Origin of the sequence: Enterobacter cloacae complex sp. P18RS, from assembly GCF_014982105.1 — a bacterium.
Classification (GTDB): Bacteria; Pseudomonadota; Gammaproteobacteria; order Enterobacterales; family Enterobacteriaceae; genus Enterobacter; species Enterobacter hormaechei_C.
This window is the reverse complement of the sequence record NZ_JADCKV010000025.1, coordinates 115,344-155,727: the sequence shown is the minus strand read 5'-3', so window position 1 is coordinate 155,727 and position 40,384 is coordinate 115,344. Positions and strand designations below refer to the sequence as shown.

The 40,384-nt window shown below is 55.4% G+C and carries 37 protein-coding genes and 1 riboswitch (1 of these 38 running past the window's edge); of the genes, 26 read left to right on the top strand and 11 right to left on the bottom strand.

The features are described 5' to 3' along the window. Positions 1-257 precede the first annotated feature (257 nt). The 4 genes from thiQ to sgrR form a co-directional block, all read right to left on the bottom strand. Positions 258-959, bottom strand: coding sequence for a thiamine ABC transporter ATP-binding protein ThiQ (gene thiQ / locus INF61_RS19025; protein WP_017383795.1), 702 nt, complete (start codon positions 957-959; stop codon positions 258-260). After that, positions 943-2,553, bottom strand: coding sequence for a thiamine/thiamine pyrophosphate ABC transporter permease ThiP (thiP, locus tag INF61_RS19020; RefSeq protein ID WP_033488172.1), 1,611 nt, complete (start codon positions 2,551-2,553; stop codon positions 943-945). Before thiP ends, thiQ begins: the two co-directional genes overlap by 17 nt. Beyond that, positions 2,529-3,512: a thiamine ABC transporter substrate binding subunit gene (gene thiB, locus INF61_RS19015; RefSeq protein WP_032647227.1), complete on the bottom strand. Its 984-nt coding sequence runs from the start codon at positions 3,510-3,512 to the stop codon at positions 2,529-2,531. The genes thiP and thiB overlap by 25 nt, the downstream gene beginning before the upstream one ends. Positions 3,513-3,543: 31 nt before the next feature. After that, positions 3,544-3,644, bottom strand: a riboswitch (TPP riboswitch). 36 nt (positions 3,645-3,680) lie between these two features. After that, positions 3,681-5,336, bottom strand: coding sequence for an HTH-type transcriptional regulator SgrR (gene sgrR / locus INF61_RS19010; protein ID WP_015572660.1), 1,656 nt, complete (start codon positions 5,334-5,336; stop codon positions 3,681-3,683). Between the two features lie 88 nt (positions 5,337-5,424). Between sgrR and sgrT the strand changes: the two genes are divergently transcribed. From sgrT to INF61_RS18995, 3 genes are all read left to right on the top strand, one after another. Continuing rightward, complete coding sequence (gene sgrT, locus INF61_RS19005; protein WP_003856388.1) at positions 5,425-5,577, top strand: glucose uptake inhibitor SgrT; 153 nt, start codon at positions 5,425-5,427, stop codon at positions 5,575-5,577. Between the two features lie 121 nt (positions 5,578-5,698). Next, positions 5,699-6,877 (top strand): sugar efflux transporter, encoded by a 1,179-nt coding sequence (locus INF61_RS19000; RefSeq protein ID WP_015572661.1) that lies wholly within the window; start codon positions 5,699-5,701, stop codon positions 6,875-6,877. 216 nt (positions 6,878-7,093) lie between these two features. Further along, entirely contained in the window at positions 7,094-7,246 is a 153-nt protein-coding gene (locus tag INF61_RS18995) for a Hok/Gef family protein (RefSeq protein ID WP_010427008.1), read from the top strand. Positions 7,247-7,335: 89 nt separating this feature from the next. Here the strand turns inward: INF61_RS18995 and leuD are convergent, their stop codons facing one another. From leuD to leuL, 5 genes are all read right to left on the bottom strand, one after another. Beyond that, on the bottom strand, positions 7,336-7,941 hold the full coding sequence (leuD, locus tag INF61_RS18990; RefSeq protein ID WP_045141617.1) for a 3-isopropylmalate dehydratase small subunit: 606 nt from the start codon (positions 7,939-7,941) through the stop codon (positions 7,336-7,338). Positions 7,942-7,951: 10 nt separating this feature from the next. Beyond that, on the bottom strand, positions 7,952-9,352 hold the full coding sequence (gene leuC / locus INF61_RS18985) for a 3-isopropylmalate dehydratase large subunit (RefSeq protein WP_017383791.1): 1,401 nt from the start codon (positions 9,350-9,352) through the stop codon (positions 7,952-7,954). A gap of 2 nt (positions 9,353-9,354) precedes the next feature. Then, positions 9,355-10,446, bottom strand: a complete 1,092-nt coding sequence (gene leuB / locus INF61_RS18980; RefSeq protein ID WP_032652563.1) for a 3-isopropylmalate dehydrogenase — start codon at positions 10,444-10,446, stop codon at positions 9,355-9,357. Beyond that, the gene (leuA, locus tag INF61_RS18975; RefSeq protein WP_017383789.1) at positions 10,446-12,017 is read right to left on the bottom strand and encodes a 2-isopropylmalate synthase; all 1,572 of its coding nucleotides are present in this window, start codon (positions 12,015-12,017) and stop codon (positions 10,446-10,448) included. Before leuA ends, leuB begins: the two co-directional genes overlap by 1 nt. Before the next feature lie 91 nt (positions 12,018-12,108). Further along, the gene (gene leuL, locus INF61_RS23140; RefSeq protein ID WP_057979999.1) at positions 12,109-12,195 is read right to left on the bottom strand and encodes a leu operon leader peptide; all 87 of its coding nucleotides are present in this window, start codon (positions 12,193-12,195) and stop codon (positions 12,109-12,111) included. Positions 12,196-12,823: 628 nt separating this feature from the next. Between leuL and leuO the strand changes: the two genes are divergently transcribed. The 23 genes from leuO to mutT all read left to right on the top strand — a co-directional run bounded on the left by leuO (position 12,824) and on the right by mutT (position 39,990). Continuing rightward, entirely contained in the window at positions 12,824-13,768 is a 945-nt protein-coding gene (gene leuO / locus INF61_RS18965) for a transcriptional regulator LeuO (RefSeq protein ID WP_017383788.1), read from the top strand. A gap of 376 nt (positions 13,769-14,144) precedes the next feature. Further along, positions 14,145-15,869 (top strand): acetolactate synthase 3 large subunit, encoded by a 1,725-nt coding sequence (ilvI, locus tag INF61_RS18960; RefSeq protein WP_015572665.1) that lies wholly within the window; start codon positions 14,145-14,147, stop codon positions 15,867-15,869. A gap of 1 nt (position 15,870) precedes the next feature. Next, positions 15,871-16,362, top strand: coding sequence for an acetolactate synthase small subunit (ilvN, locus tag INF61_RS18955; RefSeq protein ID WP_003856371.1), 492 nt, complete (start codon positions 15,871-15,873; stop codon positions 16,360-16,362). Between the two features lie 179 nt (positions 16,363-16,541). Beyond that, positions 16,542-17,546 (top strand): catabolite repressor/activator, encoded by a 1,005-nt coding sequence (gene cra / locus INF61_RS18950; RefSeq protein WP_003856369.1) that lies wholly within the window; start codon positions 16,542-16,544, stop codon positions 17,544-17,546. A gap of 591 nt (positions 17,547-18,137) precedes the next feature. Next, a complete protein-coding gene (gene mraZ, locus INF61_RS18945; protein WP_006810119.1) occupies positions 18,138-18,596 on the top strand; it encodes a division/cell wall cluster transcriptional repressor MraZ in 459 nt (152 codons plus the stop codon). Positions 18,597-18,598: 2 nt separating this feature from the next. Continuing rightward, positions 18,599-19,540 carry a 16S rRNA (cytosine(1402)-N(4))-methyltransferase RsmH gene (gene rsmH / locus INF61_RS18940; protein WP_003856366.1) on the top strand — a complete coding sequence of 314 codons (942 nt, stop codon included), beginning with the start codon at positions 18,599-18,601 and terminating at the stop codon, positions 19,538-19,540. After that, on the top strand, positions 19,537-19,902 hold the full coding sequence (gene ftsL / locus INF61_RS18935) for a cell division protein FtsL (protein ID WP_003856363.1): 366 nt from the start codon (positions 19,537-19,539) through the stop codon (positions 19,900-19,902). The genes rsmH and ftsL overlap by 4 nt, the downstream gene beginning before the upstream one ends. A 15-nt stretch (positions 19,903-19,917) precedes the next feature. Beyond that, positions 19,918-21,684, top strand: a complete 1,767-nt coding sequence (gene ftsI, locus INF61_RS18930; RefSeq protein WP_003856361.1) for a peptidoglycan glycosyltransferase FtsI — start codon at positions 19,918-19,920, stop codon at positions 21,682-21,684. Next, the gene (gene murE / locus INF61_RS18925; RefSeq protein ID WP_047745524.1) at positions 21,671-23,158 is read left to right on the top strand and encodes a UDP-N-acetylmuramoyl-L-alanyl-D-glutamate--2,6-diaminopimelate ligase; all 1,488 of its coding nucleotides are present in this window, start codon (positions 21,671-21,673) and stop codon (positions 23,156-23,158) included. Before ftsI ends, murE begins: the two co-directional genes overlap by 14 nt. Beyond that, on the top strand, positions 23,155-24,513 hold the full coding sequence (gene murF / locus INF61_RS18920; protein WP_063405169.1) for a UDP-N-acetylmuramoyl-tripeptide--D-alanyl-D-alanine ligase: 1,359 nt from the start codon (positions 23,155-23,157) through the stop codon (positions 24,511-24,513). Before murE ends, murF begins: the two co-directional genes overlap by 4 nt. Beyond that, positions 24,507-25,589 (top strand): phospho-N-acetylmuramoyl-pentapeptide-transferase, encoded by a 1,083-nt coding sequence (gene mraY / locus INF61_RS18915; RefSeq protein WP_003856353.1) that lies wholly within the window; start codon positions 24,507-24,509, stop codon positions 25,587-25,589. The genes murF and mraY overlap by 7 nt, the downstream gene beginning before the upstream one ends. 2 nt (positions 25,590-25,591) lie before the next feature. After that, positions 25,592-26,908: a UDP-N-acetylmuramoyl-L-alanine--D-glutamate ligase gene (gene murD / locus INF61_RS18910; protein WP_032647246.1), complete on the top strand. Its 1,317-nt coding sequence runs from the start codon at positions 25,592-25,594 to the stop codon at positions 26,906-26,908. Beyond that, positions 26,908-28,152, top strand: coding sequence for a cell division protein FtsW (gene ftsW, locus INF61_RS18905; protein WP_003856348.1), 1,245 nt, complete (start codon positions 26,908-26,910; stop codon positions 28,150-28,152). The genes murD and ftsW overlap by 1 nt, the downstream gene beginning before the upstream one ends. Next, positions 28,149-29,213, top strand: coding sequence for an undecaprenyldiphospho-muramoylpentapeptide beta-N-acetylglucosaminyltransferase (gene murG, locus INF61_RS18900; protein WP_017383783.1), 1,065 nt, complete (start codon positions 28,149-28,151; stop codon positions 29,211-29,213). The genes ftsW and murG overlap by 4 nt, the downstream gene beginning before the upstream one ends. A gap of 59 nt (positions 29,214-29,272) precedes the next feature. Beyond that, on the top strand, positions 29,273-30,748 hold the full coding sequence (gene murC / locus INF61_RS18895) for a UDP-N-acetylmuramate--L-alanine ligase (RefSeq protein WP_003856345.1): 1,476 nt from the start codon (positions 29,273-29,275) through the stop codon (positions 30,746-30,748). Then, positions 30,741-31,661, top strand: coding sequence for a D-alanine--D-alanine ligase (locus INF61_RS18890; protein WP_193548000.1), 921 nt, complete (start codon positions 30,741-30,743; stop codon positions 31,659-31,661). The genes murC and INF61_RS18890 overlap by 8 nt, the downstream gene beginning before the upstream one ends. Before the next feature lies 1 nt (position 31,662). Continuing rightward, entirely contained in the window at positions 31,663-32,505 is an 843-nt protein-coding gene (gene ftsQ, locus INF61_RS18885; RefSeq protein ID WP_003856342.1) for a cell division protein FtsQ, read from the top strand. After that, complete coding sequence (ftsA, locus tag INF61_RS18880; RefSeq protein WP_003856340.1) at positions 32,502-33,758, top strand: cell division protein FtsA; 1,257 nt, start codon at positions 32,502-32,504, stop codon at positions 33,756-33,758. The genes ftsQ and ftsA overlap by 4 nt, the downstream gene beginning before the upstream one ends. 63 nt (positions 33,759-33,821) lie before the next feature. Continuing rightward, complete coding sequence (gene ftsZ / locus INF61_RS18875; RefSeq protein WP_003856338.1) at positions 33,822-34,973, top strand: cell division protein FtsZ; 1,152 nt, start codon at positions 33,822-33,824, stop codon at positions 34,971-34,973. 101 nt (positions 34,974-35,074) lie between these two features. Continuing rightward, positions 35,075-35,992: a UDP-3-O-acyl-N-acetylglucosamine deacetylase gene (lpxC, locus tag INF61_RS18870; RefSeq protein ID WP_003856337.1), complete on the top strand. Its 918-nt coding sequence runs from the start codon at positions 35,075-35,077 to the stop codon at positions 35,990-35,992. 280 nt (positions 35,993-36,272) lie between these two features. Continuing rightward, entirely contained in the window at positions 36,273-36,776 is a 504-nt protein-coding gene (gene secM, locus INF61_RS18865) for a secA translation cis-regulator SecM (protein ID WP_032103219.1), read from the top strand. 58 nt (positions 36,777-36,834) lie between these two features. Further along, on the top strand, positions 36,835-39,540 hold the full coding sequence (gene secA / locus INF61_RS18860; RefSeq protein ID WP_015572673.1) for a preprotein translocase subunit SecA: 2,706 nt from the start codon (positions 36,835-36,837) through the stop codon (positions 39,538-39,540). 57 nt (positions 39,541-39,597) lie between these two features. Then, complete coding sequence (gene mutT, locus INF61_RS18855) at positions 39,598-39,990, top strand: 8-oxo-dGTP diphosphatase MutT (RefSeq protein ID WP_193548001.1); 393 nt, start codon at positions 39,598-39,600, stop codon at positions 39,988-39,990. A gap of 34 nt (positions 39,991-40,024) precedes the next feature. Here mutT and yacG read toward each other — a convergent pair whose 3' ends face one another. After that, the gene (yacG, locus tag INF61_RS18850; RefSeq protein ID WP_015572675.1) at positions 40,025-40,219 is read right to left on the bottom strand and encodes a DNA gyrase inhibitor YacG; all 195 of its coding nucleotides are present in this window, start codon (positions 40,217-40,219) and stop codon (positions 40,025-40,027) included. Positions 40,220-40,228: 9 nt separating this feature from the next. Continuing rightward, positions 40,229-40,384 carry the end of a cell division protein ZapD gene (gene zapD, locus INF61_RS18845; RefSeq protein WP_017383779.1) on the bottom strand. Its footprint extends 588 nt past the window's final position, so 156 of the gene's 744 nt are visible here — the last part of the coding sequence; the start codon falls outside the window, past its right edge — the gene reads right to left on this strand; the stop codon is at positions 40,229-40,231.

Here is a 40,384-nt window from a genome sequence, read left to right as displayed (position 1 = left end):
GAAAATCGCCGCTTCGCGGTACCTTCGGCTTATTCCTTCCGGCTTATCGGGGACGGGCGGAGGTAACATCCCTGTAAAGCCCGCCCTCTCGGCGCATCCCTGCGCCTCGCCCCGGCCTACAGGAAACGCCTCAGCGATTTACAGCCGTACCAGGGCATCGCTGAAAGCCCTCAGTTATTCTGAAGGCAACGTTATCGCTTTTGCTTTCAAATTACTGGGGATCCCTCTCCCTGTGGGAGAGGACCAGGGTGAGGGCATCAGACCTCACGAATACCTAAAAGTGAAGATGCTCCCGCCTTACCACTCAGAAGTTCTTCTGTTTCCCCATCCCACAAAATACGTCCCTCCGCGATCACCACCGATCGCGGCGCGATGCGTGCGGCATCTTCGATGCTATGCGAAACCATCAGCATCGTCAGTTGCTCGCGCTCGCAAACCTCCTCAACCAGCGAGAGCATCTCCTGACGCAGGGCCGGGTCGAGCGCCGAAAAGGGTTCGTCGAGCAGCAGCAGCGGCTGCTTGCGCACCAGACAGCGTGCCAGCGCCACGCGCTGGCGCTGGCCGCCGGAAAGCTCACCCGGTAGTCTGTTGATAAACGCAGCCAGGCCCATTTGTTCGGCGATCGCCTCCAGCGTCTGACGCTGCGCAACACTGAGCTTTAACCCCGGATCCATACCCAGCGCGATGTTCTGCCACACCGTAAGATGATTGAACAGATTGTTTTCCTGGAACAGCATCGACACCGGGCGCTTAGCCGGCGGAGCGTAGGTATATTCGCCATTATCAATGACGATCGACCCGCTGGCAGGCTGCAAAAAACCGGCAATCAGATTGAGCAGAGTACTTTTTCCGGCCCCGCTAGGGCCAAGCACTGCGATTCGCTCTCCCTGACGAACGGAGAGGGTAAAACGCATTGGCAGGTGCTCATAAAGCCAGGTTACATCAGTCAGTTTTAACATCACGCCCCGGAAGTTTTTCGATAACGGTAAATAACGCAAAGCACAGCAGCAACAGGAGCAGCGCCGTGACGGCGCCGTCCTGGCTACGATAGGAGCCAATTTGCTGATAAAGCCAGAACGGCAGCGTGCGGAAATCCTCGTTGCCAAAGAGGGCCACAACGCCAAAATCGCCAATCGACAGCACGCAGGCAAACGCCAGCGCCTGAGCCAGCGGACGCTTTAGCGCGCGCAGTTCGACCACCTTCAGACGCTGCCAGCCCTGCATGCCCAGCGACTGACACAGCAAACTGTAGCGGCTGTTGACGTCGCGCATCGGGTTTTCCAGCACCTTGAGCGCGTAAGGGATAGCCATCAGCGCGTTGGTAAAAATGACGATGCCGTCGGCGCTTTCCGGCAGGCCGATGGTGCTGTTGAACAGTAAAAAGAATCCGGTCGCCAGCACAATACCCGGCATCGCCAGGATCAGCATACCCGTCAGTTCCAGCGCGTGTCCGGCTTTACGGGCATGACGCGCGTACAGCTCGCGGCTGCTCCAGAGCAGCATCATGGTCAGGATCACGCACAGCAGCCCGGCTGCCAGCGCGATGCGCAATGAGATCCACGTCGCCTGCCACAGGACAGGCTGTTGCAGTACCGACAACACATTGCGATTCAGGCCATCAACGATAACGGCCAGCAGCGGGGGCAGCAGAAGCAGGAGGGCCAGCGCGATCAGCATAAAATCCGCGACGCGGCTGTGCAGGCTGTCCTGCGGATCGCGCCAGCCTGTCAAGTGATTGCTGCCTGTGGGGATCGCTTTACTCAGCCGCTGGCTGAGTAACACCAGCGCCAGGCAGCAGACCATCTGCACCATCGCCAGCAGCGCGGCGCGGCCCGGATCGTAGTCGTAACTTAAGGCCTGATAGATCGCCAGCTCAATGGTGGTGGCCTGCGGCCCGCCGCCGAGAGAAAGCACGGTCGCGAAGCTGGCGAAGCAGAGCATAAAGATTAGCGCGGCCACCGGGGCAATCTGGCGTCGCAGCCACGGCCATTCGACAAAGCGGAAGAACGACCAGCCGCGCATGCCAAGCTGGGCGGCAATCTGACGCTGCTCTCCGGGAATGTTTTCCAGCGCCTGTAAAAAGAGGCGCGTCGCCATCGGCATATTGAAAAAAATATGCGCCAGCAGAATGCCTTTCAGGCCGTAAGGGGAGAAGGTCCATTCCAGACCAAGCAGGTTGAAGAGGGATGCCAGCCAGCCCTGCCGACCGTAGACGCTCAGAATACCGAACACCGCCACCAGCACGGGCAGGATCAGCGTCATCGCGCACAGCCGCAGCAGGGCAAGCCTGCCGGGGAAACGTCTGCGATAGAGGGCGCGTGCAAGGAAAATGGCCGGGATCGTCGACAGCAGCGCGGAGAGAAACGCCTGCCAGAAGGAGAAACGGATGACGTGCCAGAGATAGCTGTCGTGCCAGAGGGCGAGCAGATCGCTCTCTGGCGCGTTAAACCACAGCGCAAGGAATGCACCCAGACTGACGACCACCATCAGTATGGCGGCGAGCAGCCCGGGAACTAACCAGCCGGGGATCAGCGGCTGACGGCGCGTTGCCATTCACTAATCCATGCGGCGCGCTGGGCGGCAACCTGCTGCGGCGTAAATTCCAGTGAGGTTTGCGGCTTGTTTAGCTGCTCAAAGCCTGCCGGCAGCGCAACGTCAGTGACCGGGTACATCCAGTTTCCTGTCGGAATAGCATTCTGGAATGCCGGGGAGACCATAAATTTCAGGAATTTTTCGGCAAGCTCCGGCTGTTTGCTCGCGGCGGTGCGGGCGGCCACTTCCACCTGCAAATAATGCCCTTCAGCAAAGTTCGCGGCGGCGTAGTTATCCTTCTTCTCGGCGATAATGTGGTAGGCCGGAGAGGTAGTGTAGCTCAGCACCAGATCGCTTTCGCCTTTCAGGAACAGGCCGTAGGCTTCGCTCCAGCCTTTGGTGACGGTAACGGTTTTCGCGGCCAGCTTCTGCCACGCTTCCGGCGTTTTATCCCCGTAGACTTTCTGCATCCACAATAGCAGCCCCAGACCCGGCGTGCTGGTACGTGGATCTTCATAAATTACGCGCCATTTCTGGTCACTTTCGACCAGCTCTTTCAGGCTTTTGGGCGGATTCTTCAGCTTGTTTTTATCGTAGACAAACGCAAAGTAGCCGTAATCAAAGGGAACGAAGGTGTCGTTTTTCCAGCCGCCCGGTACGTTGACGGCATCTGACGCCACACCGCTTTTGGCGAACAGTCTGGTTTGGGTGGCGGCTTCCAGCAGGTTGTTATCCAGCCCGAGCACCACGTCGGCTTTGCTGTTTTTGCCTTCCATGCGCAGACGGTTGAGCAGCGAGACGCCATCTTCCAGCGCCACGAATTTCAGCTCGCAGTTGCAGTCGGCTTCAAAGGCTTTTTTTACCACCGGGCCGGGGCCCCAGTCGGCGGAGAAGGAGTCGTAGGTGTAGACCGTCAGAACGGGCTTAGCAAAAACAGGCAGCGCAAACAGCGCCAGCAGAGGAAGAACGTTTTTTAACACTTTGCACCTCAGGGTTGAGTGGCAAAGGATTTTGAGAGACAGCCTCAAATCCCTTCGCCGGCGTTATCCGGATCAGGTTCGACGGGTATTATCTCAGCGCACATCAGTGATGCAGCACCCCGTTGAGAACGGCGCTATTGTAATGATTTGGTGAATATTACGAAAGCGTTATGGCTCCGGCGGCGCAAACCAGGCGGATTTAAAATCAAACCAGCCGAGGGTATTCATCCGCAGGCCGCGCATGCTGCGCTGCCCCTGGATCAGCAGCCAGTGGTGAATCAGCGGTACGATCGTCTGCCCGGTCAGTAATTCCTGACACCAGGCGGCCAGATCCATTTCTCCCGCCCGCCACCGCGCGGCGTCCTGCTGCCAGTCCCGGTTGATACAGTGCTGAATCAGGGGCACTTCGTACAGGTGAGAAAAGAGCGAGAAATCAAGCGGCAGCGTAAAGTTTGCGCTGTTGAGCCAGATATCGCTGATGACGTCTCCGCGATGCCATTCATCATAATCGACTTCCTGAATCGCCAGCGTCACGCCTTCGGCTGCCAGCAGCGTGCTCATGATCCTCGCCAGAAAACGGTGCTCAATGTGATCGCGATAGTAGCTGAGGGTGATGATCTCCAGTCCGGCAGGCTTTTCACTGCGGACGGGCTGCGCATGGTGCCAGCGTGGGAGCAGGCCATAGGCCGGGAACCACCAGGTCTGGTATTGCTCCTCTGCGTGATAAATCAGGTTAGCGGGCGCCAGAATATGGCTTATCCACCTGCGGACGTCGTGGTTTGCCCCGCGATGGCTGCGGCTATCAAAGAGCAGGTAGTAGCAGCCCTCCTCCAGGCGGCTTTCGAACGCCTTTTCACCGGCTGTTGGCCCTTCCAGGGTCAGGCCTGCGCTCAGCTCTTCGTTGAGATCCGGTAACACCCAGACGTTCACTTCGTCGATCAACGCCCTATAGCCAAAGTAATCATCAAAGGCGCGGATCTTCAGCTGATTACTGTTATTTCGTGTAACGGAGTAGGGGCCCGTACCAATCGGCTGGCTGGAAAAATTGTTCAGGGAGCGCCACTCGGCAGGCAGGATCATTGATGGCACGTAGCCCAGAAGCCACGGAAGCCATTTGTCCGGCTGCGAAAGCTCAATATCCAGCGTCCAGGCCGTTGGAGAGTGGATACGTGCGATATGCGAATAGAGCGGCAGCGTGCGGGCGCGCTCTAAAGAGGCGATAACGTCGCGCATCTCCAGCTCGCGTCCATGGTGGAAATGAATGCCGGGGCGTAGAAAGAAGCGCCAGTGCAGCGGAGACACCTGTTGCCAGTGATGGGCAATATCCGCTTCCAGTTCCCCGTTTTCCTCATTTATCCGCGTCAGACCGCTGAATATCTGCCGGGCCATGTGGGTTTCAGAGCGACGTAACGCCGTACCGGGCAACAGATTTTTCATTGGGCGGTAGTAAAGCACCCGCAGAATGTGGCGTCCCTGACGAAAGCTGCGTCCCAGATGCGAGACCAGCATCTGGCGCACGGCGGCTTTGTCGCCCACCAGCTGGACCAGCTGATCGATGCGGTCCTGCTCCAGCAGATCCTCCGCCCGCTGTTGCTGTAACGCCAGGCCGGTATAAAGGAAAGTCAGGCGCGAACGCTTGCCGCGTCCGGCTTCGGCCTCCCAGTTTAGCCAGCCCTGCTGCTGCATGGTATTAAGGAGCGTGCGCATATGACGCCGGGAGCAGTTGAGGAGCTCGGCCAGCTCGTTCAGCGTGGTCTCCTGCGATTGCCCCTCGCAGCACTGCCAGAGGCGGATAAATTGTTGTTGCAGACGACCGGAAGGCATAAAAGGGGAACTCCTGACAAAAAATCAGCAATTTATTAATCCCTATATTAAGCCAATAATCCTTTTCGATGAAGCGAGGAGGTAAATTATGAAGAGGTCTACCGCACGTCAGTTTTATCAGCACTATTTTTCAGCGACAAAGGGAGTGTCCTGGCTGGCCCGCCAGTGCGCAGAGCAGCGGCTGAGAATACTGGAAGATCTGATGCAGTGGGACGTTACGAAACCGACCTCTTCTCGCTAACTCGCCTCGATCATGTGTGACTGAGTATTGGTGCTAATCACCTGCCAGCAAAATGTTTTTTGCTGGCTTTTTTCGTTTACTATTTCACCCAATTTCGATTCGCTTTCATAAGGACTTGCGCATGCTCTGGTTGATGACGATGGGGCGACGCCTGAATGGCGTGTACGCCGCTTTTATGCTGGTGGCCTTCATGATGGGCGTGGCCGGCGCGCTACAGGCGCCGACGTTGAGCCTGTTTCTCAGCCGCGAGGTGGGGGCGCAGCCGTTTTGGGTGGGTCTGTTCTACACCGTCAACGCCATTGCCGGGATCCTCGTCAGCCTGTGGCTGGCGAAACGATCCGACAGCCAGGGCGATCGCCGTAAGCTGATCCTCTTTTGTTGCGCCATGGCCGTGGGCAACGCGCTGCTGTTTGCCTTCAACCGCCATTACCTGACGCTCATTACCTGCGGCGTGCTGCTGGCCTCTCTGGCGAACACCGCGATGCCGCAACTGTTCGCCCTGGCCCGGGAGTACGCCGACAGCTCGGCGAGAGAAGTGGTGATGTTCAGCTCGGTGATGCGTGCGCAGCTCTCTCTCGCGTGGGTCATCGGTCCGCCGCTGGCGTTTATGCTGGCGCTGAACTACGGCTTCACCACCATGTTTTCCATCGCGGCGGGGATTTTTGTCATCAGCCTGGCGCTGATAGCCTTTGCGCTGCCATCGGTGGCGCGCGTAGAGCAGGTGACGGACAAGCCCATCACGCAGGTGAGCGGCTGGCAGGATAAAAACGTCCGCATGTTGTTTATCGCCTCCACGCTGATGTGGACCTGCAACACCATGTACATCATCGATATGCCGCTGTGGATCAGCAGCGATCTGGGACTGCCCGATAAGCTCGCGGGTATTCTGATGGGCACCGCTGCCGGGCTGGAGATCCCGGCGATGATTCTGGCGGGTTACTACGTCAAACGTTTCGGAAAGCGTCGGATGATGGTCGTCGCCGTGGCGGCCGGGGTACTGTTCTACGCGGGGCTGATCCTTTTCCATTCGCGTGAAGCCTTGCTGGCGTTACAGCTGTTTAACGCGGTGTTTATCGGAATCGTTGCCGGGATAGGCATGCTCTGGTTCCAGGATTTAATGCCGGGGCGCGCAGGCTCCGCGACCACGCTGTTTACCAACAGTATCTCTACCGGCGTGATTCTGGCAGGGGTGATTCAGGGGGCACTGTCGCAAAGCTATGGGCATGCATCCGTGTACTGGGTGATCGCAGCGATTTCGCTCGTCACGCTGATGCTGACGTGCCGGGTAAAAGACGTTTGATTCTGGAAGGCGGCTTCACGAAATGAAACGATTTTCTGACAGGCGCAGAGAAGGCGCATAGAGTGCGTGACGGGTGCTTGAGGCTGTTTGCCTCAGGCTTTCGCAAGAGGCAAACAGTGGAGAGTCCCACATCAAAAAACTGATGGGGAGACCAACTTCACAACCAACATTGCGAGGTTAGTCTCTTCATTGCCGAAAAGCAATAAGGAGGCTGGAATGCCAAAACGTACTCTGCTGTTAGGTTTGTTTCTGATCTGTACGACGCTGTTGATCTTCACCTGGATGGTGCGCGACTCGCTGTGTGAGCTGCACTTCAGACAGGAGAAAACAGAGCTGGCGGCAGTGTTGGCTTACGAAGCAAAACGTTAGCGGTATTGGCGGGGGGTTCCCCGCCTCTCCAGAGTGGTTGAGCCTCAACGCACCCTTATCAATGGCCCGCGCCCTGCGGGCCATTGCCTTTAGCCCATAAACGCAGGCTGTTTTTTCTCGTAGGCGGAGATGGCCTCTTCGTGCTGGAGCGTCAGGCCAATGCTGTCCAGACCGTTCAGCATGCAATGGCGGCGGAACGCATCAATGCTGAAGCTGTAGGTCTTATCCCCGGCTTTGACCACTTCCGCTTCCAGATCCACCTCAAACGAAATCCCGGGATTCGCCTGCACCAGCGCAAACAGTTCATCGACCTGTTCGTCACTCAGCGTCACCGGCAGCAGCTGGTTGTTGAAGCTGTTGCCGTAGAAGATATCCGCGAAGCTCGGGGCGATAACCACCTTAAAGCCGTAGTCGGTTAATGCCCAGGGCGCATGTTCACGCGACGATCCGCAGCCAAAGTTTTCCCGCGCCAGCAAAATGGAGGCGCCTTTGTATTCTGGAAAGTTCAGGACGAATTCCGGGTTCGGCACTTCGCCTTTATCGTCGAGGAAACGCCAGTCGTTGAACAGATGCGCACCAAAACCCGTGCGCGTCACTTTCTGCAAAAACTGCTTAGGAATGATCGCGTCAGTATCGACGTTAGCGGCGTCCAGAGGGACAACCCGGCCCGTATGTTGGGTAAATTTCTCTGCCATGATTGTCTCCTTATTTCAGGCTGCGAATATCGGCGAAATGACCGGTGACTGCCGCAGCGGCGGCCATTGCCGGGCTGACCAGGTGGGTGCGCCCACCGCGGCCCTGACGGCCTTCAAAGTTACGGTTGCTGGTGGAGGCACAGCGCTCGCCCGGATTCAGGCGGTCGTTGTTCATGGCCAGACACATGGAGCAACCCGGCAGGCGCCACTCGAAGCCTGCTTCAATAAAGATCTTATCCAGACCCTCCGCTTCCGCCTGGGCTTTCACCGGCCCGGAGCCCGGCACAACCAGCGCCTGCACGCCCGGCGCCACTTTGCGGCCTTTAGCAATTTCTGCCGCTGCGCGTAAATCTTCAATACGGGAGTTGGTACAGGAGCCGATGAATACTTTATCAATGCTCACGTCGGTCAGCGGTACGCCGGGTTTCAGCCCCATGTAAGCCAGCGCTTTTTCCGCACTGGCACGTTCGACCGGATCGGCAAAGGAGGCCGGGTCAGGAATGCTGTCGTTGACGGAAATCACCTGGCCCGGGTTGGTGCCCCAGGTGACCTGCGGGGCGATCTCTTCCGCCTGTAACGTCACAACGGTATCAAAAATTGCCCCCTCGTCCGTTTTCAGGGTTTTCCAGTACGCTACCGCGTCGTCAAAATCCTGTCCTTTCGGAGCATGCAGACGCCCCTTCACATAATTGAAGGTGGTTTCGTCTGGGGCAACCAGGCCTGCTTTGGCGCCCATCTCAATGGCCATGTTGCACAGGGTCATACGACCTTCCATGCTCAGCGCCTGGATAGCGTCGCCGCAGAATTCCACGACGTGACCGGTGCCGCCTGCGCTGCCGGTTTTGCCGATAATCGCCAGCACGATATCTTTCGCGGTGATACCCGGCGCAGCTTTACCCTTCACTTCAATCTTCATGGTTTTGGCGCGGCCCTGCTTCAGGGTCTGCGTCGCCAGAACGTGTTCAACTTCAGAGGTCCCAATCCCGAACGCCAGGGCGCCAAATGCGCCGTGCGTCGCGGTGTGGGAGTCACCGCAGACGATGGTCATGCCCGGCAGAGTAATCCCCTGCTCAGGCCCCATTACGTGGACGATGCCCTGATAGGGGTGGTTCAGATCGTACAGCTCCACGCCAAACTCGTTACAGTTCTTAATCAGCTCCTGCATCTGGATACGCGCCATCTCGCCAGATGCATTGATGTCTTTGGTCTGGGTGGAAACGTTGTGATCCATCGTGGCAAAGGTTTTACCCGGCTGACGCACCGGGCGCTTATGCGCGCGCAGGCCGTCAAATGCCTGAGGAGAGGTCACTTCGTGTACCAGATGACGGTCGATGTACAACAGTGGGGTTTCGTTTGGTGCTTCGTAAACAACGTGCGCATCAAACAACTTCTCATATAACGTCTTAGCCATGATTACACCCCTTCAGCGACATAGCGGGCAATGATGTCGCCCATTTCATCGGTACTGACTGCCGCCGTGCCGCGTGCTAAATCACCGGTACGGACGCCTTCTTCTAATGCCCGGTTAATGGCGTTTTCAATTGCGGTTGCTGCATCGCCTGCATCCAGGCTGTAGCGCAGCAGCAGAGCCAGGGAGAGGATCTGCGCAATCGGGTTGGCGATGTTTTTACCTGCGATATCCGGCGCGGAGCCGCCCGCCGGTTCGTACAGGCCAAAGCCTTCTTCGTTCAGGCTGGCCGAGGGCAGCATGCCCATGGAGCCGGTGATCATCGCGCATTCATCCGAGAGAATATCGCCGAACAGGTTGGAGCACAGCAGCACGTCAAACTGGGACGGATCTTTAATCAGCTGCATCGTTGCGTTGTCGATATACATATGCGACAGCGCAACGTCCGGGTACTGCTTAGCAACTTCACTGACGATTTCGCGCCACAAAATAGACGACTGGAGCACGTTCGCTTTATCAATAGAGGTCACTTTACGGCGGCGTTTGCGCGCTGACTCAAACGCGATATGAGCGATACGTTCAATTTCAAAACGGTGATACACCTCGGTATCAAACGCTTTCTCATGCTGACCGCTGCCTTCGCGGCCTTTGGGCTGCCCGAAGTAGATCCCGCCGGTCAGCTCACGCACGCAGAGAATGTCGAAACCGTTGGCGGCGATATCGGCGCGCAGCGGGCAAAACTCTTCCAGCCCCGGGTACAGCTTCGCCGGACGCAGGTTGCTGAACAGTTTGAAGTGTTTACGCAGCGGCAGCAGCGCGCCGCGCTCTGGCTGCTCTGCTGGAGGCAAATGTTCCCACTTAGGGCCACCCACGGATCCAAACAGAACGGCATCGGCATTCTCGCAGCCTTCTACAGTCCCTTTCGGCAGGGGAGTACCGTGGTTATCAATGGCAATACCGCCCACGTCGTAGTGGCTGGTGGTAATTTTCATCGCAAAACGCGAACGTACGGCTTCCAGTACTTTCAGCGCCTGTGTCATCACTTCCGGGCCAATACCGTCACCCGGCAACACAGCAATATGGTAATTCTTCGACATCACACGGTTTCCTTGTTGTTCTCTTTATTCTGAGCTTTGCGTTGCAACTCTTTTTCGACTTCGGCGGCGCGCCAGATGTTGTTCAGGACATGCACCATCGCTTTCGCGGAGGATTCAACGATATCTGTCGCCAGACCCACACCGTGGAAGCGGCGACCGTTATAGTTGACGACGATATCAACCTGGCCCAGGGCGTCTTTACCGTGCCCTTTTGCCGTCAGGTCGTATTTCACCAGCTCTACGTCGTACTCAGTGACGCGGTTAATCGCCTGGTAAATGGCATCCACAGGGCCGTTACCGTTGGCGGCTTCCGCTTTAATTTCATCGCCGCAGGCCAGCTTGACGGAGGCGGTAGCGATATCACTTGAGCCTGACTGAACGGTGAAGTAGTCCAGACGGAAGTGTTCTGGCTCTTCCTGCTGTTTGTTGATGAATGCCAGCGCTTCCAGGTCGTAATCGAAGACCTGGCCTTTCTTGTCAGCCAGTTTCAGGAATGCGTCGTACAGCTGATCCATGTTGTAATCGCTGTCCTGATACCCCATCTCTTCCATACGGTGTTTCACCGCCGCGCGGCCAGAGCGCGAGGTCAGGTTCAGCTGAACCTGGTTCAGACCGATGGATTCCGGAGTCATGATTTCGTAGTTTTCACGGTTCTTCAGCACGCCATCCTGGTGAATACCGGAGGAGTGAGCGAACGCGCCAGTACCAACAATCGCCTTGTTCGCCGGGATCGGCATATTGCAAATCTGGCTCACGGTCTGGCTGGTGCGCCAGATTTCGTTGTGATTAATGCGAGTGTGTACGTTCATAATGTCTTTGCGCACCTTGATCGCCATGATCACTTCTTCCAGCGAGCAGTTGCCGGCGCGTTCACCAATGCCGTTCATTGCCCCTTCTACCTGACGCGCGCCGGCGTGGACGGCGGCGATGGCATTGCCTACAGCCAGGCCCAAATCATCGTGGGTGTGAACAGAGATGATGGCTTTATCAATATTAGGTACGCGGTCGTACAGGCCGGTGATGATGTTAGAGAACTCAAACGGCATGGTGTAGCCGACGGTATCCGGGATGTTGATGGTTCTGGCTCCGGCATTAATCGCGGCTTCCACTACACGGGCCAAATCGTCAATCGGCGTGCGGCCTGCATCTTCACAGGAGAATTCGACGTCATCAGTGTAGTTACGCGCGCGTTTAACCATATACACCGCACGTTCGATCACTTCATCCAGCGTACTGCGCAGCTTGGTCGCAATGTGCATGGGAGAGGTGGCAATGAATGTATGGATACGGAAAGCTTCTGCAACTTTCAGGGATTCCGCGGCCACATCAATATCTTTCTCAACGCAGCGAGCCAGACCGCACACGCGGCTGTTTTTGATGGTGCGGGCGATGGTCTGTACTGACTCGAAATCACCCGGCGAGGAGACGGGAAAGCCGACTTCCATTACGTCTACACCCATGCGTTCGAGGGCCAGCGCAATTTGCAGTTTTTCTTTAACACTCAGGCTCGCCTGTAATGCCTGTTCACCGTCACGTAAAGTAGTATCGAAAATAACGACTTGCTGGCTCATGGGTTAGGTCCTTGTCAGTCTTAGGGCGCCTTGCTACGAGCATAAAAAAACCCGCGCAGTGGCGCGGGTTTTTAGTTTTACTGAAGACGATTCAACGCTGAATTTCGCCCGCCAGTCTACCGCGCACAGTGGATGCGTTTAGTAGTAGTAGACCGGTGAAACGAAGGGTGCGAATCATGAATCGTGCTCCAGATGAATGCGATATGCTTTTAGTGGTACTGGATACGCCGACTCATGTCAACCCCTCTCAGGCAAAACGGCCACTCAGCGCAGGATAAACACATTAGCTAATTGTGCTGGTTTTTACGCTGTTAACCGATTTAATTGTCTATTATTGGACTTGAGATTCATCTCTGGAATAATTTGAATATAATTGGTAGCAATTGAACACAGTATTTTTACCGATGTGCTGTGAAATGGAATGTGTTTTATTTCATTGAGTTATAAGTTCTATGAATGAATCGCGGGCGGGAAAGTTATCAATATTGATATCATTTTGTTAATGAAATCGTGGTGTATGCTCTTCATAGTTTAATAATACTTAAGTTATTATTAACTAAGGCGGTGATTGTGTATTTGCCTGCTTTATGGTTTCATGCCTGCATTAAAGTTTTAGATATCATTTGAACGATTTTTAGCTCTTCATTCAGGGAATGCTTAATGCCATCTCTTGAATGAGGGTTCTTTATATATTCTGAATTTTAAATAATTTCCTTTCGCTTGTTGTATATGCATGGTAAATCATATTTTTCGAAGTTATTACTGTACTTTGGCAAAGGGAATTTAGCGTGACAGTGGAGTCAGAAATGCCAGAAAATAATATTAACCAACCACAGCCTTATGATGGGGTTAAGCCTCAGTTACGCACAGTGGATCTCAACCTGTTAACTGTATTTGATGCAGTTATGCAGGAGCAGAATATTACGCGAGCAGCGCAATCTCTGGGAATGTCTCAACCTGCCGTGAGTAATGCCGTAGCCAGACTTAAGGTGATGTTTAACGACGAGTTATTCGTCCGGTATGGAAGAGGTATCCAGCCCACGGCGCGTGCATTCCAGCTATTCGGTTCGATTCGTCAGGCGCTACAGCTGGTTCAAAATGAGCTTCCCGGCTCAGGGTTTGAACCTTTAAGCAGTGAGCGGGTTTTCCATCTCTGTGTTTGCAGTCCGTTAGACAATTATTTGACGTCTGTTATATATAATAAAGTTGAACAGATTGCTCCTAATATTCATCTTGTTTTTAAATCATCTTTAAATCAAAACACTGAGCACCAGCTTCGTTATCAGGAAACGGAGTTCGTTCTGGGCTACGAAGAGTTTCGCCGTCCAGAGTTTGCCTGTGTTCCGTTGTTTAAAGATGAAATGGTGTTAGTCGCCAGCAAAAAACATCCACGCATGAATTCGCCGCTGCGTGAAAGCGATGTTTACAGCGAGCAGCATGCCGTTGTTGCTCTGGACAGATATGCTTCGTTCAGTCAGCCGTGGTATGACACTGCCGATAAACAAGCCAGCGTGGCCTATCAGGGGATGGCGATGGTCAGCGTTTTAAATGTCGTTTCTCAGACGCAGCTAGTCGCTATTGCACCGCGCTGGCTTGCTGAAGAGTTCTCCGATTCGCTGAGCCTGCAAATTTTACCTCTGCCGCTCAAGCTGAATAGCCGTACCTGTTATCTTTCCTGGCATGAAGCGGCGGGGCGGGATAAAGGGCACCAGTGGATGGAAGAGTTGCTGATCAATATTTGTCGTCGATAAGTCAGGGTGAATAAACCGCATGGTGCCATGCGGTTTATTCTGTGATTTTTTATGCAGGCAATATTTTGTTCTGTGCGCATTTTTTCAGACGCTCAGGGCGGCTTAAAAATAGATGATTTCCTGATCCATCCTCTTTTTAAGAGATGAATTATTAGCGTCTCCCCTCATACCAGACGAATTCACCATATTCGTGTCTGACAGCTATTTTTTCTGCTTTTATTGCCCATTCCCGCATTCCGTTTGCTAATTGCCTGCCTCATAACGAGCGGTTAAGGTATCCCTCACTCTGCACATTATAAGATGGGTTTATCCTGTCAGAAGACGGCGCGGAAATGAATTCTGTTGACCGTCTATAACAAAAGCCTGGAGGCAAAGCATGGAGATGTTGTCTGGCGCGGAAATGGTCGTCCGATCGCTTATCGATCAGGGCGTGAAACAAGTGTTCGGCTATCCCGGTGGCGCGGTTCTCGATATTTATGACGCGCTGCACACGGTAGGCGGTATTGATCATGTTCTGGTTCGTCATGAACAGGCTGCTGTGCATATGGCTGACGGCCTGGCCCGCGCCACGGGCGAAGTGGGTGTAGTGCTGGTCACTTCGGGGCCGGGAGCGACCAATGCCATCACCGGCATTGCGACTGCGTATATGGACTCTATTCCACTGGTCATTCTCTCCGGACAGGTGGCGACGTCACTGATTGGCTATGATGCGTTTCAGGAATGCGACATGGTGGGGATCTCACGCCCCGTGGTGAAGCACAGCTTTCTGGTTAAGCAAACGGAAGATATCCCGGGCGTGCTGAAAAAAGCCTTCTGGCTGGCCGCCAGCGGTCGTCCTGGGCCAGTGGTTGTCGATCTGCCAAAAGATATTCTCAATCCCGCGAATAAACTGCCTTACCTGTGGCCTGAGTCGGTGAGCATGCGTTCGTATAATCCGACGACGCAAGGGCACAAAGGCCAGATTAAGCGTGCGCTGCAAACGCTGCTGGCTGCGAAAAAGCCCGTAGTCTATGTGGGGGGCGGCGCCGTCAATGCAGCCTGTGAAACGCAACTACGCGAACTGATTGAGAAGCTGAACCTTCCTGTCGCGTCATCGCTGATGGGGCTGGGGGCATTCCCGGCTACCCACCGTCAGGCGCTGGGCATGCTGGGTATGCATGGCACCTATGAAGCCAATATGACGATGCACCATTCTGATGTGATTTTTGCCGTCGGCGTACGTTTTGACGATCGCACCACCAATAACCTGGCGAAATACTGTCCGAATGCGACGGTGCTACACATTGATATCGATCCTACTTCTATCTCTAAAACGGTGCCGGCGGATGTGCCCATCGTGGGGGACGCACGACAGGTGCTGGATCAAATGTTGGAACTGCTGGCGCAGGAGACCGCCTCTCAACCGCTGGATGAGATCCGTGACTGGTGGCAACAAATCGAACAATGGCGCGGCCGTCAGTGCCTTAAATACGACACGCAGAGTGAAAACATCAAGCCGCAGGCGGTGATCGAGACGATCTGGCATCTGACCAAAGGCGAGGCGTATGTCACTTCTGACGTAGGCCAGCATCAGATGTTCGCTGCGTTGTATTACCCGTTTGATAAACCGCGTCGCTGGATCAACTCAGGCGGGCTGGGCACGATGGGCTTTGGTCTGCCCGCCGCGCTGGGGGTGAAGCTGGCGTTGCCGAACGAAACGGTTATCTGCGTAACGGGTGATGGCAGTATACAGATGAATATTCAGGAGCTTTCTACTGCGCTGCAATATGAGTTGCCAGTGCTGGTGCTTAACCTGAATAACGGTTACCTCGGTATGGTGAAGCAGTGGCAGGATATGATTTATTCCGGCCGTCACTCTCAGTCTTATATGAAGTCACTTCCGGACTTTGTCCGTCTGGCTGAAGCCTATGGTCATATTGGCATGCGGGTAACCGATCCGTCAGAGCTGGAAGCGAAGCTCGGCGAAGCGCTTGAGCACGTTAAAAACAATCGCCTCGTCTTCATGGACGTCATCGTCGACGGCACCGAGCACGTTTATCCGATGCATATCCGTGGCGGTGGTATGGATGAAATGTGGTTAAGCAAAACGGAGAGAACCTGATATGCGCCGGATATTATCTGTATTACTGGAAAATGAGTCGGGCGCACTGTCACGCGTCATTGGGCTTTTTGCGCAGCGCGGATACAACATTGAAAGCCTGACCGTTGCGCCGACCGATGATCCAACGCTCTCCCGCATGACGATCCAGACTGTCGGCGATGCGAAAGTGCTTGAGCAGATCGAAAAGCAATTGCACAAGCTGGTGGACGTGTTGCGCGTCAGCGAGCTGGGGCAGGGGGCTTACGTCGAACGTGAAGTGATGCTGGTGAAAATTCAGGCCAGCGGTTATGGCCGTGAAGAGGTCAAGCGTAACACGGATATTTTCCGTGGGCAGATCATTGACGTCACGCCTTCTATATATACTGTGCAGCTTGCCGGAACGAGCGATAAGCTGGATGCGTTCCTGGCCTCCGTCAGGGATGTGGCAAAAATTGTTGAAGTTGCGCGCTCTGGCGTTGTTGGCCTCTCGCGCGGCGATAAAATCATGCGTTAGTTGCGCAAAAGGTTCGCCTCTTTCAGCCCGGTAGCCAAAGCCGGGCTTTTTTTTGCGTAATCCGCCGACAACGCGGACAAAAGCGGTTGCCGTGAAAGCTATTCTGCGTTTAGATGTTAAAATATTTAACCATAACCTTGACAGGGCCATGGACTTTTTTCTTTTTTTGAGGGGCAATTGTGAAACTGGATGAAATCGCCCGGCTCGCCGGCGTGTCGAGAACCACGGCCAGCTATGTGATTAACGGTAAAGCAAAGCAGTATCGTGTCAGCGATAAGACCGTTGAGAAAGTGATGGCAGTCGTTCGTGAGCATAATTACCATCCGAATGCTGTCGCCGCAGGTTTACGTGCCGGACGCACCCGCTCGATTGGCCTGGTGATCCCGGATCTGGAAAACACCAGCTATACCCGCATCGCCAACTATCTTGAACGTCAGGCTCGTCAGCGGGGCTATCAGCTGTTGATTGCCTGCTCCGAGGATCAGCCCGACAACGAGATGCGCTGCATTGAGCATCTGCTGCAACGTCAGGTTGACGCCATCATCGTGTCGACCTCTTTACCACCCGAGCATCCTTTCTATCAGCGCTGGGCGAACGATCCATTCCCGATTGTGGCGCTGGATCGTGCTTTGGATCGTGAACATTTCACCAGCGTCGTAGGTGCCGATCAGGACGATGCAGAAATGCTGGCTGCCGAGCTGCGTACCTTCCCGGCGGAAACGGTGCTCTATCTTGGCGCTTTGCCTGAACTATCCGTGAGCTTCCTGCGTGAACAAGGGTTCCGTACGGCGTGGAAAGACGATCCGCGTGACGTTCATTATCTGTATGCCAACAGCTATGAGCGCGAAGCGGCTGCTCAGCTGTTCGAGAAATGGCTGGAAACGCACCCGATGCCGCAGGCGTTGTTTACCACCTCGTTTGCCCTGTTGCAGGGGGTGATGGACGTGACGTTACGTCGCGATGGCAAGCTGCCATCCGATCTGGCGATTGCGACCTTCGGCGATAACGAACTGCTCGACTTCCTGCAATGTCCGGTGCTGGCCGTGGCTCAGCGTCACCGCGACGTCGCCGAGCGCGTGCTTGAGATTGTTCTGGCAAGCCTGGATGAACCTCGCAAACCGAAACCCGGGCTTACGCGTATCAAACGTAATCTCTATCGGCGCGGGATTTTGAGCCGCCATTAATATTTCCACAGGGGCGGTAAAACTGCCCCTTTTGCGGCGCATTTATTGCGGGAAATAATTCCCGGATAAAAATTAGGATTTATCTCTAAGATTCGTAGCCGGCTATTTTTCTGAATCCGTTTTGGCGTTAAAAAGCGCAATTATAATTTTTAACGGGCATTCTTTTGTATTGTTTTGTTACAAACAGCCGCCAGCCGATGAATATTCAGCCATTTTTTACTGTCCCCTTCAGCCCTCAATGTACACGAACGAATCCATATTGCCTTGCGCTTAATCTGGTGCTGTTATCCCCCGGCGATATGCCTTAAAATGCTGCCCGCGTCGCAAACTGACACTTTATATTTCCCTGCGATGATATTGAGTGAGTCTTAACGCTCGTGTGCATATTCGGTTTTTTTCTTACAAATATTCATAACGTTAATTTTGCCTCGCCAGTTGTGTAGTTATTAGCCAGGTCACTCTTGCTCTGTAAATACGGTGTTTTCGCGCCAGTATAGAGAGAGTCCTGGCTTGACAAGCTTTTCCCTCGCTCCGTAAACTCCTTCAGGTGGGAATTTGTGGGTTAAAGTGGTGAGGAGGGGTGAGGCTGGCATGTTCCGTGGAGCAACGTTAGTCAATCTCGACAGCAAAGGGCGTTTATCGGTACCAACCCGATACCGCGACCAGCTGATTGAGAACGCTTCGGGTCAACTGGTTTGCACCATTGACATCAACTCCCCCTGCCTGCTGCTTTACCCTTTGCCTGAATGGGAAATCATTGAGCAAAAGCTGTCGCGACTGTCGAGCATGAACCCGCAAGAACGCCGCGTGCAGCGGTTGTTATTGGGACATGCCAGTGAATGTCAGATGGATAGCGCCGGGCGATTATTGATTGCGCCTGTGTTGCGGCAACATGCCGGTCTGACTAAAGAAGTGATGCTGGTCGGGCAGTTCAACAAGTTTGAACTGTGGGACGAAACGACCTGGTATCAACAGGTCAAGGAAGATATCGACGCTGAGCAGTCTGATTCCGCAACATTATCGGAACGGCTGCGGGACTTGTCTCTATAAATATGATGGAAAATTATAAACATACAACGGTGCTGCTGGATGAGGCCGTTAACGGCCTGAATATTCGTCCAGACGGCATCTATATTGATGGCACTTTTGGTCGCGGTGGTCACTCGCGTTTGATCCTCTCCCAGCTTGGAGCGGAAGGACGCCTGCTGGCAATTGACCGCGATCCGCAGGCGATTGCCGTTGCGCAAACCATCGATGATCCTCGCTTTTCCATCGTGCATGGACCTTTCTCTGCGCTTGCGGATTATGTCGCTGAGCGCGGCCTGACCGGCAAGATCGACGGGATTCTCCTCGATCTTGGCGTCTCTTCACCACAGCTTGATGATGCAGAACGCGGCTTCTCCTTTATGCGTGATGGGCCGCTGGATATGCGTATGGACCCCACTCGCGGCCAGTCTGCCGCTGAATGGTTACAAACTGCTGACGAAGCGGATATTGCCTGGGTAATTAAAACCTTCGGTGAAGAACGCTTTGGCAAACGTATTGCGCGCGCCATCGTGGAGCGCAACCGCGTTGAGCCAATGACCCGTACCAAAGAGCTGGCAGAAGTCATCGCGGCGGCAACGCCGGTGAAGGACAAGCACAAACATCCTGCGACCCGTACCTTCCAGGCGGTTCGTATCTGGGTAAACAGTGAACTGGAGGAAATAGAGCTGGCGCTAAAAAGCTCGCTCGACGTGCTGGCCCCGGGTGGGCGGTTATCCATCATCAGCTTCCATTCGCTGGAAGATCGCATCGTAAAACGCTTTATGCGTGAACAGAGCCGCGGTCCGCAGGTTCCAGCTGGGTTGCCGATGACGGAAGAACAACTCAGAAAGCTGGGAGGCCGTCAGTTGCGAGCATTAGGCAAGTTGATGCCGGGCGAAGAAGAGGTGGCAGAGAATCCACGTGCCCGTAGTTCAGTGCTGCGTATTGCAGAGAGGACGAACGCATGATCAGCAGAGTGACAGAGACCCTAAGCAAAGTTAAGGGATCGTTAGGAAGCAACGAGCGCCATGCCTTGCCTGGCGTGATCGGCGACGATCTTTTGCGGTTTGGGAAGCTGCCACTCTGCTTGTTCATTTGCATCATTGTGACGGCAGTCATGGTGGTCACCACCGCTCACCATACCCGTTTATTAACTGCGCAGCGCGAACAGATGGTACTGGAACGCGATGCGCTGGATATTGAATGGCGAAATCTGATCCTTGAAGAAAACGCGCTCGGCGATCACAGCCGGGTTGAACGGATCGCAACGGAAAAACTGCAATTACAGCATGTTGATCCTTCGCAGGAAAATATCGTAGTACAAAAATAAGGGAAAACGCGACGCATGAAAGCAGCGGCAAAAACGCTAAAACCAAAACGCCAGGAAGAACAGGCCAACTTTGTCAGTTGGCGTTTTGCGTTGCTTTGCGGCTGCATTTTACTGGCGCTGGGTTTCCTGCTGGGACGCGTGGCGTGGCTACAAATCATCGCGCCTGACATGCTGGTACGTCAGGGTGATATGCGTTCTCTGCGCGTGCAGGAAGTTTCTACCTCTCGTGGGATGATCACCGATCGTTCCGGCCGTCCGCTGGCGGTGAGCGTGCCGGTGAAGGCGATCTGGGCCGATCCGAAAGAGTTACACGATGCAGGCGGGATCACCCTTGATAACCGCTGGAAGGCGCTGTCAGACGCGTTGAAAATGCCGCTGGATCAGCTGGCGTCGCGCGTTAACGCCAACCCGAAAGGGCGCTTTATCTATCTTGCCCGTCAGGTGAACCCTGACATGGCTGACTACATTAAGAAACTGAAGCTGCCGGGCATTCATCTGCGGGAAGAATCCCGCCGTTACTATCCTTCGGGCGAAGTCACCGCGCACCTGATTGGCTTTACCAACGTGGATAGCCAGGGGATTGAGGGCGTTGAAAAAAGCTTCGACAAGTGGCTTACCGGCCAGCCTGGCGAGCGAATCGTGCGTAAAGACCGCTATGGTCGCGTCATTGAAGACATTTCCTCGACAGACAGCCAGGCCGCGCACAACCTGGCCCTGAGTATTGATGAACGCTTGCAGGCGCTGGTTTATCGTGAGCTGAACAACGCCGTCGCGTTTAACAAGGCGGAATCGGGCAGCGCTGTGCTGGTGGATGTGGCGACAGGTGAAGTGCTGGCGATGGCCAGTAGCCCCTCATACAACCCGAATAATTTTGCCGGTACAGCAAAAGATGCAATGCGTAACCGCTCCATCACCGATGTGTTTGAACCCGGCTCAACCGTAAAACCTATGGTGGTGATGACGGCTCTACAGCGAGGCATCGTCAACGAAAATACCGTTCTGAATACGATTCCTTATCGAATTAACGGTCACGAAATCAAAGACGTGGCACGTTACAGCGAACTGACCCTGACCGGGGTCTTACAGAAGTCGAGTAACGTCGGTGTGTCAAAACTGGCGTTAGCGATGCCGTCCTCAGCGTTAGTAGATACTTACTCACGTTTTGGGCTGGGAAAGGCGACCAATTTGGGGTTGGTCGGAGAACGCAGTGGCTTATATCCTCAAAAACAACGGTGGTCTGACATAGAGAGGGCCACCTTCTCTTTCGGCTACGGGCTAATGGTAACTCCCTTACAGTTAGCGCGAGTCTACGCAACGATTGGCAGCTATGGCATTTATCGTCCGCTGTCGATCACCAAAGTTGATCCACCGGTTCCGGGGGAACGTGTTTTCCCGGAATCTATCGTTCGTACCGTCGTGCATATGATGGAAAGCGTCGCGTTACCTGGCGGTGGCGGCGTGAAGGCCGCAATTAAGGGCTATCGTATCGCCATTAAAACCGGTACAGCGAAAAAAGTGGGGCCGGACGGCCGCTATATCAACAAATACATTGCCTATACCGCAGGCGTAGCGCCTGCAAGCAATCCGCGTTTTGCGCTGGTGGTCGTCATCAACGATCCGCAGGCGGGTAAATACTACGGCGGCGCCGTCTCCGCGCCTGTGTTCGGGGCTATTATGGGCGGCGTGTTGCGCACCATGAACATTGAACCGGATGCGCTGGCGACGGGCGAAAAAAGTGAATTTGTAATTAATCAAGGCGAGGGAACAGGTGGCAGATCGTAATTTGCGCGACCTTCTTGCTCCGTGGGTGCCTATGCTACCTGCGCGAGCACTGCGAGAGATGGTACTGGACAGCCGCGTAGCGGCTTCTGGCGATCTTTTTGTGGCAGTAGTGGGTCATCAGGCGGACGGGCGTCGTTATATCCCGCAGGCGATTGCGCAAGGTGTTGCTGCCATTATTGCTGAGGCCAAAGATGAGGCAACAGACGGTGAGATCCGTGAAATGCACGGCGTGCCGGTCATCTATCTCAGCCAGCTGAATGAGCGTCTCTCCGCGCTGGCAGGACGTTTTTACAACGAACCTTCCGACCAGTTAAAGCTGGTTGGCGTGACAGGAACCAACGGAAAAACCACCACCACTCAGCTGATGGCGCAGTGGGCGCAGCTGCTGGGCGAAACCGGTGCCGTCATGGGCACGGTGGGGAACGGTCTTCTGGGCAAAGTAAGCCCGACGGAAAACACTACAGGCTCGGCGGTTGACGTGCAGCGCGTGCTGGCGGGCCTCGCTGAGCAGGAGGCGACCTTCGCTGCGATGGAAGTCTCTTCCCATGGTCTGGTACAACATCGCGTGGCGGCCCTGAAATTTGCTGCCTCTGTCTTTACTAACCTGAGCCGCGATCACCTTGATTATCATGGTGATATGGAGCACTACGAAGCGGCGAAATGGCTGCTTTATTCCACTCACCACCACGGGCAGGCGATCATTAACGCCGACGACGAAGTCGGTCGCCGCTGGCTGGAAAAACTGCCGGATGCGGTGGCGGTGTCGATGGAAGATCGCATTAATCCGAACTGCCGCGGCCGCTGGCTGAAGGCGGTCGAGGTGAACTACCACGATAGTGGGGCGACGATCCGCTTCGCTTCCACCTGGGGCGAAGGTGAAATTGAAAGCCGCCTGATGGGGGCCTTTAACGTCAGTAACCTGCTGCTGGCGCTGGCGACGCTGCTGGCGCTGGGCTACCCGATGGCGGATCTGCTGAAAACGTCTGAGCGTTTGCAACCGGTCTGTGGCCGCATGGAAGTGTTCAGCGCGCCGGGCAAGCCGACGGTGGTCGTGGATTACGCACACACGCCGGATGCGCTGGAAAAAGCGCTGGAAGCGGCGCGTCTGCACTGCGCAGGCAAGCTCTGGTGCGTGTTTGGCTGCGGTGGCGATCGCGACAAGGGCAAACGTCCGCTGATGGGCGCCATCGCTGAGCAGTTCGCGGATATTCCCGTGGTAACCGATGACAACCCGCGTACCGAAGAGCCGCGGGCCATTATCAATGACATTCTGGCGGGCATGCTGGATGCGGGTCGTGCGCGCGTGGTCGAAGGCCGTGCGGAGGCCGTGACTAACGCCATTATGCAGGCGCAGGAGAACGATGTGGTTCTGCTGGCCGGTAAAGGTCATGAAGATTATCAGATCGTCGGCAATCGTCGTCTGGATTACTCCGACCGCGTGACGGCAGCGCGTCTGCTGGGAGTGGTGGCATGATTAGCATTACGTTAAGCAAGGCCGCTGCGGTATTGCAGGGGATGCTGCATGGTCAGGATCTGACCATTGAGGCTGTGACCACCGACACCCGTAAGGTGACGGCGGGCTGCCTGTTTGTGGCGCTGAAGGGCGAGCGTTTTGACGCCCACGATTTTGCGCAACAGGCTAAAGATAACGGTGCGGGCGCGCTGCTGGTCAGCCGTAAGCTCGATATCGATTTGCCGCAGATTGTGGTGAAAGATACGCGCCTGGCGTTTGGCGAGCTGGCGGCATGGGTTCGCCAGCAGGTGCCAACACGCGTCGTGGCGCTGACGGGCTCGTCGGGCAAAACCTCCGTTAAAGAGATGACGGCGGCGATCCTTAGCCAGTGCGGTAACACGCTTTATACGGCGGGCAACCTTAATAATGACATCGGTGTACCGATGACGCTGCTGCGCCTGACACACGAGCATGAATATGCGGTGATTGAGTTAGGGGCTAACCATCAGGGCGAAATCGCCTGGACCGTGAGCCTGACGCGTCCGGAAGCGGCGCTGGTGAATAACCTGGCGGCGGCACATCTTGAAGGTTTTGGTTCGCTGGCCGGTGTGGCGAAAGCGAAAGGTGAAATTTATACCGGACTGCCGGATGACGGCATCGCCATTATGAACGCCGATAACAACGACTGGCTGAACTGGCAGAGCATCATTGGTTCACGCAAAACCTGGCGCTTCTCACCGAATGCGGCAAACAGTGATTTTTCGGCGACCAACATTCATGTGACGTCACACGGCACCGAGTTCACCCTCACGACCCCAACGGGCGACATCGAGGTGCTGCTGCCCCTGCCCGGTCGTCATAACATCGCCAATGCGCTTGCTGCGGCAGCGCTCTCAATGGCGGTAGGTGCCTCACACGCGGCGATCAAAGCAGGTCTGGCAAATTTAAAAGCCGTGCCGGGGCGTCTTTTCCCGATCCAGCTGGCTGAAAACAAACTTCTGCTGGATGACTCCTACAACGCTAACGTCGGCTCCATGACGGCGGCCGTGCAGGTCTTGTCTGAGATGCCGGGCTATCGCGTGATGGTTGTGGGCGATATGGCCGAGCTGGGTGATGAAAGCGAAGCCTGCCATGTTCAGGTGGGTGAAGCGGCGAAAGCCGCCGGGCTTGACCGCGTATTGAGCGCAGGCACGCTGAGCAAGGCCATTTCCGATGCCAGTGAAGTTGGCGAACATTTTGCCGATAAATCTGCACTGATCGAACGCCTGAAGGCATTGATTACAGAAAAACAGATTGTGACTGTTTTAGTTAAAGGTTCACGTAGTGCCGCCATGGAAGAGGTTGTGCACGCATTACAGGAGAACGGGACATGTTAGTTTGGCTGGCCGAACATTTGGTCAAATATTACTCAGGCTTTAACGTCTTTTCCTATCTGACGTTTCGCGCCATCGTCAGCCTGCTGACTGCGCTGTTCATCTCGCTGTGGATGGGCCCGCGCATGATTGCCCGTCTGCAAAAACTCTCTTTCGGCCAGGTTGTACGCAACGATGGTCCGGAATCGCACTTCAGCAAGCGCGGTACGCCGACCATGGGCGGGATCATGATCCTGACCGCGATTGTGGTGTCCGTTCTGCTGTGGGCCTATCCGTCTAACCCCTACGTCTGGTGCGTGCTGACCGTGCTGGTTGGCTACGGGATCATCGGTTTTGTTGATGACTACCGCAAAGTCGTGCGCAAAGACACCAAAGGGTTGATCGCCCGTTGGAAGTATTTCTGGATGTCGGTGATTGCGCTGGGCGTGGCCTTCGCGCTTTACCTGGCAGGAAAAGACACCCCGGCCACCGAGCTGGTGGTGCCGTTCTTCAAAGACGTGATGCCGCAGCTGGGGCTGTTCTACATTCTGCTGGCTTACTTTGTGATCGTCGGCACCGGCAATGCCGTCAACCTGACCGATGGTCTGGACGGCCTGGCCATCATGCCAACCGTGTTTGTTGCGGGCGGTTTCGCGCTGGTGGCGTGGGCGACCGGTAACATGAACTTTGCAAACTACCTGCACATCCCGTACCTGCGACATGCGGGTGAGCTGGTGATCGTCTGTACGGCGATTGTCGGGGCGGGGCTGGGCTTCCTGTGGTTTAACACCTATCCGGCGCAGGTCTTTATGGGCGACGTCGGTTCACTGGCGCTGGGCGGTGCGCTGGGCATTATCGCCGTGCTGCTGCGTCAGGAGTTCCTGCTGGTGATCATGGGCGGTGTGTTTGTGGTTGAGACGCTGTCGGTGATTTTGCAGGTCGGTTCCTTCAAGCTGCGCGGTCAGCGCATCTTCCGTATGGCACCGATTCACCACCACTATGAACTGAAAGGCTGGCCGGAGCCGCGCGTCATTGTGCGCTTCTGGATTATTTCGCTGATGCTGGTGCTGATTGGCCTGGCAACGCTGAAGGTACGTTAATCATGGCAGATTACCAGGGCAAAAAAGTCGTTATCATCGGGTTAGGCCTCACCGGCCTCTCCTGCGTGGACTTTTTCCTTGCACGTGGCGTGACGCCGCGCGTGATGGATACGCGCGTCTCTCCGCCGGGTCTGGACAAGCTGCCGGAGCAGGTAGAACGCCACCTGGGTGGTCTGAATGATGAGTGGCTGCTGGCCGCCGATCTGATTGTTGCCAGTCCCGGTATGGCACTGGCGCATCCTTCCCTGAGCGCCGCCGCGGATGCAGGCGTTGAGATTGTCGGCGATATCGAACTGTTCTGCCGGGAGGCGCAGGCCCCGATCGTCGCCATTACCGGTTCAAACGGTAAAAGCACCGTCACCACGCTGGTGGGGGAAATGGCGAAGGCGGCGGGCAAAAATGTCGGCGTGGGCGGTAACATTGGTCTGCCCGCTCTGATGCTGCTTGATAAAGGGTGTGAGCTGTTCGTCCTTGAGCTTTCCAGCTTCCAGCTGGAAACCACTTCAAGCCTGCATGCGGCGGCGGCGACGATCCTAAACGTCACCGAAGATCATATGGACAGATACCCGTTCGGCTTGCAGCAGTACCGTGCGGCCAAACTGCGCGTTTATGAAAATGCCAAAGTTTGCGTAGTGAATGCCGATGATGCACTCACCATGCCGGTGCGCGGCGCAGACGAACGCTGCATTAGCTTCGGTATTAACATGGGTGACTATCACCTTAATCGTCAGCAGGGCGAAACCTGGCTACGCGTGAAAGGTGAGAAAGTGCTGAACGTGAAAGAGATGATGCTCTCCGGCCAGCATAACTACACCAATGCTCTGGCGGCGCTGGCGCTGGCGGATGCCGTTGGCCTGCCGCGATCTTCAAGCCTGAAGGCGCTCACCACCTTTACCGGCCTGGCGCACCGCTTCCAGCTGGCGCTGGAGCACAACGGCGTACGCTGGATTAATGATTCCAAAGCGACCAACGTGGGTAGCACCGAGGCGGCACTGAACGGTTTGCACGTTGATGGCACGCTATACCTGCTGCTGGGCGGCGACGGTAAATCGGCTGACTTCTCCTCGCTGAAGCAGTACCTCAACGGTGATAACGTGCGCCTGTATTGCTTTGGCCGCGATGGCAGCGAGCTGGCAGCGTTGCGTCCTGAAGTCGCCGAGCAAACCGAGACCATGGAGCAGGCGATGCGCCTCATCGCCCCACGCGTGAAGCCCGGCGATATGGTACTGCTCTCACCAGCCTGTGCCAGCCTCGATCAATTCAAGAGTTTCGAACAGCGGGGTGATGTCTTTACCCGCCTGGCGAAGGAGTTAGGCTGATGCGTTTATCTCTCCCTCGCCTGAAAATGCCGCGCCTGCCAGGATTTGGTATCCTGGTATGGCTGTTTACGGCGCTGAAAGGCTGGGTGATGGCTTCACGGGATAAAGATTCCGACAGCCTGATCATGTACGACCGCACGCTGTTCTGGCTCACGCTGGGGCTGGCAGCGATCGGCTTTATTATGGTCACCTCGGCGTCAATGCCTGTCGGACAGCGTCTGGCAAATGACCCGTTCCTGTTTGCCAAGCGTGACGGGCTGTACATCATTCTCGCGTTCTGCCTGGCGCTGATCACCTTACGCCTGCCGATGTCGTTCTGGCAGCGGCACAGTACGGCCATGCTCATCGCCTCAATCATCATGCTGTTGATCGTGCTGGTTGTCGGGAGCTCCGTTAACGGGGCATCACGCTGGATTGCCTTTGGCCCACTGCGTATTCAGCCTGCGGAGTTCACCAAACTGTCGTTGTTCTGCTACCTGGCTAACTACCTGGTGCGTAAAGTTGACGAAGTTCGTAACAACCTTCGTGGCTTCTTAAAACCGATGGGCGTGATTCTGGTCCTCGCGATCCTGCTGCTGGCGCAGCCCGACCTCGGTACGGTAGTCGTACTGTTTGTCACTACGCTGGCGATGCTGTTCCTGGCGGGCGCAAAACTGTGGCAGTTCATTGCCATCATCGGGATGGGGATTTCGGCGGTGGTGCTGCTGATCCTCGCCGAACCCTACCGTATCCGCCGTGTGACCTCGTTCTGGAACCCATGGGAAGATCCGTTCGGCAGCGGTTACCAGCTGACGCAGTCGCTGATGGCGTTTGGCCGCGGCGAAGTCTGGGGTCAAGGCCTGGGCAACTCGGTACAAAAACTGGAGTATTTACCGGAGGCGCACACCGACTTCATCTTCTCCATTATTGGGGAAGAACTGGGTTATATCGGTGTGGTATTGGCGCTATTAATGGTATTCTTCGTCGCTTTCCGCGCCATGTCGATTGGCCGGAAAGCGCTGGAGATCGATCACCGCTTCTCCGGTTTCCTGGCCTGCTCAATTGGTATCTGGTTTAGCTTCCAGGCGCTGGTAAACGTTGGGGCGGCAGCGGGTATGCTGCCGACCAAAGGTCTGACGTTGCCGTTGATCAGTTATGGTGGTTCGAGTCTGTTGATCATGTCGACGGCCATCATGTTTTTGTTACGCATAGATTATGAAACGCGTCTGGAGAAAGCTCAGGCGTTTACACGAGGTTCACGATGAATCAACCGAAGCGGTTAATGGTGATGGCAGGCGGTACCGGTGGACACGTGTTCCCGGGACTGGCGGTTGCGCACCATTTAATGGAACAGGGCTGGCAGGTACGCTGGCTGGGAACCGCAGACCGCATGGAAGCCGATCTGGTACCTAAACACGGTATCGAGATCGACTTTATTCGTATTTCTGGCCTTCGTGGCAAAGGGATCAAGGCGCAGCTGCTGGCGCCGGTGCGCATTTTCAATGCCTGGCGTCAGGCGCGCGCCATTATGAAGCGTTTTAAGCCTGACGTCGTTCTGGGCATGGGCGGTTACGTTTCCGGTCCGGGCGGACTGGCGGCGTGGTCACTGGGCATCCCCGTTGTTCTGCATGAGCAGAACGGTATTGCCGGGTTGACCAACAAATGGCTGGCAAAAATCGCCACCAAAGTTATGCAGGCCTTCCCCGGGGCATTCCCGAAAGCGGATGTCGTAGGGAATCCGGTACGTGTGGACGTGCTGGCGCTGCCGCTGCCAGATACGCGTCTGGCGGGTCGCGAAGGGCCGGTGCGCGTGCTGGTCGTCGGCGGTTCCCAGGGCGCACGTATTTTAAACCAGACGATGCCGCAGGTTGCGGCAAAACTGGGTGATGCGGTGACCATCTGGCACCAGAGCGGGAAGGGCGCTCAGCAGACCGTTGAGCAGGCCTACGTGCAGGAAGGTCAGCCGCAGCATAAAGTGACTGAATTTATTGATGATATGGCCGCAGCCTATGCCTGGGCCGATGTTGTGGTCTGTCGCTCGGGCGCGCTGACGGTGAGCGAAATCGCCGCCGCCGGTTTACCGGCGCTGTTTGTGCCGTTCCAGCACAAAGACCGACAGCAGTACTGGAATGCGCTGCCGCTTGAGAAAGCGGGCGCAGCGAAGATTTTTGAGCAGCCACAATTTACCGCTGATGCGGTCGCCACTACCCTGGCGGGCTGGAACCGGGATGTATTACTGGAGATGGCGCAACGCGCACGCGCGACCGCTATCCCGGATGCAACGGAACGGGTGGCAAAAGAAGTGAGCCTGGCAGCCCAGGCATAATTCTCGCAGTGCGTGTTGCGCTGCACGATTTTTTTGAAGTAGTCGATGGCGTTTAGAGAATGAATACACAACAACTGGCAAAACTGCGTTCTATCGTGCCCGAGATGCGTCGCGTCCGGCACATTCACTTTGTCGGCATCGGTGGTGCTGGCATGGGCGGTATTGCCGAAGTGTTAGCTAACGAAGGCTATCAGATCAGCGGGTCTGACCTGGCGCCAAACCCTGTTACGCAGCAGCTGGCGTCGCTGGGGGCGACTATCTATTTCAATCATCGCCCGGAAAACGTGAGCGATGCGAGCGTGGTTGTGGTGTCCAGCGCTATCTCCGCGGATAACCCGGAAATCGTTGCGGCGCATGAGGCGCGCATCCCGGTGATCCGTCGCGCGGAAATGCTGGCGGAACTGATGCGTTTCCGTCACGGCATTGCGGTGGCCGGTACGCACGGTAAAACCACCACAACAGCGATGGTCTCCAGCATTTATGCGGAAGCGGGTCTCGACCCGACGTTCGTTAACGGTGGTCTGGTGAAAGCCGCTGGCGTGCATGCGCGTCTGGGCCACAGCCGTTATCTGATTGCGGAAGCGGATGAGAGCGATGCGTCGTTCCTGCATCTACAGCCGATGGTGGCGATCGTCACCAACATCGAAGCTGACCATATGGACACTTACCAGGGCGACTTCGAGAACTTAAAGCAGACCTTTATTAACTTCCTGCACAACCTGCCGTTCTATGGCCGTGCGGTGATGTGCGTGGACGATCCGGTTATTCGCGAGCTGCTGCCGCGCGTCGGGCGTCAAATTACGACCTACGGCTTCAGCGAAGACGCGGATGTACGCGTAGAAGATTACAAGCAGATCGGTGCGCAGGGGCATTTCACCCTCGCGCGTCAGGATAAAGACCTGCTGCATGTCACCCTGAACGCTCCGGGACGTCACAACGCCCTGAATGCGGCAGCGGCGGTGGCTGTTGCGACAGAAGAAGGCATTGACGATGAAGCGATCCTGCGCGCACTGGAGAGCTTCCAGGGGACGGGCCGTCGCTTCGACTTCCTCGGTGAATTCCCGCTGGAGCCGGTAAACGGTAAGCCAGGTTCTGCGATGCTGGTAGACGACTACGGTCACCATCCGACGGAAGTGGACGCAACCATCAAAGCGGCACGCGCGGGTTGGCCGGAAAAGAATCTGGTCATGATCTTCCAGCCGCACCGTTACACGCGTACTCGCGATCTGTATGACGATTTTGCCAACGTCCTTTCGCAGGTTGATACCCTGCTGATGCTGGATGTTTATGCAGCGGGTGAAACTCCGATTCCGGGTGCGGACAGTCGTTCTTTATGTCGTACCATCCGTGGACGCGGTAAAGTGGATCCTATTCTGGTTCCCGACCCGGCTCAGGTGGCTGAAATGCTTGCCCCGGTCCTGACGGGTAACGATCTGATCCTGATTCAGGGCGCGGGAAATATCGGCAAAATCGCCCGTACCTTAGCTGAAATCAAACTGAAGCCGCAAACTCAGGAGGACGAGCGTCATGGCTGATAAGATTGCTGTCCTGTTTGGCGGCACTTCCGCCGAACGCGAGGTTTCTCTGAATTCGGGCGCTGCCGTGCTGGCGGGCCTGCGTGAAGGTGGCGTGGACGCGCATCCGGTTGATCCGAAAGAGGTGGACGTCACGCAGCTGAAAGCGATGGGCTTCGATAAAGCCTTTATCGCGTTGCACGGTCGCGGCGGTGAAGACGGCACGTTGCAGGGGCTGCTGGAGCTGATCGGTATGCCGTACACCGGCAGCGGCGTGATGGCATCCGCCATCTCCATGGATAAACTGCGCAGCAAAATGCTGTGGCAGGGGGCGGACCTGCCCGTTGCGCCATGGGTTGCACTGACGCGTCGTGAATATGAAATGGGTCTGTCGGACAGCGTTAATACACGCATTGCGGCACTGGGCTTACCGGTTATTGTGAAGCCGAGCCGTGAAGGGTCGAGCGTGGGAATGTCCAAAGTCGATAAAGCTGTAGATTTGGCTGACGCTTTAGCACTGGCATTTCAATATGATGAAGAAGTTCTGATTGAAAAATGGCTTAGCGGGCCGGAATTTACCGTCGCGATGCTTGGCGAAGAAATTTTACCGTCAATTCGCATCCAACCCGCCGGAGTCTTCTATGATTATGAGGCGAAGTATCTCTCTGATGAGACGCAATATTTCTGCCCAGCGGGTCTTAAAGCAGAGCGTGAGGCCAAATTACAGTCTCTGGTGCTTAAAGCCTGGAATGTGCTGGGATGTCGTGGCTGGGGACGCATTGACGTGATGCTTGACGGTGACGGGCAATTTTATCTGCTGGAAGCAAACACGTCTCCGGGTATGACCAGCCATAGCCTTGTGCCGATGGCGGCGCGTCAGGCGGGAATGAGCTTCTCGCAGTTAGTCGTACGTATTCTGGACCAGGCGGGCTGATATGTCTCAGGCTGCATTGAACACGCGCAACCGCGATGACGAAGAAGAATACTCCTCTTCGCGCCGGAGTAATGGAACGCGTCTTGCAGGGATCATCTTCCTGCTCGGGGTGCTGTGCACCGTGTTTATCAGCGGCTGGATGGTGCTGGGCTGGATGGAAGACGCGCAGCGGTTGCCGCTGTCGAAGCTGGTGGTGACCGGGGAGCGACACTACACGCGTAACGATGACATTCGCCAGTCGATTCTGGCGCTTGGGTCGCCTGGCACCTTTATGACGCAGGACGTCAACATTATCCAGAGTCAGATTGAACGTCTGCCGTGGATAAAACAGGCGAGTGTCAGAAAACAATGGCCAGATGAATTGAAGATTCATCTGGTTGAATATGTGCCGATTGCGCGTTGGAATGATCAGCATATGGTTGACGTAGACGGAAATTCGTTCAGCGTCCCGAGCGATCGTGTCAACAAGCAGAATTTACCGATGTTGTATGGCCCGGAAGGCAGCGAAAACGAAGTATTGCAGGGTTTTCGTGAGATGGGGCAGGTGCTGGCTAAGGATCGCTTTACGTTAAAAGATGCTGCGATGACGGCGCGCCGTTCCTGGCAGTTGACCCTAACGAATGGCATTAAGCTCAATCTTGGCCGCGGCGACACAATGAAACGTCTGGCGCGTTTTGTAGAACTTTACCCGGTTTTACAGCAGCAGGCGCAGACGGATGGCAAACGGATAAGCTACGTTGATTTGCGCTATGACTCAGGCGCAGCAGTCGGTTGGGAGCCGGCTCCGGTCGAGGAACCTAATCAGCAACAAAATCAGGCACAGGTACAGGCAGAACAACAATGATCAAGTCGACGGACAGAAAATTGGTAGTAGGACTGGAGATTGGCACCGCGAAGGTTGCCGCTTTGGTAGGGGAAGTTCTGCCCGACGGTATGGTCAATATCATTGGCGTGGGCAGCTGCCCCTCCCGTGGTATGGATAAAGGTGGGGTAAACGACCTTGAGTCGGTGGTGAAATGCGTTCAGCGCGCCATCGACCAGGCTGAATTGATGGCAGATTGCCAGATTTCCTCTGTCTATCTGGCCCTGTCTGGTAAGCACATCAGCTGCCAGAATGAAATCGGTATGGTGCCGATTTCTGAAGAAGAGGTGACGCAGGAAGACGTTGAGAACGTTGTCCACACGGCGAAATCCGTGCGTGTTCGCGACGAGCACCGTGTGCTGCATGTGATCCCGCAGGAATACGCGATCGACTACCAGGAAGGCATCAAGAATCCGGTCGGTCTGTCGGGCGTGCGTATGCAGGCAAAAGTGCACCTGATCACATGTCACAACGATATGGCGAAGAACATTGTAAAAGCCGTTGAACGTTGTGGCCTGAAAGTTGACCAACTCATTTTCGCCGGTCTTGCCGCGAGCTATTCCGTGCTGACCGAAGACGAACGTGAACTGGGCGTCTGTGTGGTCGATATTGGTGGTGGTACAATGGACATGGCCGTCTATACCGGCGGTGCGTTACGCCACACCAAAGTGATCCCGTACGCCGGGAATGTGGTGACCAGCGATATCGCTTACGCCTTTGGTACGCCACCGAGCGATGCAGAGGCGATTAAAGTGCGCCATGGTTGCGCGTTGGGCTCTATCGTCGGCAAAGACGAGAGCGTTGAAGTGCCGAGCGTAGGCGGGCGACCGCCGCGCAGCCTGCAACGCCAGACGCTGGCAGAGGTGATTGAGCCGCGTTATACCGAGCTGCTCAACCTGGTCAACGAAGAGATTTTGCAGTTACAGGAACAGCTTCGCCAGCAGGGTGTGAAACATCATCTCGCGGCGGGGATTGTATTAACCGGCGGGGCAGCGCAAATTGAAGGTCTTGCGGCCTGCGCTCAGCGCGTGTTCCATACGCAGGTGCGTATTGGTGCGCCGCTGAATATTACCGGTTTAACGGATTACGCTCAGGAGCCGTATTACTCAACGGCCGTGGGCCTGCTGCACTACGGGAAAGAATCCCATTTGAGTGGTGAAGCAGAAGTGGAAAAACGCGTCTCGGTGGGGTCTTGGGTCAAACGACTTAACACCTGGTTGCGAAAAGAGTTTTAATTTTTTTAAGAGACCGGAGAGAATTAGCGGTCTCGGGCGACAGGCACAACGGAGAGAGAGATTATGTTTGAACCTATGGAATTAACCAACGACGCGGTGATTAAAGTCATCGGCGTCGGTGGCGGCGGCGGTAACGCCGTAGAGCACATGGTGCGCGAGCGCATCGAAGGTGTTGAATTCTTCGCGGTGAACACCGATGCGCAGGCGCTGCGTAAAACGGCTGTTGGCCAGACGATTCAGATCGGTGGTGGCATCACCAAAGGTCTGGGAGCAGGGGCTAACCCGGAAGTGGGCCGCAACGCGGCAGAAGAAGATCGTGAAGCGCTGCGCGCTGCACTGGACGGTGCAGACATGGTCTTCATCGCAGCGGGTATGGGCGGCGGTACAGGTACCGGTGCAGCACCCGTTGTGGCGGAAGTCGCTAAAGATTTAGGTATTCTGACCGTTGCTGTCGTGACCAAGCCTTTCAACTTTGAAGGTAAGAAGCGTATGGCTTTCGCGGAGCAGGGTATCACCGAGCTGTCCAAGCACGTGGACTCTCTGATTACCATCCCGAACGACAAGCTGCTGAAAGTGCTGGGTCGCGGTATCTCTCTGCTGGACGCCTTTGGCGCGGCAAACGACGTGCTGAAAGGCGCGGTTCAGGGTATTGCTGAACTGATTACCCGTCCAGGTCTGATGAACGTTGACTTTGCAGACGTTCGCACCGTGATGTCCGAGATGGGCTACGCGATGATGGGCTCTGGCGTGGCGAGCGGCGAAGACCGTGCGGAAGAAGCCGCTGAAATGGCGATCTCTTCTCCACTGCTGGAAGATATCGATCTGTCTGGTGCGCGCGGCGTGCTGGTCAACATTACCGCTGGCTTTGACCTGCGTCTGGATGAGTTCGAAACCGTGGGTAACACCATCCGTGCGTTCGCCTCTGACAACGCGACCGTCGTTATCGGTACGTCCCTTGATCCGGAAATGAACGACGAACTGCGTGTGACCGTTGTGGCCACCGGTATCGGTATGGACAAGCGTCCTGAGATCACCCTGGTGACCAACAAACAGACTCAGCAGCCGGTTATGGATCGTTACCAGCAGCACGGTATGGCGCCTCTGACTCAGGAGCAAAAACCCGCTGCGAAAGTGGTGAACGACCCGACTCCACAAACGGCAAAAGAGCCAGATTATCTGGATATCCCGGCGTTCCTGCGTAAGCAAGCTGACTAAGAATTGGCTGGAATTTGGGGATTTGCGCTCTTTGTGCTAAACTGGCCCACCGTTAGTGATATACACTCTCGGTTGGATAGTTAATTTGGCGAGATTATACGATGATCAAACAAAGGACACTTAAACGTATCGTTCAGGCGACGGGTGTCGGTTTACATACCGGCAAGAAAGTCACACTGACGTTACGCCCTGCGCCGGCCAATACCGGGGTCATCTATCGTCGCACCGACTTGAATCCACCGGTAGATTTTCCGGCCGATGCCAAATCTGTGCGTGATACTATGCTCTGTACTTGTCTGGTGAACGAGCATGACGTGCGGATTTCTACCGTAGAGCACCTGAACGCCGCCCTGGCGGGTCTGGGTATCGACAACATTATGGTTGAAGTCGATGCGCCAGAAATCCCGATCATGGACGGGAGTGCTGCTCCGTTCGTTTATTTGTTGCTGGATGCCGGCATCGAAGAACTGAACTGCGCGAAGAAATTTGTTCGCATTAAAGAGACCGTTCGCGTCGAAGATGGCGACAAATGGGCTGAATTCAAACCGTACAATGGTTTCTCGTTGGACTTCACCATCGATTTTAACCATCCGGCGATTGACTCCAGCACCCAGCGCTATGCGATGAACTTCTCTGCGGATGCGTTCATGCGTCAGATCAGCCGAGCACGTACCTTCGGCTTTATGCGTGATATCGAATATCTGCAATCCCGCGGCCTGTGCCTGGGCGGCAGCTTCGATTGTGCCATCGTTGTTGACGATTATCGCGTACTGAACGAAGACGGCCTGCGTTTTGAAGATGAATTTGTTCGTCACAAAATGCTGGACGCGATCGGCGACCTCTTCATGTGTGGTCACAACATCATTGGTGCATTTACCGCGTTTAAATCCGGTCATGCACTGAACAACAAACTGTTGCAGGCCGTCCTGGCAAAACAGGAAGCCTGGGAATATGTGACCTTCGAAGACGAAGCTGAACTGCCGCTGGCGTTCAAAGCCCCGACTATGGTCCTGGCGTAACGGTTAAAGCCGTTTCGTAAGAAAAGCGACTGGTTCACCTGGTACTCTCTCCGACCAGGGAAGCCAGTCGTTTTTATTTCTGCCCTTCTTTAATTTGTCCCCCTCACCCCTGGCCTGTGTCGGGTGCCGAATAACGGTGTGTTCGCTGCATTATTGACCGTTTTTACCTGCTGCAAGGTGTCATTCCTGCTGCCGTGTATTGGCTTTAGTGGTAATATCTGGGCGCTAAAAAAGAATAACTGAACTCAGCCTGCACTGGCGGGCGAACGTGGTGGAGCAAGTGAGCGGAATACTGACGCGCTGGCGACAATTTGGCAGACGTTACTTCTGGCCGCATCTCTTATTGGGGATGGTCGCGGCGAGTTTCGGCTTGCCTGTGCTCAGCAACAGCGCAGACGCGGCCACGCCAGCACGTTCCACGACGACCAAACACGATCTCACCACACGGGTTAACTTCACTAATCTCGCATGGCTTGAAGCCAGCCGCCGTCCCAATTTCTCCGTTGATTACTGGCAGCAGCACGCGATTCGCACGGTTATCCGCCATCTGTCATTCGCGATGGCGCCGCAGACGATGCCTGTTGCGGAAGAAACGCTGCCGGTTCAGGCTCAGCATCTTGCCCTGCTCGATACGCTTAATGCGCTTCTGACGCAGGACAACCAGCCGCCAGTGACCGTAAATCAGACGGCGCAAACGGATTTTGTTTCCCCTGCATCCTTCTCTGTTTCGACATGGATTAGCCAGGTTCACGGCATCCGTGCCGGGCCTCAACGCCTCAGCTAAATTAACCTTTTTCAATACCTTAATTTATCTGCCCGACTGGGGCGTTTGAGAATTTATTATGCTAATCAAATTGTTAACCAAAGTTTTTGGTAGTCGTAACGATCGTACCCTGCGCCGCATGCGCAAAGCTGTGAACGTCATCAACGGTATGGAACCGGCGATGGAGAAGCTCACTGATGATGAGCTGAAAGCGAAAACCGCGGAGTTCCGTGCGCGTCTGGAGAAAGGTGAAACCTTAGAAAGCCTGATCCCGGAAGCCTTCGCCGTTGTACGTGAGGCCAGTAAACGCGTGTTCGGCATGCGTCACTTCGACGTGCAGCTGCTGGGCGGGATGGTGCTCAACGAGCGCTGCATCGCGGAAATGCGTACCGGTGAAGGTAAAACCCTGACGGCAACGCTGCCGGCTTACCTGAATGCGCTGACGGGTAAGGGCGTTCACGTTGTTACCGTCAACGACTATCTGGCGCAGCGCGACGCCGAAAACAACCGTCCGCTGTTCGAATTCCTCGGCATGACCGTAGGCATTAACATGTCCGGCCTGCCGGCACCTGCCAAGCGTGAAGCCTATAACGCAGATATCACCTACGGCACCAACAACGAATACGGCTTCGACTACCTGCGCGACAACATGGCGTTCAGCCCGGAAGAGCGCGTCCAGCGTAAACTGCACTATGCGCTGGTGGATGAGGTTGACTCCATTCTGATCGATGAAGCGCGTACCCCGCTGATCATCTCCGGCCCGGCCGAAGACAGCTCCGAGATGTACCGTAAAGTCGACAAAATCATTCCTCACCTGCTGCGTCAGGAGAAAGAAGACTCCGATACTTTCCAGGGGGAAGGTCACTTCTCCGTGGATGAAAAAGCGCGTCAGGTCAACCTGACCGAACGCGGCCTGGTGAAAATCGAAGAGTTGCTGGTGGCTGAAGGCATTATGGAAGAGGGCGAGTCTCTGTACTCCCCGAGCAACATCATGCTGATGCACCACGTAACGGCCGCACTGCGCGCGCACGCCCTGTTCACCCGCGACGTTGACTACATCGTTAAAGACGGCGAAGTCATCATCGTCGATGAACACACCGGCCGTACTATGCAGGGACGTCGCTGGTCCGATGGCCTGCACCAGGCCGTGGAAGCGAAAGAAGGCGTGGATATTCAAAACGAAAACCAGACGCTGGCATCCATCACCTTCCAGAACTACTTCCGTCTGTACGAGAAGCTGGCGGGGATGACCGGTACCGCAGATACCGAAGCGTTTGAGTTCAGCTCCATCTATAAGCTGGATACCGTGGTAGTACCTACCAACCGTCCGATGATCCGTAAGGATATGCCGGACCTGGTATACATGACTGAAGCGGAAAAAATTCAGGCGATCATTGAAGATATTCGCGAACGTACCGCGAAGGGCCAGCCGGTACTGGTGGGGACCATCTCCATCGAGAAATCCGAAGTGGTATCTAACGAGCTGACTAAAGCGGGCATCAAACACAACGTTCTGAACGCCAAGTTCCACGCTAAAGAAGCAGATATCGTTGCGCAGGCGGGTTACCCGGCTGCCGTAACCATCGCCACCAACATGGCGGGTCGTGGTACCGATATTATGCTCGGCGGTAGCTGGCAGGCCGAAGTGGCGGAGCTGGAAAACCCAACCCCAGAGCAAATCGCGCAGATCAAAGCCGACTGGCAGGTGCGTCACGACGCGGTGCTGGCATCCGGTGGTCTGCACATCATTGGTACAGAGCGTCATGAATCCCGTCGTATCGATAACCAGCTGCGTGGTCGTGCGGGTCGTCAGGGTGATGCCGGTTCTTCCCGCTTCTATCTGTCTATGGAAGATGCGCTGATGCGTATTTTCGCCTCTGACCGTGTGTCCGGCATGATGCGTAAACTGGGCATGAAACCTGGCGAAGCGATCGAGCACCCGTGGGTTACCAAAGCGATTGCGAACGCCCAGCGTAAAGTAGAAAGCCGCAACTTCGATATTCGTAAGCAGCTGCTGGAATATGATGACGTTGCCAACGACCAGCGTCGTGCGATCTACACCCAGCGTAACGAACTGCTGGACGTGTCCGACGTGAGCGAAACCATCAACAGCATTCGCGAAGATGTGTTCAAAGCCACTATCGACGCGCACATTCCGCCGCAGTCTCTGGAAGAGATGTGGGATATCGAAGGTTTGCAGGAACGTCTGAAAAACGACTTCGATCTCGAACTGCCAATCAAAGAGTGGCTGGACAAAGAGCCTGAGCTGCACGAAGAGACCCTTCGCGAGCGTATCTACGAAACCGCGCTGGACGTCTACAAGCGTAAGGAAGAAGTGGTTGGCGCAGAGATGATGCGTCACTTCGAGAAAGGCGTAATGTTGCAGACCCTGGACTCCCTGTGGAAAGAGCACCTGGCGGCAATGGACTACCTGCGTCAGGGTATCCACCTGCGTGGTTATGCGCAGAAAGATCCGAAGCAGGAGTACAAGCGTGAATCCTTCTCCATGTTTGCTGCCATGCTGGAGTCGCTGAAGTATGAAGTCATCAGCACCCTGAGCAAAGTTCAGGTGCGTATGCCGGAAGAAGTGGAAGCGATGGAGCAGCAGCGTCGTGAAGAAGCTGAGCGTCTGGCACAGATGCAGCAGCTGAGCCATCAGACCGATGAAAGCGAAGCCGCAGCGGCAATCGCAGCGCAGACGGGCGATCGTAAAGTCGGTCGTAACGATCCGTGCCCATGCGGTTCCGGCAAAAAATACAAGGCGTGCCACGGCCGTCTGAGCTAAGAACATAACAAACTGAAAAGGCGCAGATATCTGCGCCTTTTTTATGGAAGTGACATGATGAAAACACTGCAAATTGCTGTCGGGATCATTCGCAACCCGCAAAATCAGATCTTCATTACCCAACGTACCGCCGATGCGCACATGGCCAACAAATGGGAATTCCCCGGCGGAAAAATCGAATCAGGTGAAACGCCGGAGCAGGCGCTGGTGCGTGAGCTTCAGGAAGAGGTGGGGATCACCCCGCTTGGCGCAACGCTGTTCGATAAGCTGGAGTACCAGTTTCCGGATCGTCACATCACGCTGTGGTTCTGGCTGGTTGAAAACTGGGAAGGTGAGCCGTGGGGAAAAGAGGGGCAGCCGGGTAACTGGATTGAGCTTCAGGCCAGCGATGCGGAAAAATTCCCGCCTGCCAATGAGCCTGTGATCCTCCGGCTGGCCGCACAACCGTAGGCCTGCTAAGCGACGCGCCAGCAGGCTTTGAACGTTACTGCTGGTTTTCGCTCCAGTCATCGCTATCCGAGAGATCGCCTTCGCTCGGGATGCGTTTCTCTTCCGCCGCCCATTCGCCCAGGTCTATAAGCTGACAGCGCTTACAGCAGAATGGGCGAAATGGACTTACGTCTCCCCAGACGACAGTTTTCCCACAGGTTGGGCAGTTTACGGTGGTTACGTCAGACATTGGCACTCCTTAACAACAGGCCAGTTCAAAATCGAGGCGTTCCGGCACGGTGCCATGTTCACTGTCCAGCGGCATAAAGCGGATCGCGAAACGGCTTTTATGTCCGGAAATTTGCGGGTAAAGCTGCTCGCCAAGAGACAGATTCAGGCGCAGAAGATCGGCGTC

What these genes read in the sequence shown, in the direction of transcription:
- thiQ (WP_017383795.1), bottom strand. Translation starts at nt 959, where the DNA reads ATGTTAAAACTGACTGATGTAACCTGGCTTTATGAGCACCTGCCAATG.
- thiP (WP_033488172.1), bottom strand. Translation starts at nt 2,553, where the DNA reads ATGGCAACGCGCCGTCAGCCGCTGATCCCCGGCTGGTTAGTTCCCGGG.
- sgrR (WP_015572660.1), bottom strand. Translation starts at nt 5,336, where the DNA reads ATGCCTTCCGGTCGTCTGCAACAACAATTTATCCGCCTCTGGCAGTGC.
- sgrT (WP_003856388.1), top strand. Translation starts at nt 5,425, where the DNA reads ATGAAGAGGTCTACCGCACGTCAGTTTTATCAGCACTATTTTTCAGCG.
- INF61_RS19000 (WP_015572661.1), top strand. Translation starts at nt 5,699, where the DNA reads ATGCTCTGGTTGATGACGATGGGGCGACGCCTGAATGGCGTGTACGCC.
- INF61_RS18995 (WP_010427008.1), top strand. Translation starts at nt 7,094, where the DNA reads ATGCCAAAACGTACTCTGCTGTTAGGTTTGTTTCTGATCTGTACGACG.
- leuD (WP_045141617.1), bottom strand. Translation starts at nt 7,941, where the DNA reads ATGGCAGAGAAATTTACCCAACATACGGGCCGGGTTGTCCCTCTGGAC.
- leuC (WP_017383791.1), bottom strand. Translation starts at nt 9,352, where the DNA reads ATGGCTAAGACGTTATATGAGAAGTTGTTTGATGCGCACGTTGTTTAC.
- leuB (WP_032652563.1), bottom strand. Translation starts at nt 10,446, where the DNA reads ATGTCGAAGAATTACCATATTGCTGTGTTGCCGGGTGACGGTATTGGC.
- leuA (WP_017383789.1), bottom strand. Translation starts at nt 12,017, where the DNA reads ATGAGCCAGCAAGTCGTTATTTTCGATACTACTTTACGTGACGGTGAA.
- leuL (WP_057979999.1), bottom strand. Translation starts at nt 12,195, where the DNA reads ATGATTCGCACCCTTCGTTTCACCGGTCTACTACTACTAAACGCATCC.
- leuO (WP_017383788.1), top strand. Translation starts at nt 12,824, where the DNA reads ATGCCAGAAAATAATATTAACCAACCACAGCCTTATGATGGGGTTAAG.
- ilvI (WP_015572665.1), top strand. Translation starts at nt 14,145, where the DNA reads ATGGAGATGTTGTCTGGCGCGGAAATGGTCGTCCGATCGCTTATCGAT.
- ilvN (WP_003856371.1), top strand. Translation starts at nt 15,871, where the DNA reads ATGCGCCGGATATTATCTGTATTACTGGAAAATGAGTCGGGCGCACTG.
- mraZ (WP_006810119.1), top strand. Translation starts at nt 18,138, where the DNA reads ATGTTCCGTGGAGCAACGTTAGTCAATCTCGACAGCAAAGGGCGTTTA.
- rsmH (WP_003856366.1), top strand. Translation starts at nt 18,599, where the DNA reads ATGATGGAAAATTATAAACATACAACGGTGCTGCTGGATGAGGCCGTT.
- ftsL (WP_003856363.1), top strand. Translation starts at nt 19,537, where the DNA reads ATGATCAGCAGAGTGACAGAGACCCTAAGCAAAGTTAAGGGATCGTTA.
- ftsI (WP_003856361.1), top strand. Translation starts at nt 19,918, where the DNA reads ATGAAAGCAGCGGCAAAAACGCTAAAACCAAAACGCCAGGAAGAACAG.
- murF (WP_063405169.1), top strand. Translation starts at nt 23,155, where the DNA reads ATGATTAGCATTACGTTAAGCAAGGCCGCTGCGGTATTGCAGGGGATG.
- mraY (WP_003856353.1), top strand. Translation starts at nt 24,507, where the DNA reads ATGTTAGTTTGGCTGGCCGAACATTTGGTCAAATATTACTCAGGCTTT.
- murD (WP_032647246.1), top strand. Translation starts at nt 25,592, where the DNA reads ATGGCAGATTACCAGGGCAAAAAAGTCGTTATCATCGGGTTAGGCCTC.
- ftsW (WP_003856348.1), top strand. Translation starts at nt 26,908, where the DNA reads ATGCGTTTATCTCTCCCTCGCCTGAAAATGCCGCGCCTGCCAGGATTT.
- murG (WP_017383783.1), top strand. Translation starts at nt 28,149, where the DNA reads ATGAATCAACCGAAGCGGTTAATGGTGATGGCAGGCGGTACCGGTGGA.
- murC (WP_003856345.1), top strand. Translation starts at nt 29,273, where the DNA reads ATGAATACACAACAACTGGCAAAACTGCGTTCTATCGTGCCCGAGATG.
- INF61_RS18890 (WP_193548000.1), top strand. Translation starts at nt 30,741, where the DNA reads ATGGCTGATAAGATTGCTGTCCTGTTTGGCGGCACTTCCGCCGAACGC.
- ftsQ (WP_003856342.1), top strand. Translation starts at nt 31,663, where the DNA reads ATGTCTCAGGCTGCATTGAACACGCGCAACCGCGATGACGAAGAAGAA.
- ftsA (WP_003856340.1), top strand. Translation starts at nt 32,502, where the DNA reads ATGATCAAGTCGACGGACAGAAAATTGGTAGTAGGACTGGAGATTGGC.
- ftsZ (WP_003856338.1), top strand. Translation starts at nt 33,822, where the DNA reads ATGTTTGAACCTATGGAATTAACCAACGACGCGGTGATTAAAGTCATC.
- lpxC (WP_003856337.1), top strand. Translation starts at nt 35,075, where the DNA reads ATGATCAAACAAAGGACACTTAAACGTATCGTTCAGGCGACGGGTGTC.
- secA (WP_015572673.1), top strand. Translation starts at nt 36,835, where the DNA reads ATGCTAATCAAATTGTTAACCAAAGTTTTTGGTAGTCGTAACGATCGT.
- mutT (WP_193548001.1), top strand. Translation starts at nt 39,598, where the DNA reads ATGAAAACACTGCAAATTGCTGTCGGGATCATTCGCAACCCGCAAAAT.
- yacG (WP_015572675.1), bottom strand. Translation starts at nt 40,219, where the DNA reads ATGTCTGACGTAACCACCGTAAACTGCCCAACCTGTGGGAAAACTGTC.